Below are 57,119 nucleotides of genomic sequence, written 5' to 3'. Positions count from 1 at the left end.
GCCAGCGTCGGCAACATCGGCGTGGGGTTCGACCTGCTTGGTCATTCCATCGACGGCCCCCGCGATGTCGCCACCGTGCGCCGCATCGACGCGCCGGAGGTGCGCATCGCGGCGATCCGCGGCGAGGTCGAGGGCGTGGCCGGCATTCCGCTGGAGGCGGCGCGCAATACCGCCGGCCAGGCGCTGATGGCGCTGCGCGCGGCGCTGGACCTGCCGTTCGGGCTGGAACTGGAGCTGGACAAGGGCATTCCGCTCGGTTCGGGCCTCGGCGGTTCTGCGGCCTCGTGCGTGGCCGCGCTGGTGGCGGCCAATGCGCTGCTGGACACGCCGCTGTCGCGCGAGGCGCTGTACGCCTTCGCGCTGGACGGCGAGGCGGTCGCCAGCGGCAGCCGCCACGGCGACAACGTCGCGCCGATGCTGCTCGGCGGCGTGGTGCTGGCCACGGCATCGCGCATGGTCGCGCTGGAGGCGCCGGACTGGCTGCACGCGGTGGTGGTGCACCCGGACCAGATGCTGGAGACGCGGCGCGCGCGCGCGGTGCTGGCCGAGCCGTACCCGCTGTCGCAGGTGGTCGCGCACAGCGCCTGCCTGGCGCTGTTCCTCACCGGACTGCAACGCGGCGATGCGGCGCTGATCGGTGAGGGACTGAAGGACCTGTTGGTGGAGCCGCGCCGCGCGCCGCTGATCCCGGGATTTGCGCAAGTGAAGCGGGCCGCAATGGACCATGGCGCACTCGGCGCGAGCATTTCCGGCGCGGGGCCCAGTGTCTTTGCCTGGTTCGCGTCGAAGGCGGCGGCCGAGGCTGCGGCGGTGTCGATGCGCACCGCGTTTGCCGAAGCCGGGTTTGGCTCGCGTGCGTACGTGTCGCCGGTGCGCGGCCCTCGCGCGGAGGTGCTGGCATGAGCGCTGCACCCGGGACCGCCGCTGTCCCCTTGTTTGTCAGCACGCGCGGCAATACGCCCGCGGTGACCATAGACACCGCGCTGGTCGCGGGCCTGGCGCCGGATGGCGGCCTGTATGTGCCCGCACAGTTGCCGCAGCGGCAGTGGGACATTGATGCACTCGCCACGGCCTCGCTGGCGGAGGTCGGCGCGCAGGTGCTGACCCCGTTCTTCGCCGGTTCGCGCCTGCAGGACGCGCTGGGTGCGATCTGCGCCCATGCCTACCAGCCGCCCGCGCCGCTGCGTCCGCTGCGTGACGAGGGTGACCATCTGCTGGAGCTGTTCCACGGCCCCACGGCCGCGTTCAAGGATTTCGCCGCGCGCTTCCTGGCCGAGGCCTTGTCGCGGCTGCGCGCGCCCGGTGCGCCGCCAACCACCATTGTGGTGGCGACCTCCGGCGATACCGGCGCCGCCGTGGCCTCGGCCTTCCACCGCCGCCCGGGGTTTTCGGTCGCCATCCTGTATCCCGACGGCCGGGTGTCGCCGCGGCAGGCGCACGGGCTGGAATGCTGGGGCGACAACGTGCAGGCGTTTCGCGTGGCCGGCACGTTCGACGACTGCCAGCGGCTGGCCAAGCAGGCGTTGGCCGACGACGCCTTCCGCCGCGAGGTGCCGCTGGGCTCGGCCAACAGCATCAGCCTGGGGCGGCTGCTGCCGCAGGTGGCGTACTACGCGCAGGCGGCCTGCCGCTTCGCTTCGACGCACGGCCAGCCACTGAACTTCATCATCCCCACCGGCAACCTCGGCAACGCCGCCGCCGCGCACGTGGCCCGACTGATGGGCCTGCCGGTGGGCGCGATCCACCTGGCGACCAATGCCAATGACGTGCTCGCACGTTACTTCCACGGCGAGGCCTATGCGCCGCAGCCTACCCGCGCCACGCTGGCCAACGCGATGGACGTGGGCGCGCCCAGCAATTTCGAGCGCCTGCATCACTGGCACCCCGACGACGCGGACCTGCGCGCACGCTTCGCCGCAACGTCGGTGGATGACGCCACCATCCGCGAGGTGATCCGCCACGCGCCGGAGCGCCACGGCGTGGTGCCCTGCCCGCACACCGCCACCGGCCTGCACGTGCTGGAGCGGTTGCGTGCTGCCGGCGACACCCGGCCATGGGCGGTGGTGGCCACCGCACACCCGGCCAAGTTCGAAGGCATCGTCGAGCCGCTGGTCGGGCATGCGGTCGAGTTGCCGCCCGCGCTGGCCGAATCCCTGGCACACCCTGCGTCGGCGCTCGAACTTGCGGTGGATTACAACGCACTGCAATCGGCACTGCGCGCGATGCACTGAGGCATCAGTTGCCGCAGAAACGGTTCTGCGGCGCAGTTCCGGGGCAACATCGCGCTTGCGAAAACCGCTTGGCTATCGACATTGGTCGAAAAAGTCCGCAGTTTCCACGGTAACTGTTGACACCCCGGCCGAGCGCGTGGTTTTCTCGGCTCCATGACGCAGCGCAACAACCACCCGCAGACCCTCTCGATCGCGCCGACCGGCGCGACGGTCGCGGATGGACTGGCGCTGACGGCCCTCGTACTCGTACTTATTACCCTTATTACCGTCCTAAAAGGCGCGGGGTTCGGGCACGTGTAGGCAACTAGCCAACAAACAGCCCAGGAAGCAGAACCTGAACCCCGCGCCCCAAAAAGGCGCGGGGTTTTTCGTTTCTGCGGCCTGGAATCTTCCCAGCAAGGAAATCCAGTTCGTGAGAAGCAACGCCATCAAAGCCGGCCCCGCCCACGCCCCCGCACGTGCCATGCTGCGCGCCACCGGGCTGGATGACGCCGCCATCGCCAAGCCGCTGGTCGCGGTGGTCAGCACGTGGACCGATGTCTCGCCGTGCAACATCACCCTGCGCGACCTGGCCCGCGACGTGCGCGCGGGCATCCAGGCCGAAGGCGGCACCGCGGTGGAGTTCAACACCATCGCCGTCACCGACGGCATCGCGATGGGCAGCGAAGGCATGCGCAACTCGCTGGCCTCGCGCGAGGTGATCGCCGATTCCATCGAGATCGCGGTCAACGGCCACTGCCTGGACGCGATGGTGCTGCTGGTCGGTTGCGACAAGACCATCCCCGCCGCGGCGATGGCGGCGGCGCGGCTGGATATCCCGACCGTGGTGCTCTACGGCGGCACGATCATGCCGGGCCAGTGCCACGCGAAAGACGGCAGCACGCAGAACCTGACCGTGCAGAACGTGTTCGAAGCGGTGGGCGCGCACGCCGCGGGCCGCATCGACGATGCCGGCCTGCGCGAGGTCGAGACGCACGCCTGTCCCGGTGCCGGTGCGTGCGGTGGCCAGTACACCGCCAACACCATGGCGATGGTGCTGACCTTCCTGGGCCTGTCGCCGCTGCAGGCCAACGACATCCCGGCGGTGCACGCCGACAAGCCCGATGCCGCGCGCCGCTGCGGCGAACTGGTGATGCAGCGCCTGCGCGATGGCGCCGCCAGCCCGCGCCAGCTGATCACCCCCGCGTCGTTGCGCAATGCCGCGCGCGCCGTGTCGGCCACCGCCGGCTCCACCAACTGCGCGATGCACCTGCTGGCCATCGCCCACGAGGCCGGCGTCGAGTTTGGGCTGGAGGAATTCCAGTCCGCATCGGCCACGCCGGTCATCGCCGACCTCAAGCCCGGCGGCCGCTATACCGCGGCGGAGATGTTCACCTTCGGCGGCAACGCGCTGGTCGCGCATGAACTGCGTGCGGCCGGCATGATCGAAGACGTGCCCACCGTCACCGGGCGCTCGTTCTTCGCCGAGCTGGATGCGTTGCCCGCGGCCGGCGAACAGGATGCCGTGCATCCGGTCGCGCAGCCGCTCAAGCCGACCGGTGGCTTCGCCATCCTCTACGGCGACCTCGCGCCGGAAGGCTGCATCGTCAAGCTCGCCGGCCACGGCCGTTCGCACTTCGAAGGCCCGGCGCGCGTGTTCGATTCCGAGGATGCGTGCTTCGCCGCCGTGCAGGCGCGCGAGATCCGCGCCGGCGACGTGATCGTGATCCGTTTCGAAGGCCCGGCCGGCGGCCCCGGCATGCGCGAGATGCTGGCGGTCACCGCGGCGCTGGTCGGCCAGGGCCTGGGCGACGACGTCGCGTTGATCACCGACGGGCGTTTCAGCGGCGCCACCTACGGCTTCATGGTCGGCCATGTCGCGCCGGAAGCGGCGCACGGCGGGCCGATCGCCCGCCTGCGCGAGGGCGATGTGGTGCGCATCGACGTGGCCACGCGCCGCATCGACGTCGCCGCCGACCTTGCCGCGCGCGAACCCAAGCGCATCAGCCCGCGCGTCACTACCGGCGCGTTGGCCAAGTATGCGCGCCTGGTCAGCTCGGCTTCGCAGGGCGCGGTCACCGCACCGGGTCCGCTGCAGGACCGCGGCATCGCCGCGACGCTGGTCGAGGCACCCCCTGCCCAAGCCGCCGCAACACCCGTTTCCGCCTGATCCACCCCTCCAACACCCACTGACCTCCCTTCCCACCAGGACACCCCGATGACCACTTCCTCCTCCCGCCCGCGCATCGCCATCGTCGGCTACGGCAGCCAGGGCCGCGCGCATGCGCTCAACCTGCGCGACTCCGGCTTCGACGTGACCATCGGCCTGCGCCCCGGCGGGCCGACCGAGATCAAGGCCAAGGCCGATGGCTTCACCGTGAAGACGCCGGCCGAAGCCGTTGCCGGCGCCGAGCTGGTCGCGGTGCTGACCCCGGACATGGTGCAGGCGCAGCTGTACACCGACGTGATCGAGCCGAACATCGCGCAGGGCGCGTGCCTGCTGTTCGCGCACGGCTTCAACGTGCACTACGGCCAGATCACCCCGCGCGCCGACCTCGACGTGGTGCTGGTCGCGCCCAAGGGCCCGGGCGCGCTGGTGCGCCGCGAGTACGAGATCGGCCGCGGCGTGCCGTCGGTGTATGCGGTGTACCAGGACAAGAGCGGCAAGGCCGAGCAGTTCGCGCTGACCTACTGCGGCGGCATTGGCGGTGCGCGCCAGAACGCGATCAAGACCACCTTCAAGGAAGAGACCGAGACCGACCTGTTCGGCGAGCAGGCCGTGCTGTGCGGCGGCGCGACCAAGCTGGTGCAGGCCGGCTGGGAGACGCTGGTCGAAGCCGGCTACCAGCCCGAGGTCGCGTACTACGAGTGCCTGCACGAGCTGAAGCTGATCGTCGACCTGTTCTACGAAGGCGGCATCACCCGCATGCACGAGTTCATCAGCGAGACCGCGCAGTACGGCGCGCTGACCCGCGGCCCGTACATCGTCGACGAGCACACCAAGGCGCAGATGAAGAAGGTGCTGACCGAGATCCAGGACGGCACGTTCGCGCGCCAGTGGATCGCCGAGTACAAGGCCGGCAACGCCAATTACAAGGCGATGAAGCAGGCCGATCTAGACCATCCGATCGAAGCCACCGGCAAGAAGCTGCGCGCGGCGATGGCGTGGCTGTCGACCGCCCCGCAGCCGGCCACGCAGCCGGCCTCCGCCACCGCGGCCAACACCGCCGCCAAGACCGAGCAGGCCGCTGCATGAACGGGTCGCAGTGGCTGGTGCGTGCACTGGCCGCGGAAGGCGTGGACACACTGTTCGGATATCCGGGCGGTGCGATCATGCCCTTCTACGACGCGCTGTACGGCTCCGGCCTGAAGCACGTCCTGGTGCGCCACGAGCAGGGCGCCGCCTTCGCCGCCAACGGCTACGCCCGCGCCAGCGGACGGGTCGGGGTGTGCGTGGCGACGTCCGGCCCGGGCGCCACCAACCTGATCACCGGCATCGCCGACGCGATGCTGGACTCGGTGCCGATGGTGGTGATCACCGGCCAGGTGCCGACCACGCTGATGGGCACCGACGCGTTCCAGGAAGTGGACGTGTTCGGCATGACCCTGCCGGTGGTCAAGCACAGCTTCCTGCCGCGCAGCGTCGAGGAACTGCCGGAGATGGTCCGCGAGGCGTTCCGCCTGGCGCGCTCCGGTCGTCCGGGGCCGGTGCTGATCGACCTGCCGAAGAACGTGCAGATCGCCGACGCCGAGCATCTGGCCGCACACGTGCCGGCGCCGGTGGACCCGGTGCCGCACGCGGACAACGCCACCCTGGTCGCCGCGCTGGAGCTGCTGTCGAAAGCACGCAAGCCGGTGATCTACGGCGGTGGCGGCATCGCCCTGGGTGATGCAGTCGCCGAGTTCCGCACCTTCGTCGAGGCGACGCAGGCGCCGACCGTGCTGACCCTGCGCGGTATCGGTGCGCTGCCGGCCGGCCACGCGCTGAACCTGGGCATGCTGGGCATGCACGGCACGCGCGAGGCGAACCTGGCGGTGCAGGAAGCCGACCTGCTGGTGGTGGTCGGCGCGCGCTTCGACGACCGCGCCACCGGCAAGCTGAGCGAATTCGCGCCCAACGCGAGGGTCATCCACCTGGATGTCGATGCGGCGGAGATCGGCAAGCTGCGCCATGCGCATGTCGGCGTGCGCGGCGACCTGCGTACCAGCCTCAACCAGTTGGCCACCGCGATGCCGGAGTGCTCGGCGTGGCGCGCACAGTGCCTGGAGCGCAAGCGCCAGTACGCCGTGCGTTACGACGCGCCGGGCGACGATGTGTATGCGCCCGCACTGCTGAAGCGGTTGTCCGAGCTGGCGCCTTCGGCGGTGGTGGCCTGCGACGTCGGCCAGCACCAGATGTGGGTGGCGCAGCACTGGCGCTTCAACGACCCGCGCAAGCACCTGACCAGCGGCGCGCTGGGCGCGATGGGCTTCGGCCTTCCTGCGGCCTTTGGCGCGCAGATGGCCAGCCGCGACGCGCAGGTGGTGTGCGTGAGCGGCGACGGCTCGTTCCTGATGAACGTGCAGGAGCTGGCCACACTGGGTCGCTACCAGCTGCCGGTGAAGATCGTGCTGCTCGACAACCAGCGCCTGGGCATGGTGCGCCAGTGGCAGGAGATCTTCTTCGAGGAGCGCTATTCGGAAACCGACCTGTCGGACAACCCCGACTTCGTCGCGCTGGCCGAGGCCTTCGGCATCAAGAGCTTCCACCTGGACCAGGCGTGCGACGTGGAGTCCGCGCTGCGCCAGCTGCTGGCCACGCCCGGCCCGGCCCTGCTGCACGTGGCGATCGATGCCGCCGCCAACGTGTGGCCGCTGGTCCCGCCCAACCGCAACAACGCCCAGATGATGCTCGACCCCCGTCCCCAAGCCCCCGAGGTCCGCCATGCAACGCTACCAACTTGACCTGACCCTGCGTCGCGCCGAAGGCGCACTGACCCGCGTGCTGGGCACCGCCGAGCGCCGCGGCTTCCGCCCCGTGAGTGTCGACGGCGAGACCCAGTCCGATGGCGACCGTTGGCACCTGCGTCTGGCGGTGGAAGGCGACCGCTCCGCCGATTCGCTGCAGTCACAGCTGGAAAAGCTGTACGACTGCCTGGCCGTCGAGGTTTCGCCATGTCGCTGAACGAAGCCCCCGCGGCCACCGCACCGGAAGCAGTGTCCACCGACACCGCGTCGCGCGCATTGCAGGTGTGGCTGGACGGCGCCTTCGTCGACGCCGACTCGCCGCAGTCGCCGGTGACCACCCACGCCATGCACTATGGCAGCTCGGTGTTCGAAGGCATCCGCAGCTACGCGTTGGCCGATGGCGGCGCCGCGGTGTTCCGCCTGCCCGAACACCTGGAGCGCATGCGCAAAGGCGCCGAGCTGCTGGGCATCCGTTTCGATCCCGCGCAGGCCACCGAGGCCACGCTGGCGACGCTGCGCCGCAACGGCCACCGCGACGCCTACATCCGCCCGCTGGCGTGGTGCGGCACGGGCTCCATCGGCCTGGACGTGGGCCCGCAGTCGCAGCACCTGATGGTCGCCGCCTTCCCCACGCTGCTGCACATCGGCGGCGAAGGCGCGCGGCTGGCGGTGTCGAGCTGGAAGCGCAACCCGGCCACGTCGCTGCCGCCGCTGAAGCTGGGCGGCGCCTACATCAACTCGATCCTGGCCAAGCACGAGGCCAAGCGCCGCGGCTTCGACGAAGCGCTGTTCACCGACACCGAGGGCTACGTGGTCGAGTGCACCGGCGCCAACGTGTTCATGGTGCACGATGGCCGGATCACCGCCGTCGAGCACCGCGACGCACTGCCCGGCGTCACCCGCGACACCCTGGTCACGCTGACCGGCGCCGAGTTACGCGCGGTGAAGTTGGAAGAACTGAAGCAGGCCGACGAGGTGTTCATCGTCGGCACAGCGGCCGAAGTGGCGCGCATTGCCGCGATCGAGGAGCGCCGCTTCGACGCCACGCGCGTGGGCAACGAAGTGTCCGCCGCCTACCAGCGCGTGGTCCATGGTGAGGATGCCACCTACGCGGGATGGCTGACCCATGTCTGACGGCACGGCCACACCGGGCGACGTACGCGTCACCGCCTCCGATGTGCTGGCGGCGCAGGCCCGGCTGCGCCCGCACCTGGCCGCCACACCGCTGCATTTCGCCGAACGCTTCGGCTGCTGGCTGAAGCTGGAGAACCTGCAGCGCACCGGCTCGTACAAGGTGCGCGGCGCGATGAACGCGCTGCTGGCCGCACGCGAACGCGGCGATGCGCGGCCGATCATCGCCGCGTCCGCCGGCAACCATGCGCAAGGGCTGGCCTGGGCCGGCTACCGCCTGCGTCATCCTGTGATCGCGGTGATGCCGCGGACCGCGCCGCAGACCAAGATCGCCGGCGTGGCCCACTGGGGCGCGACGGTGCGCCTGCACGGCGACAACTACGACGAGGCCAAGGCGTTTGCCCACGAGCTGGCGCTGCAGAACGATTACCGGCTGCTGTCCGCGTTCGACGATCCTGACGTGATCGCCGGCCAGGGCACCGTGGGCCTGGAGATGGCGGCATTGGCACCGGACACCGTGCTGGTGCCGATCGGCGGCGGCGGCCTGGCGTCCGGTGTCGCGCTGGCGCTGAAATCACAGGGCGTGCGCATCGTCGGCGCGCAGGTGGAAGGCGTCGACTCCATGGCCCGCGCGCTGCGCGGCGACCACGAGGTGCGCGAGTCCGCGGCGACGCTGGCCGACGGCGTCAAGGTCAAGGAGCCGGGCCAGTTGACCCAGCGCGTGCTGCGCGACCTGCTGGACGACGTCGTGATCGTGCGCGAGGCCGAACTGCGCGAGACGCTGGTGCGGTTGGCGCTGGAAGAGCACGTCATCGCCGAGGGCGCCGGTGCGCTGGCGCTGGCCGCCGGCCGCCGCGTGGCAAGCAAGCGCAAGTGTGCCGTGGTCTCGGGCGGCAACATCGACGCCGCCGTGTTGGCGCAGTTGCTGTCGGACGTGCGCCCGCGCGCGCCACGCAAGCCCCGCCAGCGCGTGCGCAGCGCCGATGTCATGGAGCCGGCCATCGTGGCACTGGAAGCGCGCCGCCCCATGCCCCAGCCGGGCACCGTGACGACTCCCGTCGATACCCCTTCCCCGTCCATCCCCGCAGCAGCCGTTCGCACGTCCCCGTCTGCAGTCTCCTTCCACTCCATCCGCACCACTGCCTGAGGTCTCCGCCATGCGCTTGCTCCGACTCCGTCCGCTGCTGCTGTCCGTTTCCCACGACCGCCAATCCCCGCCGCCCGGACACCCCGTATGCACGCCGACGACCGCGTAACCATCTTCGACACCAGCCTGCGCGACGGCGAGCAGTCTCCCGGCTGCAGCATGAGCGCGCCGCAGAAGCTGCGCTTCGCCCGCGCGCTGGACGAACTGGGCGTGGACGTGATCGAAGCCGGCTTCCCGGCCAGCTCCAGCGCCGACCTGGAGGGCGTTCAGGCCATCGCCCGCGAAGTGCGCAATGCCTCCATCGCCACCCTGGCACGCTGCCACGACGGCGACATCGACGCCTGCGCCCGTGCGTTGGAACATGCGCACAAGCCGCGCATCCACGTGTTCATCTCCACCAGCCCGCTGCACCGCGAACACAAGCTGGGCCTGAGCCGCGATCAGGTGCTGGAACGCGCGGTCATGGGCGTGGAACGCGCCCGTCGCTACGTCGACGACGTGGAGTTCTCCGCCGAGGATGCGCTGCGCACCGAGCACGATTTCCTGGTCGAGATCAGCAGCGCCGCGATCGCTGCCGGTGCGCGCACCATCAACATCCCCGACACCGTCGGCTACACCACGCCAGCGGAGATCCGCGCCCTTTTCGAGCACCTGCGCGTCAACGTGCGCGATGCCGATCGCGCGGTGTTCAGCGCGCACTGCCACAACGACCTGGGGCTGGCGGTGGCCAACAGCCTGGCCGCCATCGAAGGCGGCGCGCGGCAGGTGGAGTGCACCATCAACGGCATCGGCGAGCGCGCCGGCAACTGCGCGATGGAGGAACTGGTCATGGCGCTGAACGTGCGCCGCGGCTTCTACGGCGCACACACCGGCATCGACACCCGCCGCCTGGTGCCGACCTCGCGCCTGCTGTCGCACATCACCGGCATGGCGGTACAGCGCAACAAGGCCATCGTCGGCCAGAACGCCTTCGCCCACGAATCGGGCATCCACCAGCACGGCATGCTCAAGCACCGTGGCACCTACGAGATCATGCACCCGGAAGATGTCGGCTGGTCACAGTCGCAGATGGTGATGGGGCGGCACAGCGGTCGCGCCGCGCTGAAGGACCGCCTGCAGTCACTGGGCTTCGAGCTGGATGAGGTGCGGTTGAACGCGGTGTTCGGCGCGTTCAAGGCGCTGGCCGAAAAGAAGCGTGAGGTGTTCGACGCCGACCTGGAAGCCCTGGCGCTGGGCAGCGACGGCACGCCCGCGCGCGGTTATCGCCTGGCGCGTCTGCATGTAAGCACCGGCGCGGCCGGTGACAGCCTGCCGACGGCCAGCGTGCAGGTGATCGATCCCGAGGGCCAGACGATGAGCGAAGCGGCGGTGGGCGATGGTCCGGTGCACGCGCTGTTCGCCGCGCTGTCCCGCGCCACGGGCGTGCAGCTGCAGGTGGACCATTACCAGGTCTCCAGCGTCACCACCGGGGACGATGCACAGGGCCAGGCACGGGTGACCGCGCACCACGCTGGCACCGAGTACACCGGTTCGGGCACCAGCACCGACATCGTCGAGGCCAGCGCGCTGGCCTGGCTGGACATCGCCAACCGCGTGTACCGCGGCCAGCGCAACGCCACGTCCTCCGGCCAGCCGATGCGTGAGGTGGCCAACGCATGACTGCGCCTTGCAACACCTCACCTCGCCCATGTGAAACCCGCGACGGTCCGTTGCGCTGCGTGCCAGGACCCCATCCCGATCCGCACAACCACGGATTCGCCGTCCTGTACTGCGCCCTCCCCTCCAGCGACGCCCACTCATGATGACCGACGCCACCCCCAAGACCCTGTTCGAAAAGCTATGGGACGCCCACCTGGTCGAGCCCGAAAGCGACGCCGCGCCCGCGGTGCTGTACATCGACCTGCACCTGATCCACGAGGTCACCTCGCCGCAGGCGTTCACCGAGCTCGAGGCGCGCGGTCTGCCCGTGCGTCGTCCCGACCGCACCAAGGCGACGATGGACCACTCCACCCCGACCCTGCCGCGCCGCGCCGACGGCACGCTGCCGTACTACAGCACGCAGGCCGAGGCGCAGGTCGATACGCTGGCGCGCAACTGTGCGCGCCACGGCATCGAACTGTTCGACCTGGACAGCGAACACCGCGGCATCGTCCACGTCATCGGCCCCGAACTGGGCCTGACCCAGCCGGGCATGACCATCGTCTGCGGCGACAGCCACACCGCCACGCACGGCGCGTTCGGCGCACTGGCGTTCGGCATCGGCACCAGCGAGGTGGGCCACGTGCTGGCCACGCAATGCCTGCTGCAGCGCAAGCCGAAGACCCTGTCGATCACCGTCGAAGGCGAACTGGCACCGGGCGTCACCGCCAAGGACCTGATCCTGCACGTGATCGGCGTGATCGGGGTCAACGGCGGCACCGGCTGCGTGATCGAGTACCGCGGCGCGGCCATCCGCGCGCTGTCGATGGATGAACGCATGACCGTATGCAACATGTCGATCGAAGCGGGCGCTCGTGCCGGCCTGATCGCCCCCGACGAAGTCACCTTCGACTACCTGCGCCGAACCCCACGCGCACCGCAGGGCGAAGCCTTCGACGCCGCCGTCGCCCGCTGGCAGACCCTGCACAGCGATGCCGGCGCGCGCTTCGACCGCGAGGTGTTCATCCACGCCCGCGACATCGCACCCACAGTCACGTGGGGCACGCACCCCGGCCAGGTCACCGCCATCGAGGCGTCGCTGCCGGCCGCCAACACCAGCGACGATGCCAAGGCGCTGGCTTACATGGGCTTCGACGGTGGTGCCCCTGTCGCCGGCCAACCGGTGGACGTGGTGTTCATCGGAAGCTGCACCAACTCGCGGCTGAGCGACCTGCGCATGGCCGCATCGGTGCTGCGCGGGCACAAGGTGCACCCGCGCGTGCGCATGCTGGTCGTGCCCGGCTCGGAGCAGGTGAAGCGCCAGGCCGAAGCCGAAGGCATCGACGCCATCGTCCGCGCCGCCGGCGCCGAATGGCGCGAACCGGGCTGCTCGATGTGCATCGCCATGAACGGCGACCTGGTGGGCGCGGGCCAGTTGGCCGTATCCACCAGCAACCGCAACTTCGAAGGGCGCCAGGGCAAGGGCGCGCGCACCGTGCTCGCCTCGCCGTTGACTGCGGCGGTCTGCGCCGTGACCGGCGAGATCACCGACCCGCGCACCTTCGCCCGCCACGAGGCCGAACGCCATGTCGCATGACACACCCATGACCGTTTTCACCCACCTGCACTCGCGCACCGTGGTGCTGCGCGAACGCAACATCGACACCGACCAGATCATCCCCGCGCGCTTCCTCACCACCACCGAGCGCAAAGGCCTGGGCCAGCACGCCTTCAGCGACTGGCGCACGCAGGCCGATGGCACGCCCAATCCGCAGTTCCCGTTCAACGATCCGGCCAACGCCGATGCACAGATCCTGGTCGCCGGCCGCAACTTCGGCTGCGGCTCTTCGCGCGAACACGCGCCATGGGCGCTGACCGACCTGGGCCTGCGTGCGGTGATCAGCGCCGAGATCGCTGACATCTTCCGCAGCAACGCACTCAAGAACGGCCTGCTGCCGGTGGTGCTGGAGGAGTCGGTGGTCGACGAACTGCTGGCCAACCCCGGCATTGAACTGCACATCGATGTCGCCCGCCGCGAAGTCGTGCTGCCGGACTTCCGCACGTTCCGCTTCCCGCTGGACGCGTTCGCCCAGACCTGCCTGATCGAAGGCGTGGACCAGTTGGGCTACCTGCTCAAGCAGGCACCTGCGATCGCGCGATTTGAAGCCGCGCGCGATGAGATTGCGCCGCCGCATATCCAGAACCCCACTGCCATCCCGGAGGTCCACCATGCAAGCTGAAATCGTCGTCCTGCCCGGTGATGGCATCGGCCCCGAAGTCACCCGCGCCGCGCTGCGCGTGCTGCGCGCCGTCGGCGAACGCTACGGACACCGCTTCACCACCCACGAGCACCTGATCGGTGGCGCCGCCATCGACGCCACCGGCGAGCCGCTGCCCGCCGCCACGCTGGACGCCTGCCGCAAGGCCGATGCCGTGTTGCTGGGCGCGGTCGGCGGCCCGCAGTGGTCCGACCCGCAGGCCAAGGTGCGTCCCGAACAGGGCCTGCTCGCCATCCGCAAGGCGCTCGGCCTGTACGCCAACCTGCGTCCGGTGAAGCCGCACCCGGCTGCGCTGGGTGCCTCGCCGATCAAGCCGCACCTGCTCAACGGCGTCGACCTGCTGGTGGTGCGCGAGCTGACCGGCGGCATCTATTTCGGCGACAAGACCCGCGGCGATGGCATCGCCAGTGACCTGTGCACCTACACCGTCGCCGAGATCGAACGCGTGGTGCGCCGTGCCTGCCAGCTCGCGCGGCAACGGCGTGGCCACGTCACCTCGGTGGACAAGGCCAACGTGCTGGAAACCTCGCGCTTGTGGCGCGAGACCGCCACCCGCATCGCCCGCGACGAGTTCCCCGACGTCACTCTGGAACACCAGCTGGTCGACTCGATGGCCATGCACCTGCTGGCCAAGCCCCGCGAGTACGACGTGATCGTCACCGAGAACATGTTCGGCGACATCCTCACCGATGAGGCCTCGATGCTGGCCGGCTCGCTGGGCCTGCTGCCGTCGGCCTCGCTGGGCGAGGGCCAGATCGGCATCTACGAGCCGATCCACGGTTCCGCGCCGGACATCGCCGGGCGTGGCATCGCCAACCCGTACGCGACCATCCTCAGCGTGGCGATGCTGCTGCGCCATTCGCTTGGCCTGGAGGACGAGGCCAAGTGCGTGGAACTGGCGGTGTCGCGCGCGCTGGACGACGGTCAGTTCACCGGCGACCTGGCGGCTGGACGACCGGCGATCGGCACCGATGCGGCGGCGACCGCGGTCATCCGCCAGCTGCAGGTTGAATGCCATGCGGTGGAGATGCGCGACTGAACGCCCACGCAGGCAATGGCGCGCGATCGAACGTGGTCGCGCGCCAACCCCGCTGTGCGAACCCGCGGCGGCTACGCCATCGATTTGCACCGTGCCGGCGTCAGCGGCTACCGTCGCGCAATGACTACCCGCTCGCACCACCTCATCCTGTCACTGGCGTTGACCACGCTCGTCGGCTGCGCATCGACGGCAGCTGGCGACGCTTCAAGCGCATCAGGCCTCGCCGGACCCGCCGCATCTGTCGGGGTCTCGGCCCCGACCTCCACCACGATGCCGGCAATCGCGGCCGATGCTTTCCTTGCCCACCTGCAGCCACTCTGCGGCCAGGCCTTCGCCGGCCGCATCGTCGCCGACACCCCGGCGGCCACCGGCAACGACCCCTTCGTCGGCAAGCCGCTGGTGATGCACGTGCGCGAGTGCGGCAACAACGAGATCCGCATTCCATTCCATGTCGGCGACGACCGCTCGCGCACCTGGGTGTTGACCCGCACCGCCGGCGGACTGCGCCTGAAGCACGACCACCGCCATGCCGATGGCACGCCCGACGCCACCACGATGTACGGCGGCGACACCGCCACCGCCGGCACCGCCGAACGCCAGGAATTCCCGGTCGACGCCGACTCGCAGGCGTTGTTCACCCGCGAAGGCCGCACCGTCTCTAACACCAACACCTGGGCGATGGAGCTGCACCCCGGCCGCAGCTTCGTCTACGAACTGGCGCGTCCCGGGCGCCTGTTCCGCGTGGAATTCGACCTGGCGCATCCGGTGGCGCCACCGCCCGCCCCCTGGGGTAGCAAAAACTGAAATGACCGAAGGCGCCCACGCGGGTGCCTTCAGATCAAGGGCTCGGCAGGTCGCCAATCCAAACAAGACCTGGCCAACAGTGCGATCGGACGTGACGCTGCTCCGGCGTTGCGCAATGCCAGAGCAGCGTCGGGCTACACCTGCGCCGGCACCTTCACCCGGAACCACGCCGCATACAACGCCGGCAGGCACAACAGGGTCAATGCGGTCGCCACCAGCAACCCACCCATGATCGCCACCGCCATCGGCCCGAAGAACGCGCTGCGCGACAGCGGGATCATCGCCAGGATCGCCGCCAGCGCCGTCAGAACGATCGGGCGGAAGCGGCGCACCGTCGCTTCGACAATCGCCTGCCACGGTTCCGCTCCATCGGCGCGGTCGTGCTCGATCTGGTCCACCAGGATCACCGAATTGCGCATGATCATGCCCGCCAGCGCGATCGTGCCCAGCAACGCCACGAACCCAAACGGCACGCTGAACACCAGCAGGAACAGGGTCACGCCAATCAACCCCAGTGGCGCGGTGAGCAGCACCATCACGCTGCGCGAGAAACTACGCAGCTGCAGCATCAGCAGGGTGAACACCGCGAACAGGAACAGCGGCATGCCGACCCTGATCGAGTTCTGCCCGCGCGCCGAATCCTCCACCGTGCCGCCGACCTTGATCGAATAGCCGTACGGCAGCGTGGCGCGGATCGGGTCCAGCGTCGGCGAGATCTGCGCCGCCACGGTCGCCGGCTGCGTGCCGTCGTAGATGTCGGCGCGCACCGTCATGGTCGGCTCGCGATCGCGGTGCCAGATGATGCCTTCCTCGAAGCCATATTCCAGCGTCGCGACCTGGCTCAGCGGCACGCTGCGGCCATTGGCGGTGGGTACCGCCAGGCTGCCCAGCATCGACAGGCTCAACCGCTCCTCCTCCGGGCCGCGCAGCAGTATTTCCACCAGCTCGTCCGCCTCGCGGTAGGTGCTCACGTGCGTGCCCGACAGCGAACTCGACAGGAACTGGGACAGCGCCGCCGAGCTGATGCCCATTGCCCGGGCACGCTCCTGGTCCACCTGCAGGCGCACCACCTTGCTCGGTTCGTCCCAGTCCAGGTTGACGTTGGCCACGTGCGGGTTCTCGCGCAGCTTCTCGCGCACCTGGTAGGCGATCGCGCGCACACGCTCGATGTGCTCACCGGACACGCGGAACTGCACCGGGTAGCCCACCGGCGGGCCGTTCTCCAGCCGGGTCACGCGCAGCTGCAACTCGGGGAACTGCGGCACCACCTCGTCCAGCATCCACGTGCGCACCGCCTCGCGCGCTTCCACGCTCTCGGGCATCAGTACGAACTGGGCGAAGTTGGCGGCCGGCAGCTGCTGGTCCAGCGGCAAATAGAAGCGCGGCGAACCGGTACCGACATAGGCCACGTAATTGGTCAGGTCCTTGCGCGTCTTCAGGATCGCCTCCAGCCGCTGCGCCTGCGCGGTGGTGGCCTTCAGCGAGCTGCCTTCGGCCAGCTCCATGTCCACCATCAGCTCCGGCCGCACCGAATCCGGGAAGAACTGCTGCGGCACGAAGCGGAACAAAAACACCGATGCCACGAACGCGCCCGCGGTCACTGCCAGCACGGTCTTGCGATGGCGCACACACCACAGCACCCAGCCACGGAAGCGCTGGTAGAAGCGGCTGGCGTACGGATCATGCGCATGCCCGTCGTGCGCCGGCTTGGGCGCGATCAGGTCATGCAGCGCCGGATGGCGGTCCGCCCATGCCAGCCGCTTGCGGTGCCACCAGCCCGCCAGCGAACCCGGTGCCGGCGGCTGCGCCGCTTTCTGGAAATCCGGCAATAGCTTGTCGCCCAGGTACGGGATGAACATCACCGCCGCCACCCACGACACCAGCAACGCGATGGTCACCACCTCGAACAGCGAGCGCGTGTACTCGCCCACGCTCGACCGGGCCGTGGCAATCGGCAGGAAGCCCGCCGCGGTGATCAGCGTGCCGGTCAGCATCGGGAACGCCGTGCTCTCCCACGCGAACGCCGCCGCCTTCAACCGGCTGAAGCCCTGCTCCATCTTGATCGCCATCATCTCCACGGCAATGATCGCGTCGTCCACCAGCAGGCCCAGCGCCAGCACCAGCGCGCCCAGCGAGATCTTGTGCAGGCCCACGCCGAAGAAATCCATGACGGCGAAGGTCATCGCCAGCACCAGCGGAATCGACAACGCCACCACCAGGCCGGTGCGCAGGCCCAGCGAGAAGAAGCTGACCAGCAGCACGATGGCCACCGCCTCGGTCAGCACCTTCACGAACTCGCCCACCGATTCCTTCACCGCCGCCGGCTGGTCGGCCACCTTGCGCAGCTCCATGCCCGCCGGCAGCGTCTTCTGCAGCGCCGCGAACTCGGTCTCCAGGGTCTTGCCCAGCTTGAGGATGTCGCCGCCTTCCTTCATCGACACGCCAATGCCGAGGGCGTCCTCGCCCATGAAGCGCATGCGCGGCGCAGGCGGGTCGGAGAAGCCACGGCGCACCTCGGCCACGTCGCCCAGGCGGAAGGTACGGTCACCCACCCGCACCGGGAACGCGCGGATCTCGTCCACCGACTGGAACTTGCCGCCCACGCGCAACGCCACGCGCGTGCTGCCGGTTTCGAAGAACCCGGCCGGCACCATCGCGTTCTGCTGGTCCAGCGCATCCTTCACCGCATGCACCGGCACGCCCAGCGTCGCCAGCTTGGTGTTGGACAGCTCGATCCACACCTTCTCGTCCTGCGCGCCGAACAGCTCGATCTTGCCCACGTCCGGCACGCGCTGCAGCGCCAGTTGCACGCGGTCGGCGTAGTCCTTCATCACCGCGTAGTCGAAGCCCTTGCCGGTGAGTGCGTAGATGTTGCCGAAGGTGTCGCCGAACTCGTCGTTGAAGAACGGCCCCACCGCATCGGCGGGCAGCAGCGACCGGATGTCGCCGATCTTCTTGCGCACCTGGTACCACAGCGGTCCGATGTCCTTGTTGCGCAAAGAATCGCGCGCCATGAAGATCACCTGCGACTCGCCCGGCCGCGAGTACGAACGGATGAACTCGTACTGGCCGGTCTCCATGAGCTTCTTCTCGATGCGCTCGGTGACCTGCTGCGCCACCTCGTCGGCGGTCGCGCCCGGCCACAGCGTGCGCACCACCATCACCTTGAAGGTGAAGGTCGGGTCCTCGCTGCGGCCCAGCTTGAGGTACGACATCGTGCCGGCGATGGCCATCACCAGCATCAGGTACACGACCAGGCTGCGATGGCGCAGCGCCCACTCGGACAGGTTGAAGCGCATGGTCGCGGCCTCAGCGCTTCACGGCGGTGGCGGTTGCAGCATCCGCGGCAGGCGCACCATCCGCCGCAACTGGCGTCAGCACCGGACGGTTGTCGCGGTCCACCGGCACCACCTTCTGCCCGGCACGCAGCAGGTGGCCACCAGCGGTGACCACCCAGTCGCCGGCCGACAGTCCGGCGCGCACGGGCACGCGCTCGTCGCCGTACGGGCCCACCTGCACGGGCTGCAGCTTCAGCGTCGAGGTCTTCGGATCGACCACGAACACCGCCGCGGCGTCACCCGTGCGCTGCAGCGCCGACAGCGGCACGCTCAACGCGCCGTTGCCATGCTTGGGCAGATACACGCGTGCGCTCTGGCCCAGCTCCAGCGCGCCTTCGGGCGCATCCACCGTCACCCGCGCGGCATAGGTGCGCGACGCTGGATCGGCGGCCGGCGCGATTTCGCGCACCTTGCCCGGCCAACGCTCGCCCGGCTTGGACCACACCTCCACCAGCACCGGCAGGCCGGGCTTGAACTCCGCCACCACGCCTTCAGGCACGGCAAACGCCACTTCGCGCACGCCATCGGCGGCCAGCGAGAACACCGCCTGCCCCGCGCCCACCACCTGCCCGGCCTCGGCGTTGCGCATCGCAATGAATCCATCGCGCGGCGCACGCAGTTGGGTGTAGGCGGCCTGGTTACGCGCCACGTCCAGGTTCGCGCGCGCGGCATTCACCTGGCCCTGCGCCGCGGTCGCGGCGGCATTGGCCGCATCCAGCGCGGAACGGCTGACCAGTTGCTGCCCGGCCAGTTGCGAAAGGCGCGCCCGGTCGGCACGCGCGCGTCCCAGCTCGGCCTGCGCGGCCACCAGTTGCGCCTGCGCCGCGCGCGCCTGCGCCTGCAGGTCGCCGGCATCCAGCACCGCCAACAGTTCACCGCGACGCACGTGCGCGCCCACATCCACGTGGCGCTCGATCAGGTTGCCGCCCACGCGGAACGAGAGCGGGCTCTCCTCGCGTGCGCGCACGTCGCCGGCAAACGCCGACACGGCATGCGTGCTTTCGGACGGATGGGCCACCAGCACGGGGCGCGGTGCCTCTCCGGAAGAGGGCCCCTTGCCACACGCCGCCAACGCCAGGGCAGCGAGTACCGCCGGTGCCGCGGCACGAAGGAAGGCGCCGTTGGGAGTGCGGCTGCGCATGGGGGCCTCAGGCGTAATTAATGAACTTGGCGGTACTGTAAAAATATCGAACTCAATAGTCTAGTATTCCCGCATGTCCGTAGAACGCACCCCCGCCATCCCCGCCAAGTCGTCGGGTCCGGGCCGGCCCAAGGACCTGGGCAAGCGCGCCGCCATCCTCGGTGCCGCCACCCGCCTGTTCATCGAACTGGGTTTCGACGGCGTGAGCATGGACCAGATCGCGACCGCCGCCGGCGTGTCCAAGCTGACCGTCTACAGCCACTTCGGTGACAAGGAGACACTGTTCGTGGCCGCCGCCCGCAGCTACTGCGAGCAGCAGGTGCCGTCGTCGCTGTTCACCGCCGAGCCCGGCATGCCGGTGCGCGAACGCCTGTTGGCCATTGCCCGCGCGTTCTACGCCATGATCAGCAGCCCGGAAGCCATCGCCGGCCACCGCTTCCTGTGCAGCCCGCAGATGATCGCCACCCCTTTGCCGCAGGTGTTCTGGGAGGGCGGTCCGATGCGCATGCAAAGCGAGTTCGCCGCCCTTCTGGACCGCCGGATGGCCGCGGGCGAGCTCGATATCCCCGATACCCGCGTCGCCGCCGCCCAGTTCTTCAGCCTGGTCAAGGGCGAACCCTACAACCAGCTGGTGTTCGGCTGCTGCACCGCCACGCCGGACGTGGAGGCGCACCTGCGGGCCTCGATCGACCTGTTCCTGCGGGCCTACGCGCACCGGCCGCACGCCATCCCTGGATGACGCGAGGCACGTCGGCCGCGTCCCGACGGTGGCGGTCGCGCCTCGGTGCGACCGCGCGCCCGCACGGGTCCGACCTCGTGGTGCCGACAGTCCCGGTGACTTCCGGCACTCAGTGCGCCCCCGCCCGCCCGGCGATCCTGTACTCCCCGGCCCGCCGTGCCGACACTCCGCCCCCCGCCCGGTACAATTCGCGGTTCCACCCCCGCGAGACAGCACCATGACGATCGATTACGCCCACGCCCGTGAAATGATGGTCGAACAGCAGGTTCGACCGTGGGAGGTGCTCGATGCACGGGTGCTGGACGTACTCGGAACGTTGCCGCGCGAGGACTTCCTGCCGGCTGAGCAGCGTGCGCTGGCCTACGCCGACGTGCCGCTGCCGCTGGGTGGAGGCGCATTCTCGCTGAAGCCGGTGGTCGTCGGACGCGCGTTGCAGGCGCTGGCGCTGGATGGCAGCGAGGACGTGCTCGAGATCGGCACGGGCAACGGCTATCTCACCGCCTGCCTCGGCCAGCTGGCCCGCGACGTGGTCAGTATCGAACGTGACGGCGAACGCGCCGCCGCGGCGGATGCCGCGATCAAGGCGCATGGCCTCAACAACGTGCAGGTGGTCAACGCCGACGCGATGGCGTGGGACACCCCGCGCCGGTTCAAGGTGATCTGCGTCACCGGCGCGGTTGAAGCCATCCCGCAGAAGTTCATCCGCTGGCTGGAGCCGGGCGGTCGCATGTTCATCGTGCGCGGCCGTTCTCCCGCCATGGAAGCCGTGCTGCTCCATAACGACGTCAACGGTCCGCGCATCCAGTCGTTGTTCGAGACGGACCTCCCCTATCTTGCCGGCGCCGCGCCGGCACCGACCTTCGAGTTCTAAAAGGACCCCCGCATGATCCGTCGCCCGCTCGTACTTGCCCAGGCCGCCGCCGTCGGCACCGCCACCCTGCTCCCGGCCACCGCCTGCGCGGAAGACCTGATGCAGACCTACGAGCTGGCACGGGCGGGCGACCCGGTGTTCGCCGCCGCCGAATCCAACCGCCTGGCCACGCGCGAAGGCGCGGTGCAGGCGCGGGCGGCGATGCTGCCGCAGGTCAACGGCAGCGCCACGCTGCAGCGGTCGGAAAGCAAGGGACCTGCCACCCAGACCCAGTTCGACCCGAACACCGGCGGTCAGATCCGCTTCAGCGGCGACAGCGACACCGAAACCACGTCGCGGCGCTTCGGGGTCGACCTGAACCAGATGGTCTACGACCATTCGCGCTTCACCACGCTCAAGGGGCAGAAGGCGCTCAGCCGCGCCGGCGACTTCACCCTGGCGGCCGAGGGCCACTCGCTGATCACCCGCACCTCGGCGGCGTACTTCAACGTGCTGGTGCAGATGGAAACGCTGGCGGCCGCCGAAGCCGCGGAAACCGCGCTGAAGAAGCAGTTCGACTACGCCTCCAAGCGCCTGGAAGTGGGCCTGGCCCCGATCACCGACGTGCACGAGGCGCGCGCGCAGTTCGACAGCGCCCGCGCCAACACCATCCTCGCGCGCAACGCGGTCGAGGACGCGTACCAGGCGTTGTCGGAAATCACCGGTCAGCCGATCCGCACGTTGAAGGCGCTGCCCAGCGACTTCCAGCCCAGCGTGCCGGAAGGCCGCGACATCGAGGGCTGGGTGCAGGCCGCACGGGAGAACAACCCGGCGCTGGCATCCACCCAGGCCCGCGTGGATGCGGCCAACGCCAACGTCGAGAGCGCGCGCGCCGGCCACCTGCCCACGCTCTACGCAGGGGCCGGGTATAGCGACAGCAAGAGCTGGGGCGACCGGACGTTCAGCGGCAGCTTTGGCGGCAACCAGTTCTCCTCCACCAACCCCACCGACAGCGAAAGCCGCGGCCCCTCCGTCGGCCTGACCCTGTCGGTGCCGATCTTCTCCGGCGGCGCCACCCAGTCGCGCGTGCGCCAGGCGCTTGCCCAGCGTGACGCCGCGCAGGACGGCCTGGAGCAGCAGAAGCGCGCGCTTGAGCGCAACACCCGCAACGCCTACCAGACGGTCATCGCCGGCATCAGCGAGGTCGAAGCGCGCCGCCTGGCGCTGGTTTCGGCGCAGAGCGCGTACGACGCCTCGCAGGTGGGCCTGGAAGTGGGCACCCGCACCGTGCTGGACGTGCTCAACAACCAGCGCAACCTGTTCAACGCACAGCTCGCCTATGCGCAGGCCAAGTACAACTTCCTGCAGCGCCGGCTGACGCTGGAGCAGGCTGCCGGCACGTTGGACGCCGAGAACCTGCAGGACGTCAACCGCCTGCTGACGGTGGACGTGCAGGCGCCCGTGGCACCCTGATCCGCGCAACCCGGCCGGCAGCACCCTGCTCCCGACAGACGGCCCGCCCTGTGCGGGCCGTTTGTCTTTCAGGAATCCGCACAACGAGTGCCGCCTCCCGACGGTCAGGGCATCGGCACCGACATCGCGGGCGCCCCGCGCGGGTCCGGCACTGGCGGCAGCACCGGCTGCAACAGGATGAGCGTCTGCGCCAGCGCGCCGCGCCCGCGCTCCACCAGGTCGCGCCCGGCATCGACCATCTGCTCGCGCGCCCGTGGATCGGCCAGCAGCGCTTCCAGCGCGGCACGCACCGCTTCGGCATCCTCGCCCACGCGCAGCGCACCGGCCTCGGCCAGCCGGCGCGAGATCTCCTCGAAGTTGTGCAAATGCGGCCCGGTGACGATGGCGACGCCTGCCGCCGCCGGTTCCAGCAGGTTGTGTCCGCCGATGGCCTGCAGGCTGCCGCCCACGAACGCGACGTCGGCCCCGGCATAGAAACGCAGCAGTTCGCCGAGCGTGTCGACGACGAAGACGTCATCGTCGACCGACGGCCATCGCGAACGCGAGCGCGTGGCGACCCGCCAACCCAGCGCGCGCGCGCTCTCCACCGCCACGCGGAAGCGCTCCGGATGCCGCGGCGCCCACAGCAGCAGCAGGTCGGGGAAGCGACCGCGCAGCTGGCGATGGATCGCCAGCACACTGGCTTCCTCGTCGGGATGCGTGCTGGCCGCGATCCACGCCGGCCGGCGCCCGGCATGCGCACGACATTCGCGCGCGAACGCCTCCAGCGTGTCGGGCACGGCCACGTCGAACTTGAGGTTGCCCACCTCGCTCACCTGCGCGGTGCGCGCGCCCAGCCGCACGAACCGGATCGCATCCGCCGCCGACTGCGCGGCCACCCGCGACACCGTACGCAGCGCGCGGCCCACCAGCGGGGCCAGCACGCGGTAGCCCTTGAGCGAACGCTCCGACAGGCGCGCGTTGAGGATGAAACTGGGCACGCCATGGTCGCGGCACCCGAACAGCAGGTTGGGCCACAACTCGGTTTCCATGATCAGCGCCGCGCAGGGACGGTAGTGGCGCAGGAAACGCCCCACCGCGCCAGGCAGGTCATAGGGCAGGTACACGTGCTCCACGTCGTCGCCCCACAGCGCCTGTACCCGCTCCGAACCGGTCGGCGTGATGGTGGTGACCAGCAGGCGCAGGTCCGGACGGCCGCGGCGCAGCGCGTTGACCAGCGGCACGGCGGCATTGACCTCGCCCACCGAGACGGCGTGCACCCACAGCGTCTGCGTGAACGGCACCACGCCGCGGTAGAACGCATAGCGCTCCGGCCAGCGATGGAAATACGCGGGCTGGCGGAAGCCGCGCCACACCAGGTGGTACAGGGTGATCGGCACCAATACGTACAGCGCCGCCGAATACAGGCCGCGCAGCAAACGTTCGATGGGATCTTTCCGCATCGCGAAAGGATAGCGAAGCCCGCCACGCCATGGGGCAACGCCGGCAGCACGACGATACAATCGCCGCATGTCCGCACCGCCCGCGATGCCCCCGCCGCCCCTTGCGCCCCGCCATTGGCCGACCTGGCTTGGCATCGGCGTGCTGGCCCTGCTCGCGCGCCTGCCCTGGCCCCTGCAGCGGGCCTGCGGCACGGCGATGGGGCAGGTGCTGCGCGTGGCCGTTGGCTCACGGCGCCGCATTGCGGAGCGCAACATCGCCCTGTGCTTTCCCGAACTCGACGACGCTGCGCGCGCGGCACTGCTGCGCCGGCATTTCGCCGCCCTGGGCATCGGCGTGTTCGAGTTCACCCGGGCGTGGTGGGGCTCGATCGAGCCGCTGCGTCGCGGATTGCGGGTGGAAGGACTCGAGCACCTGCAGCAGGCGCGTGCCGCCGGGCGTGGGGTAATCGTGGTGTCGGGCCACTTCACCACGCTGGAAGTGTGCGGCCGGCTGATGTGCGACCACCTGCCACTGGCCGGCATGTACCGGCCACACGCCGAGCCGGCGATGGAGTGGGCGGTCAAGCGCGGCCGCCTGCGCTATGCCGCGGCGATGTTCACCAAGTCCGAACTGCGCCCGGTGGTCAAGCACCTCAAGCAGGGTGGCCTGCTGTGGTACGCCCCCGACCAGGACCCCAGCCGCGGCGACGCCGTGTACGTGCCGTTCTTCGGCCGTTCCGCGCACAGCCTCACCTCGACCCACCAGTTGGCACGACTGTCCGGTGCGGCGGTGGTCGCCTTTGGCCACGAACGCCGCACCGACGGTGGTTACACCCTGCGCCTGTCGCCGGTGTTCGACGGCTTTCCCTCCGACGACGCCACCGCCGACACCGCGCGGATCATGGCGGCGATCGAAGCCATGGCCCGGCGCGCGCCGGAGCAGTACCTGTGGATCCATCGCCGTTTCAAGCGGCAACCCGACGGCCTGTCCCCTTACGCGTGACCGTGCCGGCCGACACGGTGGTGGCGACCGCCTTGCGTCAGCTAGCTCCGCTGACCGTCGCGTCGCCGTCGCGGGACAACAGGCTGCCGGCATACAGCGCCGCCAGCAGCAGTGTGAAACCACCCCAGAAGGTGGAATAGAACGCCAGGTGGGTGTTGAACGGGAACACCGTTACCCCCAGGGCCAACATGGCCGGGCGGGCCCGCTCCCGCGCCGCCGGCGACGAGAAGCGCCACGCCCGCCACGCCATCGCCGCGCCGGCCAGCCACATCAGCAGCCCGAAAACGCCCGTCTCGCTGAGGATCTCGAGCACGATCTGGTGCGCATGGAAGGCCGGGCCTTCGCCCCACGCCGCCTGCTTGCCGGGTTCGGGGTCGCACGCCGGGAAGGCGTCGCGGAAGCCACGCGCGCCCACGCCGTTGACCGGATGTTCGCGCGCCATGCAGGTGGCGGCCGACCAGATCCGTGCCCGGCCCGACAAGGCCTGGTCCACGCCCTCGCCGTTGGCGCTCAGCGCATGCGACGTGCGCGCCAGCCGCTCGCGCACCTGCGGCGAACCGATGCCCAACGCGGCCAGTGCAATTGCACCCAGCGCCAGGGTCAGGGCCATCTTCTTCCAGCCCAGCAACCGCCAGCCCGAGCAGACCACCACCAACGCGTAGGTCAGCCATGCCGCGCGTGCACCGGCCAGCAACACCACCAGTCCAACCAGCGCCGATGCCAGCAGCCAGCCCATGGCGCCAAACCGCGCGGCCACCGCGTACAGCAGGAACGGCGACAGGCTGGCCACCACCACGCCCAGCTTGAGGTTGCACGGCCCGAGCACGCCGCTGAGCCGGTCGAGCGCCGCCACGTCCTGGGCGCTGCACATGCCATGGCCACTGACGGCCTGTTTGATCGCATCGATGCCGAAGAACAGCGGACTGGTGCCGACCAGCGCCTGCAGCAGCGCGTCCAGCACCCATACCGCCAGGATCAGCGCCAGACCGCCAAAGGTCACCCGTCGCCCGCGCTCGTCGGCCACCGCCGAGGCCGCCAGCCACAGGAAGGGCAGGTAGCGCAGGTCCTCGGCGGTCTGGGCGAAGGCGTGTGCGCGGTCCACCGCATCAAAGGCCGATACCAGTTCCGGCAGCCAGTAGGCGAAGAACATCACGCTCGTCAGCGCCCATGCCTGGTGGCTCAACAGCTGCTCGCCGCCGCGGAAGCGCGACAGCAACAGCTTGGCCAGCGCGGCCAGCGCGCCCAGCGCCAGCACCGCCTCGGCATAGCCCGGTGCCGGCCACAGCGCCACGTGCGCGAGGATCCAGGCCGGCGCCCAGCGCCAGCCGTGCACCGGCCGTGGGCGCGCGCCTGGCGGCAGGGGACGGCCCGTATCAGTCGACAAGTTCGGCGTAGACGGCAAGCGTGGCCTCCTGCATCGCAAGCAAGGTGTGCGGCATCGTAACGGGTAGCGTCGGCGGCTGGGTGAGCAGGCACCGCGCTCTGGTCAACAGTTCGGCCTGGTCAAACGGTGCTACCGCGCCTTCCGGCTGCAGCGTGGACAGGAGTTCGCCCACGCCACCATGGGCCCAGCCCAGCACCGGCCGCCCCACCGCCAGCGCTTCGATGACCGTACGGCCGAAGGCCTCGGGCTTGCGCGAAAGTTGCAGCACCAGCGTGCTGGCCGCGTAGGCCCGGGCGATGGCGTCGGTGGGTGGCGTGAAGGCGACCCGGTCGGCAACGCCCAGGCGGGCGGCCTCTGCTTCCAGTTCGGCGATGTAGGCCTCGCGGCCGGGCTCACGCGCACCGGGCAGCCACAGGCGTGTGTCGTGGCCGGCGGCCACCAGGCCCGCAATCAGGGCCAGGGCATCGCCATGGCCTTTCAGGCGCGTGCCGCGCCCCGGCAGCAGCAGCAGCGGCGCATCGCCGGCCAGCGCGGGATGCTGCGTGGCGGCCCAGGCGCGGGCGGGCGCATCGACCGACGGCGCACGCGGGAACGCGGCCGGGTCGATGCCGCGCGGGATCACCCGCAGGCGCTCGCGTGGCGTGCCGGGATAGTGCCGCAGCACATGGTCGCGCACGCTGTCTGACACGCAGACCACCCGCTCGCCGCTGGCCATCACCGCGCTGTAGCGCGAAGGTGAATTGAGCCCGTGCACGGTCGTGACCCAGTGCGGGCGCGACGCCGCGGGCAGCCCGCGCAATGCCAGTCGCCCGATCCACGCCGGCAGGCGCGAGCGCGCATGCACGATGTCCACGCCCTCACGCTGCAGCAGGGCGCGCAAGGTGCGCACGTGGCGCAGGGTCAGCAGGGATTTGTGCCCGATGTCCAACGCCACGTGCTCGGCGCCGCTGGCGAGCAGCCGTGGCACCAGGCGCCCCCCGGCCGAGACCACGATGGCGCGGTGGCCGGCGGCGGCCAGCGCCTGCGCGATCTCAAGGGTGGAACGTTCGACCCCGCCCGATTCCAGCGCGGGCAGCAACTGCACGACGGTCAGGCGCGTAGGCACGCGTAGGCGCGGCGTGCGGGCCGGGGATCAGTCTTCCAGCACGTAGTGCGCGCCGCAGTACGGGCACTGGCACTCGCGTTCAGCCTCGATCGGCAGGTACACGCGCGGGTGGGAATTCCACAGCGCCATCGACGGCATCGGGCAGCTCAGCGGCAGGTCGCTGCGGTGCACGATGTAGCGCTGCTCGGCGTTGGCCTGGGTGGGATGGGCGTTGGCTGCGGTCATGATGGTGGCGGAACACGATGCGACTTGGACCTGCAGTTTACCAGCGGCCGCCCCGGGAGGGCTGTATCGTCCCCGACGCACATCGCGCCGGTGGGCCTACGGCACCATGCCTTCGCCATCGCAAAGGTGCGTCCGTGTCCACCGCCCACGCTCACGCGGCAGGATCGGTGGCGCGGGAACTCAGCGTGTCAGGTCAAACAGCAGCACGTCGGCACGGCCCGTGCCGCGCCCCGTCAATGCCAGTGTTCCGCTTTCGTCGGCGAAACCCAGCGCATCGCCGGCGGCAAGCACGCGGCCGTTGGCCTCGATCTCGCCCGTGACGACATGCAGCCAGTACCGGCGGCCGCCGTCGAGCGGGTATTCGACCGCCTCACCCGCGGCCAGCAGCGTGCCCAGCAGGCGCGCATCCTGGCGGATCGGCAGGCCGCCGTCGCGGCCCTCGGGCGAGGCCAGCGTGGCCCAGGCGCCGTGACGCTCGACCGGTTCGAACGCCTGCTGTGCGTACGCAGGCGCCGCGTTCACGCGGTCGGGTTGGAGCCAGATCTGCAGGAAATGCACGGGCGCGTCCTGCGACGCGTTGAACTCGCTGTGTTCCACGCCGTGGCCGGCGCTCATCCACTGCACCTCGCCCGGGCGGATCACGCCACCGCCGCCGGTGCTGTCCTGGTGCGACAACGCGCCCTCGAGCACGTAGCTGAGGATTTCCATGTTGGCGTGGCGGTGCGGGGGGAAGCCCGCGCCGGGTTCGACGCGGTCCTCGTTGATCACCCGCAGCGGGCCGAAGCCCATCCACGCCTTGTCGTAGTAATGGCCGAACGAGAACGTGTGGTGGCTGTCGAGCCAGCCCGCGCGCACGTGGCCGCGGTCCGCGGAGGGGCGTTCGATGATCATCCGCGCAGTCTAGAGGATCGGCGCGCGGCGGATAACCGCCACGCGCCGATCACGGGCAGGCGACTGCCTGCGGACGATTACTTGCGCTTGCCCTTGCCCTTGGCCGGCGCGGCAGCGGCTTCGACCTTCGGGCCCAGCGCTTCGGTGGTGATGCGGATGGTCACCTCGTCGCTGACGTTGGGGGCGTACAGGCCCACGCCGAAATCGGTGCGCTTGATGGTGGTGCTGGCATCGAAACCGGCCGCCAGCTTCTTCGCCATCGGCTGCTCGCCGATCTTGTTGATGTTCACGTCCAGCACCACCGGCTTGGTGGTTTCCTTGATGGTCAGGTCACCGAACACGCGCAGCTTGCCTTCGCCGGCGGCCTCGACCTTGCTGCTCTTGAAGGTGATGGCCGGGTACTTGGCGGCATCGAAGAAGTCGGCGCTGCGCAGGTGCTCGTCGAACGCGCCCACGTGCGAGTTCAGGCCGGCCAGCGGGATGGTCACGTTGACCGACGACTGGCCGATGTTGTCGGCGTCGTACACGATGGTGCCGTCGGCCTGGCCGAAGTGCGCGATCGGGTTGGAGAAACCGAAGTGGTTCCAGCTGGCGACCACGTCGGTGTGGGCGGGGTCCATCTTGTAGCTGACCGGCGCGGCGAAGGCGGCGGCGCTGGCGGTGATCAGGGCGGTGGCGAGGGCAAGACGCTTGAACATGGTGTGGCTCCGGGTGTTGGGCAGGCGGGGACTACGGGGTGGGTGGAACGCCGCCGGGCTGGGGGGATGGCCCGGCGGTGGGCAGGTGGCGATGCGCGACTGGCGCACCAACGGCAAGGGTTCAGAGGATCTGCGCGGCCTCGTCGAACGGCAGGCGCGGCGAGCGCGGGAACAGCTTGTCCGGATCGCCGTGGCCGAGATTGAGCAGGAAGTTGGACTTGATCCGGGTGCCGGCGAAGAACGCGGCATCGACCTTGGCGTTGTCGAAACCGGACATCGGGCCGGTATCCAGGCCCAGCGCGCGCGCGGCCATGATCAGGTAGGCGCCCTGCAGGCTGCCGTTGCGCAGGCCGATGGTCTCCAGCACCTCGTCGGGCTTGGTGTCGAACCAGGCCTTGGCGTCGGTGTGCGGGAACAGGTACGGCATCTTCTCGAAGAAGGCCATGTCGTAGCCGACGATCACGGTGACCGGCGCGGCCATGGTCTTGGCATGGTTGCCTTCATCCAGGGCCGGGCCGAGCTTGGCCTTGGCCTCGGCGGACTTCACGAACACGAAGCGCGCCGGCGAGGAGTTGGCGCTGGTCGGACCCCACTTGGCCAGTTCGTACAGCTGGCGCAGGGTGTCGTCGCTCACTTCGCCGCCCAGTACATTGTGGGTGCGCGCGGTGGTGAACAGTTGCTCGAGCGACGCAGTGGGCAGGGTCCGGGACATCATCATCTCCATGGGTGCCGCGACGGGTGTCGCGAACGATGAAGCAGAGTGTAGAGTCTCGCAGGCCGTGGCACAGTGACCTCCACCGGAACGGATTGATGACAAACGTGCAACGAACAGGCCGTCAGGAGCGTCCGGACAACGGCCTTCCACGGGCCTGGACGGTCACTGATGGTGCCGCCGGCAACGTGCGGCAGGCCCAGGCCCTCGCCGCCGCGATGGCGGTCGAAGTCACCGACTGGGCGCTGCAGGCGCGGGCCCCATGGCGCTGGGTGGCGCCGCGTCGCCTGCCGGGGGCCGAACGTGCCTTCGGGCCGCCGTTCGCCGCCGCGCTGGCACAGGTGCCACCGCTGGTGATCGGCTGCGGCCGGCAGGCGGCCCTGGCGACCCGGCTGGCGCGCGCCCGCGGTGCCCGCGCGGTGCAGATCCTCGATCCACGCCTGGATCCGGCGCTGTGGGACCTGCTGGTCGTGCCCCGGCACGACGGCCTGTGCGGCGACAACGTGATCCAGGTCACCGGCAGCCTGCACCCGGTGGATGACCTGTGGCTGGCCGCCGCGCGCCGCGAGTTCGCCCCCTTGGGCAGGCTGCCCGGCCCCAGGACCACCTTGCTGGTGGGCGGCCGAACCCACGCCGGCGATTTCGACATCGTCGCCTTCGACCGGTGGTTGGAGACGCTGGTGGCGCACGTGCGAGCCGAAGGCGGGAGCGTGCTGGCCACGACCTCGCGGCGCACGCCGCCGGCGGCCATCGAGCGACTGCGTACTCGGCTTGAAGATGTCCCCGGGGTGCTGTGGGTGGATGCGGCCGGCGGGACCGCGCCCAACCCCTACCCCGGGCTGCTCGGCTGGGCCGACCGGATCGTGTGCACGGCCGATTCGGTGAACATGCTCTCGGAGGCGGCGGCCACCCATGTACCGGTGCATGTCGCGGGGGAGGCGCAGGGACGCCCGGGGCGGTTCGTGACGCAGCTGCTGGCCATGGGCCGGGTGCGTCCCCTGGACGGGCCGCCGGCACCATTCGCCGTCACCGCCCTGCGCGAGACCGCGCGGGTCGCCGACGAGGTGCGGCAGCGCCTGGCCCGGTTGCCCGCCGCTTGAGCCACCACGCTCCGGGTGTCAGTCGGCGTCGAACGCGAGGCCGTGGGTGCGGGCCACGTCGCGCACCGCGGCACGGGCAGCGTCCAGCGCATCGGTGAACGGGACGCGGCGCGGTCGACGGTCCAGCGTGCACTCCAGACCCAGACCCAGCAGCGCAGTGTGCGCCGCCTGCAGGCGGCAGGCCTCGTCGGCCTCCAGCCGGCCGCAGGCCTGTGCGGCCATGATCAACCCGGGGGTATCGCGCGGAGTCCGTAGCGGCTTGCACGCATGGGCATGGGCCAGCACCAGCGCCTGCAACAGGAACTCCAGGTCGACCAACCCGCCCTCGCCCTGCTTGAGGTCGAACTGGGCCGCATCGCTGCGGTCCAGTTCGGCGCGCATCCGGCGGCGCATCGCCACCACTTCTTCCGCCACCTTCGCCACGTCCCGTGGCCGGGCCAGCGTTTCCATGCGCACCGCCTCGAACCGCGCCAGCAGGCCGGCGTCCCCGGCCACGCCGCGGGCGCGCACCAGGGCCTGATGTTCCCAGGTCCACGCGCGCGCGCGCTGGTAATCGGTGTAACTGGCCAGGCTGGACACCAGCAGGCCCTTGGCACCGTCCGGGCGCAGCCGCACGTCCACGTCGAACAGGCGGCCGGCGGCGGTGACCGCGCCCAGCAACGCCACCACCTTCTGCGCCAACCGCGCGAACCAGCGGACCGCGTCCAGCGGCCGTGGCCCGTCGGACTGCGCCTCGGGGGCCGCGTCGTAGAGGAACACCAGGTCCAGGTCGGAACCAAAGCCCAGTTCCTCGCCGCCAAGGCTCCCGTAGCCCACCACCGCAAATTGCGCGGCGGGCACGTCGCCATGGGCGGCGCGCACTTCCTGGCGCGCCAGCTGCAATACCCGCGCAACCACGCCATCGGCCAGCCAGGCCAGCTGCCGCGCGCTGTCCACCGCGCCCTGGCGGCCGTCGCGTTGCGCCAGTGCGATGCGGAAGCTGAGCGCCTGGCGCACCTCGTTGAGGGCCTGCAGCGTGGCCTCGGTGTCGTCACCGCCATCGATCGCGCTGCAGGCTTCCATCAGTGCCTCGCGGCCCGGCAGCGGCCCGGTCACCCGTGCATCCAGCAGTTCGTCCAGCAGCAACGGGTGGGTGGCCAACCGCTCCGCCAGCAAGGCGCTGCGACCCACCACTTCGACCAGTCGCGCCAGCGCGGCCGGCTGCTCGTCCAGCAGCGCCAGGTAGGCACTGCGCCGCAATACGTTGTGCAGCAGGTCCAGCAGGCGGCGCAGCGCCAGCATCGGCTGGGTGGCGGTGACGGCGCCCTGCAACAACGCCGGCAGCACCCGGTCCAGGCGCTGCCGCGCGCCCGTGGCCAGGGCTCGCACCCCCGGGCTGCGGGCGAAATCGCGCAGCATCGCATCGGCATTGCCCGCCTCGACGAAGCCGGCGGCGGCCAGCGTCCCGGCATCGCCGGCGTCGGGCAACAACTGCCAGTATGTCGCCAGCGCATCGGGAGCCGTGCGGCGTCCGCGCGTTGACAGCAGCGCGGCGAACTCCCCGGACACGCGCTGGCGATGCCCATCCAGCTCGGCGCGCAGGGCGTCCCAGTCGGCGTAACCCAGCCCGGCGGCGATCCGCGCGCGGTCGTCGCCATCGGTGGGCAGCGCGTGGGTCTGGGCATCGCGCAGCATCTGCAGCCGGTTTTCCAGCCTTCGCAGGAATCGGTGCGCACGTGCCAGCGCCTGCCCCGCCTGCGGCGTGACCTGGTGCGCCGCGACCAGCGCCTCCAACGCGGGGTGCAGCTGCCGACCACGCAGTTCCGGCTCGCGGCCACCGCGGATCAGCTGCAACGCCTGCACCAGGAATTCGATCTCGCGGATGCCGCCGGGCCCACGCTTGATGTCGTCGGCCAATTCCTTGCGCGCCACTTCCGCGGCGATCGCCGCCTTCATCGCGCGCAGGCCATCAAGTGCGCCGTAGTCGAGGTAGCGGCGATAGACAAACGGGCGCAGCGTTTCCAGGAAACGCTCGCCCGCGGCCAGGTCCCCGGCCACCGGCCGCGCTTTCTGCCAGGCGTAGCGTTCCCAGTCACGGCCTTCGCGCTGGAAGTACTGCTCCATCGCGGCGAATGACCAGGCGACGCGGCCCGCATTGCCATACGGCCGCAGGCGCAGGTCCACCCGGTGGCAGAAGCCATCGGCGGTCACCTCGTCCAGCAGCTTGGCCAACTGCTGGCCTAGGCGGGCGAAATACTGTTCGGCGGGAAGTGGGCGTGGGCCGTCGGATTCACCGTCGTGCTCGTACGCATAGACCAGATCGACGTCCGAACTGAAATTCAGCTCGCCGCCGCCCAGCTTGCCCAGGCCGAACACCACCAGCCGCTGCATGCACCCGTCCGCGTCACGGACCACGCCGTGGCGACTGGCGAAATCAGCCTCAAGCGCACCGAGCGCGGCCTGCAGGCAATCGTCCGCCAACTGAGTGGTCCCCTGCAGGGTGGCCGCCACGTCGTCGAGGCCCAGCACGTCGCGCCACACCAGGCGGGTGGACACGGCGGCACGGTGGCGACGCAGGATGGCGGCCCATTCGGTCCGCTGCTCGATCGACAGCGAGGGCACCGGCCACGTCGCGAACCGGCCACCGTCCTCGCCGAGCAACCGCGCCAGCAGCGGTGGCTGGCGCAGCAGCGTCTCGATCGCGAACTCGCTGGCCAGCGCGACCTGCGCCACCCGCTCGCGCACGCCGGGCGTCGCTAGCAGGCGGGCGTTGTCGGGGTTGCTGTCGCCCAGCCGGGCCAGTGCCCGCTCCACCAGGGGTGTCGACGCGGGATATGGGGAAAGGAGGGCCATGCACGGATTCTGGCATGGGCCCAACGCATGCGGCCGCCCGAAGGCGGCCGCATGGATGCCACACAGAGTGGTCAGTGGGCCACGGCGCGCGCCGCGTTGACCCGGCCGCCGCCATACGCCGGGTCGTTGCCCGGCTTGCCCAGGTCATCCGCCGTCGCGCGCAGGATGCGCTCCACGTCCGTCGGCGCCATCTCGCCACCGTGCTTGCCGATGATCAGCGCCGCCACGCCCGAGACATGCGGTGCGGCCATGCTGGTGCCCGACACGAAGTAGTACGACGACGTCAGCGCCGTCGGCGTGCCACCATAGCCGCCGGGGGCCAGCACATTGTCGAACGTGGCGCACGACGCCGCGATCCCCGCCACCACGCACAGTTGGCTGCCCACGGGGGTTCCGGCCAGCGGTGCGTCGCCACCCGGCGCGGCAAACGCGATCAGCGAAGCGCCATGGTTGGAATAGCTGGCCAGGTAATCCTTGTCCGCGTTCTGGTTGACGCCCCAGCCCACCGGCGTGGTTGCCGACACCGCCAGCGTACCCGGCACGCCGGCCGGGAATGCCTTCAGGTTGGGCACGAAGCAGGTGCCGTCGGTATCACAGACCCTGGTGCCGCTGGCATGGTCGAAATCGATGCCGTCGTTGCCGGCCGCCACCACCACCAGCGCATTGCGCGAACGGGCGTACTTCACCGCGCGCTTGGTCGCGTTGACCAGCTCCGCCACCTGGTTGGCGCCCTGCCCGTTGACCGGCAGGCCACCGCGGGTCCCGAGGCTCATGTTGATCACGTCCGCCCCCTGGTTGGCGGCGTACACGATGCCGTTGATGATCGCGGAGAAGCTGCCGGAGCCCGTCACCCCGGACAACACCTTCACCGCCAGCAGCTTCGCCGAAGGCGCCACGCCGATCGAACCGACCCCATTGTCGGCCGCAGCGATGATGCCGGCCACGTGGGTGCCGTGGTTGAAGTTGCCGATGCGGTTATGGCACACGCTTTCGCCGGGCACGAACGACGCCGAGGCCGGCAGCAGGTTGGAGGCGATGTCGGCGTGCTGGCAGGCAACGCCGGAATCCAGCACGGCGACCACCGCGCCCGCGCCACGGTAACCCCGGTTCCACGCGCCCGCCACGTCGATGGCCGCCGCACCCCACTGCAGGTTGAAGAAACGATCGTTGTCGGCAGAGCCCGGTGGGTTGGCATAGGCCGGATCAAGCTCGGACACCTCCACCGGGGTTTCGAACTGCACGCTCAGGTCCGACACCACCGATCGAATTCCCGCCACCTTGCCTGCCCGCGCGGCAAACGCACTGTCGTCGGATTCGACGATGGCGACGCCGATTTCCGGCAAGCGCGAGGCGATCCTGCCGCCGGCCGCTTCCACCTTGCGCGCCAACGCGCTGTCAAAGGCCTGGCCATTGGCGGTGACCACGTAGGTCGCGGCCTGCGCGGTGGCGGCCATCCCAAGGGTTCCGATGGCCAGCGTGATGGCCCGGGCAAGTCGATTCATTCAGGTATCCCCTATCGCGTGAAGTGGCGGGCACGTCCGCGCCCGTTGGCCGTGAACGACACGTTGGCCAAGCCATCTCAAACGCGCCAAGCGGCCTGTCCCCCCATCCCGTTTCGTCCGGGACACATCCTCGGGCGGAGGCCGGGCAACAAAAAAGCCCGCCCCGGTCTGAACCGGTTGCGGGCCTGCTCCCTCCCCCACGTCGGGATGCAGGTCGATCGTGAAGGATTTGTTAGCGAGAATGCACGCTGCAGTGCAAAACAGTACCAATGGGTACAGAAAGTCGATTTCAAGCCCTACGTTGGATGTAGTACAGCCCCGGAGCAGCGGAGGGATAATTGCCATTCCCCCCGCAAGAAGTGCTCCATGTCCGACGAACGCATCCGCGACCCACGCCTTCTGGACCGCGTCATGTCCGCCGACGCGGCGGCTGGATTCATCCAACCCGGCACCACGGTGGCCATGAGCGGCTTTACCGGCTCAGGCTATCCCAAAGCCGTGCCGCAGGCCCTGGCGCATCGCATCGAGCAGGCGCAGGCGCAGGGCGACCGGTTCCAGATCAGCCTGCTGACCGGCGCCTCCACCGCGCCAGAACTGGACGGCGCGCTGGCCAAGGTCGATGGCCTGGCACTGCGCCTGCCGTTCCAGTCCGACCCGGACGCGCGCAAGCGGATCAACGACGGCACGCTGGAGTACATCGACGTGCACCTGAGCCACGTCGCGCAACATGCGTGGTTCGGCTTCTATGGCGAAATCGACACCGCCGTGATCGAAGTGTCGGCCATCCGCGAGGACGGCTCGCTGGTGCCCTCCACCTCGGTCGGCAACAACAAGACCTGGCTGGACCTGGCGAAGAAGGTGATCATCGAGGTCAACGACTGGCAGCCCGCCGGCGTCGACGGCATGCACGACATCTACTACGGCACGGCGCTGCCGCCGCACCGCCGACCCGTCCCGCTGGTCAAGCCCGACGACCGCATCGGCGAGACCGCGCTGCGCTGCGACCCGGCCAAGATCGTGGCGGTGGTGCGCACCCACGGCCCGGATCGCAACAGTCCGTTCAACCCCGCCGACGAGACCAGCCAGCGCATCGCCATGCACCTGGTCGAGTTCCTGAAGCATGAGGTCAAGGCCGGCCGCCTGCCGCCCAACCTGTTGCCGCTGCAGTCGGGCGTGGGCAACATCCCCAACGCGGTACTGGCGGGATTGGCCGCCAGCGGCTTCCGCAACCTGACCGCATTCACCGAGGTGATCCAGGACGGCATGCTCGACCTGCTGCGCGAAGGCATCATCAGCAGCGCCTCGTGCACCGGCTTCGCACTCAGCCCGGAGGCCAACGAGCGGTTCAAGCGCGACATCGACTTCTACCGCCAGCGCATCATCATGCGCACGCAGGAGATCTCCAACCACCCGGAACTGATCCGGCGGCTCGGCTGCATCGGCATGAACGGCATGGTCGAGGCCGACCTGTACGGCAACGTCAACTCCACCCACATCATGGGCACGCGCATCCAGAACGGCATCGGCGGTTCGGGCGACTTCGCGCGCAACGGCTACCTGTCCACCTTCCTCAGCCCGAGCACGGCCAAGGGCGGCAGCATCTCCTCGATCGTGCCGATGGTCAGCCACGTGGACCACACCGAGCACGATGTGTCGATCATCGTCACCGAACAGGGCGTGGCCGACCTGCGCGGGCTGTCGCCCAAGCAGCGCGCGCGCCAGGTGATCGACCACTGCGCGCACCCGGATTTCCGCGATGCGCTGGAGGATTACTTCCAGCGCGCCAGCCGCGACAGCTACGGCAAGCACACGCCGCACCTGCTGCCGGAGGCGTTGTCGTGGCACCAGCGCTGGCTGGATACGGGCAGCATGCTGAAGTGAACACGGCCTGATGGCCTGACCACCGCTGACTCGCGACCGGATCCGCAGGGATCCAATGCGCACCCCGCCAGGGTGCGTTTGGGCTCAGGCGTTGGCCGCTAGCGGCAAAATCAGCCGTTGCTTGGAACATCGGACCTGATCGCTCGACGACCAGGCCCAATCCTTGTGCGTATCGATGGAGGAGGCGGATGGACGTTCTCGAGCGCCAACGGTTGCAGCGTGAGCGTCAGTTCCACAACACAAGATTCTCGACCGAGACCAAGCGCGCGCAGAGCAAGTACTATTGGGCACTTTCGACAGCGCAGAGGAACTGGGAGCAGCGAATCATCGCCGCTGCCACCGGCGGGCGCGTGCTGGAATACGGATGTGCCCAGGGACTATGGTCCATGAGGATCGCGAGGCATGCCGATCGCGTCGATGCGATCGACATCTCGGATGTGGCCATCATGCACGCCAGGAGCATTGCGAGCGCTGAAGGGCTTTCGAACGTGTATTTCGAAACGATGGATGCCCACGCCACGACGTTCCCGGACCAGACATTCGACCTGGTGTTTGGTAGCGGCATCATCCACCACCTGGACACCGAGCGATCGCTGCGGGAGATCCATCGCATTCTCAAGAAGGGCGGCGTGGCTGTTTTCATTGAACCCTTGGGCTGCAATCCGCTCATCAATGCATATCGTTACCTGACGCCGTCGGCGCGCACGCCAGACGAGCACCCCCTTGTCCCTGCGGACAAACGCCTTGCCGATTCCATTTTTTCGTCGAGCCAGTGGGACTTCCACGGATTGGCCACGCTTGGAACCGTGCCCTTCCGGAACACGTCGACGGGGATCGCGCTGCATCGCGGGGCGGACGGTATCGACCGGATGATCGCCAGGATCCCGGGTGCCCGTTGGCAACTCTGGTTTGCCGTGGTCTCGCTGGAACGATGACGTGTGCCCGGCGTTTCCGTACAGAGCGCGGAGCGCACCCTGAGGCAGTAAGGCAGTGAGGCAGTGAGGCTCTCCGCCATGTGGATGAACCAAACAAAAACCCCGCCAACGGGCGGGGTCTTTGTTTGGTTTGTCGCAGCGGAAAGCGGGACTTAGAAGTCCATGCCACCCATGCCGCCCATGCCACCGGCGCCCGGCATCGCCGGCTCGTCCTTCTTCGGCAGCTCGGCGACCATCGCTTCGGTCGTGATCATCAGACCGGCGATCGACGCGGCGTTCTGCAGCGCTGTGCGGGTGACCTTGGTCGGGTCCAGGATGCCGGCTTCCAGCATGTCGACGTACTCGCCGTTGGCGGCGTTGTAGCCGAACGCACCGGTGCCTTCGATCACGCGGTTCAGCACCACCGACGGCTCTTCACCGGCGTTGGTCACGATCTCGCGCAGCGGGGCTTCCATCGCGCGCAGGGCGATGGCGATGCCGTGGTTCTGGTCTTCGTTGGCACCCTTCAGGCCAACGATCGCCGCCTTGGCGCGCAGCAGCGCGACGCCGCCGCCCGGGACGATGCCTTCTTCCACGGCAGCGCGGGTGGCGTGCAGCGCGTCTTCAACGCGTGCCTTCTTTTCCTTCATCTCGATCTCGGTCGAAGCGCCGACCTTGATCACCGCCACGCCGCCGGCCAGCTTGGCCACGCGCTCCTGCAGCTTCTCGCGGTCGTAGTCCGAGGAGGTCTCCTCGATCTGCGCCTTGATCTGCTTGATGCGCGACTCGATGCCGGCGGTGTCGCCCGCGCCGTCGATGATGGTGGTGTTCTCCTTCGAGACCTGCACCTTCTTCGCGCGGCCCAGGTCCTTGATCGTGGCCTTGTCCAGCGACAGGCCCACTTCCTCGGAGATCACGGTGCCGCCGGTCAGGATGGCCATGTCTTCCAGCATCGCCTTGCGACGGTCGCCGAAGCCCGGAGCCTTGACGGCGCAGACCTTGACGATGCCGCGGATGGTGTTGACCACCAGGGTCGCCAGCGCTTCGCCCTCGACTTCCTCGGCGATGATCAGCAGCGGCTTGCCGGCCTTGGCCACGCCTTCCAGCACCGGCAGCAGGTCACGCACGTTGGAGATCTTCTTGTCGTGCAGCAGGATGAACGGATCATCCAGTTCGGCCTGCATCGACTGCTGGTTGTTGATGAAGTACGGCGACAGGTAGCCGCGGTCGAACTGCATGCCCTCGACCACGTCCAGCTCGTTCTCCAGGCCCGAACCGTCTTCCACCGTGATCACGCCTTCCTTGCCGACCTTGTCCATCGCCTGGGCGATCAGGTCGCCGATGTTGGCGTCGGAGTTGGCCGAAATGGTGCCGACCTGGGCGATTTCCTTCGAGGTCGACGACGGCTTGCTGATCTTCTTCAGCTCGCCGACGGCGGCGACGACGGCCTGGTCGATGCCGCGCTTGAGGTCCATCGGGTTCATGCCGGCGGCGACCGCCTTCATGCCCTCGCGGATGAACGCCTGCGCCAGCACGGTGGCGGTGGTGGTGCCGTCACCGGCGTTGTCGGAGGTCTTGGAAGCGACTTCCTTGACCATCTGCGCGCCCATGTTCTCGAACTTGTCGGCCAGCTCGATTTCCTTGGCGACGCTCACGCCGTCCTTGGTGATGGTCGGCGCGCCGAAGCTCTTCTCGAGCACGACGTTGCGGCCCTTCGGGCCCAGGGTGGCCTTGACGGCATTGGCGAGCACGTTGACGCCGCGCACCATCTTGGCGCGAGCGTCCTCACCGAAACGAATTTCCTTGGCAGCCATTGCGGATTACCTCAGTAAAAAATGTATTAGAAGAAGGTGAATGCGACGGCGCGGCGCGGGGTCCGCCCAAGCGGTGGCCGGTCGAGGACGCGAGGTCGCACCCGGCACGGCCCACGCCGCGGGCGATCAGCCGAGGATCGCGAGAATGTCGTCTTCCGAGACGATCAGATAATCCTGACCCTCGTGCTTAACCTCTGTGCCGCCGTATTTCTTGAAATAGACCTTGTCGCCGACCTTGACCTTCGGCGCGCGCACGCTGCCGCTATCCAGCACCTTGCCCTCGCCGACGGCGACGACTTCCGCCTTGCTCGGCTTCTCGGTGGCGGAGTCCGGGATCACGATGCCGCCGGCGGACAGCTTTTCTTCTTCCATGCGCTTGAGGACCACGCGGTCATAGAGCGGCTTGATATTCGACATGACAACCTCGTAAGTGGTTGAAAGGGTGGGGAAAGATTGTGAATGTTAGCAGTCGGCCAGCACGAGTGCCAAAACGCTGGACGGCAGCGCCCGGTCAAACCGGGACCGCGCTGTAATGGGGCGTTGACGGACGCCTTTCAAGGGCGCCCGGCCATCCCTGAAAAAGAAAGGGCGTGACCCCGAAGGTCCACGCCCTTTCCGGTACGGGGATGGCCATCCTCTGCTTGGCGCCGTCCTGCGCCGCCTCCCCAGACCAGACACCCCTTGTCGAACCGGCCTCCTGCCGGCATGCGTCAGTATTGATCAAATTTTGTCAGGCAAACAGTCCATGACGGGGAGCTGGACGCCAATTCAAGTGTCCATACTGCGACAGATGTCATGGCAAAACGTGAATATTCGGCACCTTTATGCATCTATGGCTACCGAAAGCACACACGTTGCGTGCCTATTGATCACCTGGTTACTATTGGTATCGGAACGCATCCACTCCGAACCAGGGACCCACCATGACCTCGCAGGAGCGCATCCGCCTCGCCCGCCGCCACGCCGGGCTGTCCCAGGCTGCCCTCGGCGCCGTGGTGGGCGTCCAGCGCAGCGCCGTCAGCCACTGGGAGGCCACCGACGGCAAGCACCCCAGCGTGAACCACCTGCGGGCCATCGCGCTGGCCACGGGCGTGCAGTTCGAATGGCTGGCCACCGGCCGCGGCCTGATGCGCCCGTCGGCCGAAGCGGCACTGGACGCAATCGCCGCCGTGGACGCGCTGCTGGTCGACGACCCGATCGAAGTACGGCTGATCCGCGCGTTCCGCGACACCCCGATGCGGGCCCGCCCGCCCCTGGTGGAACTGGCCGAACAACTGGCCGGCATGCGCACTGGCCGCTACCGGCGCGAGCGCCGCGACGAGGAGCGCGCGCCGGGACACTTGGCCGGGACACCTGAATGAGCCGGAGGCAGTGCATGCCGGGGGCCGGTAGAATTGGCTGATGCCCACGCTGCTCGTGTTCTGCACCTGCCCCGATGCCGCCACCGCCGACCGGCTGGCGCATGCCGTGGTCGAGGCGCGCCTGGCCGCCTGCGTCAACGCGCTGCCCGGCGTGCGCTCCACCTACCGCTGGCAAGGGCAGGTCGAGCAGGCTGACGAAGTGCTGCTGCTGGTCAAGACCACCGGCGACCGGGTGGAGGCATTGACCCGGCGGCTGCGCGAACTGCACCCGTATGAACTCCCTGAAGTGCTGGCGGTCGAAGCCAGCGCCGGCCTGCCCGAGTACGTCGCCTGGGTGGCCCAACAGACCCGAGACCATGACTGACCACCGGCCCAGCGCCCGCCCCTTCCGCCGCCTCCGCCCCGTACTTGCCCTGTTCGCGGCCCTGCTGGGCCACTCCGCCGCCGCGGCGACGCCTGACCAGTTGCCGCCGGTGGACGAGGTCTTCGTCCTGAGCGCACAGGCCGCGGACGCGGGCCGGATCAGCGTGCAGTGGAAGATCGCCGATGGGTACTACCTGTACCGGCATCGCACCGCCGTGCAGGCCGACGCGGGCTTCAGCGCCGGCGCGTTGCAGCTGCCCAAGGGCAAGGCGTACCGCGATGAGTTCTTCGGCGACGTGGAAACCTACCGCGGCTCCCTGCTGGCGACGCTGCCCGGCACCGCCAATGCCGACCGCACCACGCTCACCATCAAGTACCAGGGCTGTGCCGACGTCGGCATCTGCTACCCGCCGCAGACCCGCCGCATCACCGTGGCCCTGCCCGCCGCGCAGAAGGCTCCGGTCGTGGCCTTCGGCAACGTGGGCACCGGAAGTGCCCCGGTGGGTCTCGGGGTACTGGGCAATACCGGCGCCGTGGACGCGCTGCCGCTGCCGCCGGAGCAGGCCTATGGCTTCGAGGCGATTGCCGGCGACGGCAACACGCTGCTGCTGCGTTTCACACCCGCGCGCGGCTATTACCTGTACCGCGACAACACCCGCCTCACCCTGGACGCCGGGGCCACGCAGGCCGGCCTGCGCCTGGGCACGCCGCGCTGGCCACAGGGCACCCCACACGAGGACGGGTACTTCGGACGCACGACCGTGTACTTCAACCAGATCGACGTCCCGGTGCCGGTGGTCCGCACCCGCGCCGACGCGGTGGACCTGCGCCTGACCGCCACGTTCCAGGGTTGCCAGAACGACGGCATCTGCTACCCGCCGATGACGCGGACCGTGGCCGTGTCATTGCCGCGCGGCACCGTGACGCCGCCATCGGCGACCGTCGCCGTGCAGCCCACCCCCGGCGACAGCGGCCAACCGCCGGTCGCCGACGCCACCGATGCCGTGGCCTCAGCGACCGGGGAGAGGGATTCCCTGTCGGCTGGGACTGACGCAGCACTGCCGGCGACGGCACCCCCGCAGACCGCTTCGGCTCCCGCGGCCGGCACCCCCGATGCCGCGCTCCCGGGCGCGGAGCGCTCCCTGTGGACGGTACTGGTGTTCGCGCTGCTGGGCGGCCTGATCCTCAACCTGATGCCGTGCGTGCTGCCGGTGCTGTCGCTGAAGGCACTCTCGCTGGCCGGCAACGGCCAGGACCCGGTGCGCGCGCGCCGGCATGCCCTCTGGTACACCGCCGGGGTGATGCTCAGCTTCGCCGCGCTGGGCGTGGTCGCGCTGGCCCTGCGCCAGGCCGGCCTGGCGCTGGGCTGGGGCTTCCAGCTGCAGCAGCCGCTGGTGATCGCGGTGCTGGCGCTGGTGATGTTCGGCCTTGGGTTGAGCATGTCCGGGGTCTGGCACGTGGGCGGCCGCTGGACGGGTGCCGGCCATGCGCTGACCACCCGCAGCGGGCCGATGGGCGACTTCTTCACCGGCGTGCTGGCCGTGGTGGTCGCAACCCCGTGCACGGCTCCGTTCATGGGCGTGGCGCTGGCCTGGGCCTTTGCCGCGCCGTCGGGAGCGGCCCTAGCGGTGTTCCTCGCGCTGGGGCTCGGCCTGGCCCTGCCGTTCCTGCTGATCGGCTTCATTCCCGCGCTGGCAAAACGCCTGCCTCGCCCCGGCGAATGGATGGAGACGTTCAAGCAGGCGCTGGCCTTTCCGATGTACCTCACCGCCGCCTGGCTGGCGTGGGTGCTGGCACGCCAGCGCGGTGCCGACGCGGTGGGCTGGTGGCTGCTGGCGGCCGTGCTGCTGGCCTTCGCCGCATGGGCCTGGACGCGGTCCCGCCGCACCGGCCACCGCTGGGCGACCGCCGCGGCGCTGCTCGGCATGTTGGCCCTGGCGTGGCCGCTGCACACCATCCACGGCCTGCCCAGGCCCGCGGCACAGGTCGCGCCCGCCGGTCCGATCGACGGCATCAGCGCGGTCCCTTACGGCGAACAGCGCCTGGCCGACCTGCGCGCCGCCGACCGGGTGGTCTTCGTCAACGTCACCGCCGACTGGTGCGTGACCTGCAAGGCCAACGAGAAGACCGTATTCAAGGGCGAAGGCTTCCGCAGCGCGATGGAGGCCGCCAACGCGGTGTACATGGTCGGTGACTGGACCGACGTCGACCCGACCCTGACCACCTTCCTGCAGCAATACAAGGCGGTGGGCGTGCCGTTGTACGTGGTCTTCCCGCGCGGCGGCGGCGAAGGCCGCGTATTGCCGACCGTGCTGACCGAGGCGATCGTCGACCGGGCCTTGCGCGAGGCCGCGGGCGGCCATTCGTGAAATCGGCGACGAAGATCGTGCTGGTGGCGGTGGCTGCCGGCGTTGCAGGCGTCGTCGCCGGGCTGTGGACCAATGGCCCGGGGCCGCTGCTGCGCTCGGAAGTGGGCCAGCGCGCATTGCAGGCGGTGGCAAGCGCCAACGCCCCCGCCACACCCGAAGGCCTGGCCGTGGCCCGCCGCGGTGACATCATCCCGACCCTCTCGCTGCCGTCCTTGTCGGGCAGCATGGTCGAGCTGCCCGCCACCTATGCGGGGCGTCCGCTGCTGGTCAACTTCTGGGCCAGCTGGTGCGGCCCCTGTATCGAGGAAATGCCCGAGCTCGACCGCTTTGCCAAGGTCCAGGGGGCCAACGGCACGCAAGTGGTCGGCATCGCGCTGGACGACACGGAGGCGGTGCGGGCGTTCCTGCAGCGCACCCCGGTCGCTTATCCGATCCTGGTCGACATCGCAGGCCCCCGCGACAGCGGCGTGCAACTGGGCAATCCCCAAGGCGTGCTGCCCTACTCCGTGCTGCTTTCGGCCGACGGACGACTGCTCAAGCAACGCATCGGGCCGTTCCAGCACGGCGAAATCGATGGCTGGTCACAGCGTTAGAGTCAAAACTCAAACAACTGATTAAATCGCGACATCTTCTGCGAAATAGCGGCGAACTTCTGGACAGCTGACCCGCCTTCACGCACACTGCGCCCTTCCCGATGCCCGTATGGACGGCCATGGCGAAGCTGCTGGTACTCAACGGCCCCAACCTCAACCTGCTCGGCGACCGCGAACCGGGCATCTACGGCCGCACCACGCTGGCCCAGATCGACGGTGCGCTGCGCGCCGGCACCGAGCGTGCCGGGCACCAGTACGACAGCCTGCAGTCCAATGCCGAGCACGTGCTGGTCGACCGGGTACAGACCGCGCGCCACGACGGCACCGCGCTGATACTGATCAACCCGGCCGCCTTCACTCACACCAGCGTCGCCCTGCGCGACGCGCTGGCCGCGGTGGACATTCCCTTCATCGAGGTCCACCTGTCCAACCCGCACGCCCGCGAGCCGTTCCGCCGCCACAGCTACTTCAGCGACCTGGCGCTGGGCGTGATCGCCGGCTTCGGCGAGAACAGCTACCGCTTCGCGCTCGATGCGGCGCTGGCCTGGCTGGACAGCCATTCGGTCTCCAAGACCAAGCCTTCCTGAGCCGGTCGCGGACGCCCCCACGGCGCCGCGCCGGGATTTCCCTTTCGCATCCACGCCCCGGCCATCGGGGCCAGACCATAGAGACCAAGAGGCCCGCCATGGACCTGCGCAAAATCAAGAAGCTGATCGACCTGCTGGAAGAGTCCAACCTCGCCGAAATCGAGATCAAGGAAGGCGAGGAGTCCGTGCGCCTGGCCCGCACGCCCAAGGGCAGCGCGGCGGTGGCCGCGCCGATGATCCAGCATGCCCCGGTCGCGGCGGCACCGGCCATGCCGATGCATTCGCCGGTGGAGGCCGCCACCGGTGGCCACCCCAAGCCCGGCAGCGACCTGCCCGACGGCCACGTGATGCGCGCCCCCATGGTCGGCACCTTCTACGCCAGTCCGTCGCCGGACAAGCCGCCGTTCGTCACCGTCGGCCAGACGGTCAAGGCCGGTGACACCCTGGCGATCATCGAAGCGATGAAGATGTTCAACCCGATCGAGGCCGACGTGTCGGGCACCGTGCTGAAGGTGATGGCCGAGAACGGCCAGCCGATCGAGTTCGACCAGCCGCTGTTCGTGATCGGGTGATCCATGCTGGATAAAGTCGTCATCGCCAACCGCGGCGAGATCGCGCTGCGCATCCTGCGCGCGTGCCACGCCCTGGGCATCCGCACCGTCGCGGTGCATTCCACCGTGGACCGCAACCTCAAGCACGTCGCCATGGCCGACGAGTCGGTGTGCATCGGTCCGGCCGCATCGTCCGAGAGCTACCTCAACATGGCCTCGCTGATCGCCGCGGCGGAAGTCACCGACGCGCAGGCCATCCACCCCGGCTACGGCTTTCTTTCCGAGAACGCCGACTTCGCCGAGCGCGTGGAGGAATCGGGTTTCATCTTCATCGGGCCCAAGGCCGACACCATCCGCCTGATGGGCGACAAGGTCGAGGCGATCAAGGCCATGAAGGCCGCCGGCGTGCCGTGCGTGCCGGGCAGCGGCGGCCCGCTGGGCGATGACGCGGCGACCAACATCGCGATCGCGCGCGATATTGGCTACCCGGTGATCGTCAAGGCCGCCGGCGGCGGTGGCGGCCGCGGCATGCGCGTGGTGCACACCGAGGCCCACCTGAGCAATGCCATCGCCACCACCAAGTCGGAAGCCAAGGCCGCGTTCGGCAACGACATGGTGTACATGGAGAAGTTCCTGGAGAACCCGCGCCACGTGGAGATCCAGGTGCTGGCCGACGGCCAGGGCAACGCCATCCACCTGGGCGAACGCGACTGCTCGATGCAGCGTCGCCACCAGAAGGTGGTGGAGGAAGCACCCGCGCCGGGCATCACCCCGGAACTGCGCGCGGAGATCGGCAAGGTGTGCGTGGAGGCCTGCATCCGCATCGGCTACCGCGGCGCCGGCACGTTCGAGTTCCTGTTCGAGGACGGCCGCTTCTACTTCATCGAGATGAACACCCGCATCCAGGTCGAGCATCCGGTCACCGAGCTGGTCACCGGCATCGACCTGGTGCGCGAGCAGCTCAACATCGCCGCGGGGCACACGCTGTCGTTGAAGCAGGAAGACATCGTGCTCGAAGGCCATGCCATCGAGTGCCGCATCAATGCCGAGGACCCGGACACGTTCATGCCGTGCCCCGGCCTGATCCAGCACTTCCACGCGCCGGGCGGTCCGGGCGTGCGCGTGGACAGCCATATCTACGAAGGCTACCGCGTGCCGCCCAACTACGACTCGATGATCGGCAAGCTGATCGTGCACGGCCCCGACCGCGAGACCGCGATCGCGCGCATGCGCGTGGCGCTGAGCGAGATGGTGGTGGACGGCATCAAGACCAACATCCCGCTGCAGCAGCGCATCCTGGCCGACGTCGGCTTCCAGCAGGGTGGGCAGAACATCCACTATCTGGAGAAGCGGCTGAAGGAGCAGAAGGAGAAGACGATCTCGATCGTCTGACCGATACCCGGCCGAGCAATACGCCGACGCCCGCGATCCACCTCGCGGGCGTCGGCGTTTCCGGGACCCCGCGGCGCGTCCACGGCGCACGGCGCTGGCCTGCACGATCTTCGGATTCCGTTTTTCCGGCAGAGCCGAGCCGGCCCCCTTGGCCGACCCCGTCCAACCGAGCACCGAGGCCCCGCATGCGCCGTTCGATACCCTTCAAGCCCGCCCTGCTGGCGACCACATGCCTGCTGGCCCTGCCGGCCGCCAGCCAGACGGGGAAAGGACCCAGGCCCCAGGTCTGGATGGACGTCGCGACCCACAGCATGGCGGGCATGCCCGAGATGGACGGACTGGCCGGCGCGGCCATGGGCATGCTGGGTGGCCAGGGCATGGGCAACCACTACGGTGCCGCGCGGCACGGCGCGATGCCCGGTCGCCATGTCGACATCAGCCTGTGGAATGGCGCCGCACCGGGCAAGGAAGCAGAACAGCGGATCCCGGCCGGACTGCGCCTCGGGGAACGGCTACCGCTGCTGCCGCCCAAGGCGACGCCGCCGAGCGCCTCCACCCAACCGGAGGGCAAACCCCAGGACCACCAGCAACGCATCCTGGTGTACTGGGGATGTGGTGCCGAGGTGCGCGCGGGACAGCCACGGGTGATCACCATCAGCAGCAAGAACGGCCAGGTCCAGGTCAGCGGCTCGCTGCAAGGCCGCTACGCGCCCGACCGCAGCCCGGATATCGGCCCGACCTATGCGTTGTGGCCCAATGATCGCGACCACCGGTCGATTCCACAGGGGGCATCGCTGGTGGGCCAGCACCAGATCGTCGGCCCGCAGGTGCCCGAATCATTGCGCTTCGACCTGCAGCAGGCGCAGGACTTCATGCCGGCCATCGCGTTGAGCAGCACCGGCTCCTTCGCGGCCGGCTTCAACCTGGGCTGGCAGCCGGTGGCCCGCGCGCGCGGCTACTTCCTGCATGCGATGGGCACAAGGGCGACGCGATGGTGCTGTGGAGCAGCGCCGAGACCGCCGACGCCGGCATGGGCATGTTCGACTACCTGCCCGAGGCGACCGTGGACAAATGGATCCGCGAGAAGGTGCTGCTGGCTACCGACCGCACGTCGTGCGCGCTGCCCAAGGGCATATTCGGTGAAGGCCGCGATGCCGGTGCCATGCTGCGGATGATCGCCTACGGCCCGGAAACCACGCTGGCGTACCCGCCGCGGCCGGCCGGCAAGACGCCGTGGACGCCGGAATGGAGCGTGCGCGCGCGCACCAAGTCCACTGCGTACGCACCTTTGGGCATGGACATCGCCACCAACGACGAGCGCGAGCGGACCGAGCAGCCACAAGACAAGAAGAAGCAGATGAAACGCCTGCTGCGCGGCCTCATCGGCGGAGGCTGAGACAGGCACGCCGCGTGGCGCATGCCGGGATGGCCGGCGCGGCCGGTAGAATGCCGCATCCCTCCCGGTCCGCGCCCATGCCCTTCCTCGAGCTCTCCCTGCCCTGTACCGAAACCCAGCAGCCGCGCTACGAGCGCGCGCTGGAGGACGTGGGCGCGCTGGCGGTCACCCTGGCCGACGCGCACGCGGATGCGCCGGACGAGCAGGCCATCTTCGAGCCCGGCGTGGGCGAGCAGCCGCTGTGGAACGAACTGGTGCTGACCGCACTGTTCGAGGGCGGCACGTCGGAGACGTTGTTGTTGTACGCGCTGTCGGCCGCCGACGAAGGCCTGGACTGGTCGCGCGCCCGCTTCCGCGAAGTCGAGGACCAGGACTGGGAACGCGCATGGATGGACCAGTACGAGCCACTGCGCTTTGGCGAGCGCACCTGGATCGTGCCTTGGGATGCCGACCTGCCTGCCGATGCGCAGGCGCAGCTGGATGCCGCCACCGGCGATGCGGTCCCCGCGCCCGCCATCGTCCGCCTGGACCCGGGACTGGCGTTCGGCTCGGGCACGCACCCGACCACCGCGCTGTGCCTGCAGTGGCTGGACGGATTGGCCAACGATGGCGCACTGCGCGATGCGCGCGTACTCGACTTCGGCTGCGGCAGCGGCATCCTCGCGCTGGCCGCGCTGAAGCTGGGTGCCGCACGGGCGGTGGGCGTGGACAACGACCCGCAGGCTTTGACCGCCACGCACGACAATGCCGAACGCAATGGCGTCGCCGCGCGCATGGCCGTGTACCTGCCGCAGGACGAACCGCCGGCCACCTATCCGGTGGTGGTGGCCAACATCCTGGCGGTCGCGCTCATCGCGCTGGTCGATACGCTGGCCGCGCGCGTCGCGCCCGGCGGCCGAATCGCGCTGTCGGGCATCCTCGCCGGGCAGGAGGACGAGGTGATCGCCGCCTATGCGCCGCACTTCAATGCGTTGCAGGTCGAGCGACTGGAGGACTGGATCCGCATCAGCGGCACGCGTCGCACCACGGACAGCGCCTGATTCTGCGACGGGTTACCGGTTTCGGGCGGGTCCGGGTCGAGGTGACTCCCGGCCACCACCATGCGTTGCGTAAACTCGGGCCATGTTCCTCCGCTGTCCCCACTGCGGTTTCCTCGTCGCCCTCGTCACCGCGCGTGAGGGGAGGGACGGACAATGTCCGCAGTGTCAGGGTGCGCTGCGTGGAGCGGCGCCACCGGCCGACGCGCCTCCCGCAGTGGCGGAACTGGGCCGAGCAGCCGAACCGGACAGCGCCGGCATCGCGTCGGCAAGCCACGACGGTGAGATGGGCGACGGTGCCCGAGCCGATCCGGCACCGGACCACGCCGAACATGCGGCTGCCCTGGAGGCCCCCACGGCCACGAGCGCTCCCGCGGCGGCCGGTGGCCGCGCCAGGTCGCATCCTCCGCGGCTGGTGACTGCTCCCCGGTTCGCCCGGCAAACGTTGTCCATGGTGGACAGCGGCCCGCGCTGGCCGGGCATGGCGATCATCGCGCTGCTGCTGGCCACACTGGTGTTGCAGACCTTGCTGGCCCAGCGTGACGAACTCGCCGCACAACCGCGCTGGCGCCCCACCCTGGAGCGCGTCTGTGGTGTGCTCGGCTGCTCACTGCCGGCGTGGCGCGACCCGGCCGCCTTCACCATGGTCACCCGCAGCGTTCGTCCCAGCCCGGCCCGCCCGGGCGTGCTGGAGATCACCGCCACGTTCCGTAACGATGCACCCCGCGACCAGGCCTGGCCGGTGCTGCTGTTGAGCCTGTCGGACATCCACGGGCAGATCGTGGGCGCCCGCGCCTTCCGGCCCGATGAATACCGCGACCAGCACACGACCGGCGACACACTGGCGCCGGGACAGACCGCCACCGTGCTGCTCGACGTGGTGGAGCCGGCTCCGGACACCGTCGCCTTCAGCTTCGATTTCCGCTGACGGTCGCATGTCGCGGCGATGCCTGCGACGTGGCCGCGCTAGAATCCGCCTTCCCGTTCCTTCCGCGAAAGCCGGCACGGCGGGACGAGACTGTTGCACAGGGGATCCGCTTGAACGCTGCCGCCGATCGCTCCGACGCCCGCATGGGCTCGCGCGTGCCACTGCGCGACCATGTCGCCACGTCCATCCGCCGTTACCTCGGTGACCTGGACGGCTGCGAGGACAGCGCCGATCTGTACAACATCGCGCTGCGCGAGCTGGAGATCCCGCTCTTCATCGAAGTGCTGCGCCATTGCGAGGGCAACCAGAGCCGCGCCGCGACCCTGCTGGGCATCCACCGCGCCACGCTGCGCAAGAAGTTGCGGGATTACGGCTTGGCGTGATGCCCTGCCAGCGCGGCCGAGCCTGGCAACAGGCTGCCTCGAACATGCAGGCCGGGAGCCTGCCGAGCCTGTCCGTATAATGGCGGGCTCCCCACGCCACTCACGCTCGCCATGACCACCGACCGTCTGCCCGTTCGCCGGGCGCTGCTGTCCGTTTCCGACAAGACCGGCCTGATCGACCTTGCCAAGGCGCTGTCCGCGCGCGGCGTCGAACTGCTCTCCACCGGCGGCACCGCCAAGGCGATCCGCGACGCAGGCCTGCCGGTCAAGGACGTCAGCGATGTCACCGGTTTCCCGGAAATGATGGACGGCCGGGTCAAGACCCTGCACCCGATCGTGCACGGCGGCCTGCTCGGCCGCGCCGGCATCGATGATGCGGTGATGGCGCAGCACGGCATCGAGAAGATCGACCTGCTGGTGCTCAACCTGTATCCGTTCGCGCAGGTGTCGGCGAACCCGGACAGCAGCTTCGACGACATCATCGAGAACATCGACATCGGCGGCCCGGCGATGCTGCGCTCGGCGGCGAAGAACTTCGCGCGCGTGGCGGTGGCCACTGATCCGGCGCAGTACGCCGGCATCGTGGATGAGCTTGCCGTCAATGACGGTACTTTGTCGGCCAAGACGCGCTTCGCGCTGTCGGTGGCCGCGTTCAACAACGTCGCGTTCTACGACGCGTGCATCAGCAACTACCTGTCCTCGCTCGACGCCGACGGCAAGCAGCAGCTGTTCCCGGCGCAGAACAACAGCAATTTCGTCAAGGTCATGGACCTGCGCTACGGCGAGAACCCGCACCAGCAGGGCGCGTTCTACCGCGACCTGTGGCCGGTGCCGGGCACGCTGGCGACCTTCACCCAGCTGCAGGGCAAGGAGCTGAGCTACAACAACCTCGCCGATGCCGATGCGGCGTGGGAATGCGTGCGTCAGTTCGACCAGCCGGCGTGCGTGATCGTCAAGCATGCCAACCCGTGCGGCGTGGCCGAAGGCGCCAGCTGCGCGGACACCTACGAAGCCGCGTACGCCACCGACCCGACCAGCGCGTTCGGCGGCATCATCGCCTTCAACCGCACGCTGGACGCGGCCACGGCCAAGACCATCCTCGACCGCCAGTTCGTCGAGGTGCTGATCGCCCCGGACTACGAGCAGGGTGCGCTGGACTACTGCACCAAGAAGGCCAACGTGCGCGTGCTGCGCATTCCGCACGGCGACGGTCGGAACAACATGGACGTCAAGCGCGTCGGCTCGGGCCTGCTGATGCAGACCGCCGACATCCGCGAAGTGACGCGCGACGAGCTGAAGGTGGTGACCAAGGTGGCGCCGACCGAGGAGCAGCTGGGCGACCTGCTGTTCGCCTGGCGCGTGGCCAAGTTCGTCAAGTCCAACGCGATTGTGTATGCGAAGAACAAGCAGACCGTCGGCGTGGGCGCGGGCCAGATGAGCCGCGTGTACTCGGCGCGTATCGCCGGCATCAAGGCCACCGACGCGGGGCTGGTGGTGCCGGGTTCGGTGATGGCAAGCGATGCGTTCTTCCCGTTCCGCGATGGCATCGATGCGGCGGCGGAAGCGGGCATCAAGGCCGTGATCCAACCGGGCGGTTCGATGCGCGACGCCGAGGTGATCGCGGCGGCGGATGAGCATGGCATCGCGATGGTGTTCACCGGGGTGCGGCACTTCCGTCACTGATTTTTTGCGGCAATGGCTCCGGATGGGGTCGGTGGACTGAGGGGGTGTTGCTACTCCCCTCCGTCCGCGCTTCCTGCGCGGAGTCGGGGCCGCGGACCATCCATGGTCCGCTCTCCGCAACACCCCCTCAGTCCACCGCCCTCCGGCCAGTCATTGCGGCGGGCTTGGCAAGCAAAAGGCGCGTGCTTGGCACGCGCCTTTTGCTTTTCTCCACCCCGGCACATTGGGTCAGGAGGCTGGCGATAGGGGTTTTGCGGAAAAGCCGGCCATGGATGGCCGGCGGCGCGACTCGCGGCAGGATGCCGCGACAGAGCGCTGTAGCAACACCCCTATCGCCAGCCTCCGTGCGACCAACGCCCCCCACCACCCGCTCACGTAGAATCAGCACCCTGCGCCCTCTTCCGAGACCCACATGAAACTGCTCGTCATCGGCTCCGGCGGCCGCGAACATGCCCTGGCGTGGAAGCTGGCCCAGTCCCCGCGCGTCACCGAAGTGCTGGTCGCACCCGGCAACGCCGGCACCGCGCGCGAGCCCAAGTGCCGCAACGTGGACGTCGGCGCCACCGACATCGACGGCCTGCTGGCGCTGGTCGCACGCGAAGGCGTGACGGTCACCGTGGTCGGCCCCGAGGGTCCGTTGGTGGCGGGCGTGGTCGACCGCTTCCGCGCCGCTGGCCACCGCATCTTCGGACCCAGCGCAGCTGCCGCGCAGCTGGAAGGCAGCAAGGCGTTCGCCAAGGACTTCCTAGCCCGCCACGGTATTCCCACCGCGCACTACGCGGTGCACACGCACGTGGACGAAGCGCTGGAGTACGTGCGCGAGAAGGGCGCGCCCATCGTGATCAAGGCCGACGGCCTGGCCGCCGGCAAGGGCGTGATCGTGGCGATGACGCTGGAGGAGGCCGAGGCCGCCATCACCGACATGCTGGCTGACTACGCGTTTGGCGCGGCCGGCGCGCGCGTGGTGATCGAGGAGTTCCTCGACGGCGAGGAGGCCAGTTTCATCTCCATGGTGGACGGCACCACCGCGCTGCCGATGGCCACCAGCCAGGACCACAAGCGCGTGGGCGACGGCGACACCGGCCCCAACACCGGTGGCATGGGTGCGTACTCGCCGGCGCCGGTGGTGACGCCGGAGGTGCACGAACGCGTGATGCGCGAGGTGGTCAACCCCACCGTGCAAGGCATGATCAAGGACGGCGTGCCGTTCACCGGTTTCCTCTACGCCGGCCTGATGATCGACAAGACCGGCGCGCCCAAGGTGATCGAGTTCAACGTGCGCTTCGGTGACCCGGAGACCCAGCCGGTGATGATGCGCCTGCAATCCGACCTGCTTGACCTGGTCGAAACGGCCATCGATGGCCACCTGGATGGGGTGCAGGCACAGTGGGACCCGCGCCCCGCACTGGGCGTGGTGATGGCGGCCGAGCACTACCCCGGCACGCCGCGCCTGGGCGACACCATCAGCACCTGGGACGTGCCGGAGGTGGAGGACACCAAGGTGTTCCACGCCGGTACCAGGCTGGAAGGCGAGGACGTGGTCACCGCAGGCGGCCGCGTGCTGTGCGTGGTCGGCCTGGGCGACACCGTGGCCGCGGCGCAGCACAAAGCGTACGAAACGGTGTCGGGCATTTCCTGGCACGGCGAGTTCCACCGCCACGACATCGGTTGGCGGGCGATCGCGCGCGAACAGCAGGGCTGACACCGGATTGAATCAGGCAACCGGCGACAACGGGCCCAGGCTCGGTGCGCCCTGGCAGATCCCTCAGTGGGCATCCGCCGTAGGCATGGCCGACACGTCCATCCAGAACGCCTCCCAGACGTGGCCGTCGGGATCGGCGAGGTTGCGGTTGTACATGAAGCCCAGATCCTGCTTGGGATTGATGTCCGCAGTGCCGCCATGGGCGGACGCCGCCTTGTTCATCGCATCGACCGCGTCCCGGCTGTCCAGCGAAATCGCGAGCAGCACCTCGCTGGAGGTCTTCGGTGGAATCGGCCGGCTGGTGAACGTGCGCCACTTGTCATGCGTGAGCAGCATGACGCTGATCGCCTCACTCCAGACCATGCAGGCGGCGGTCTCGTCGGTGAACTGCGGATTGTTGGTGAAGCCCAACGCTTCATAGAACGCCATCGACGCGGCAAGGTCGGTGACGGGGAGGTTGACGAAGATCATGCGGGTCATGGCGGACTCCTGTTCGCGGGGGATGCCGGTTCGGCAAGCGTCCGGCGCACCGCTCGCCAGGGCCATGCCGCCGGACGCAGCCATGTACCTGTTCCCCGACAGGTAGCGTACGCCCCCCCTTGGCGCAACGCAGCAATCCAACGGCGCGCTGGCCCCGGACCACGTTCCAGAGGGACAATGCATTCAACGTCCAGCGGAGCACCAACATGTCGACCGTAGCTGCCGAATCGCCCACCACCGCTCCACATCGCGACGAAAGCGCCGCCAAGCAGCTGTTCTTCGGCAACATCCTGGACGAACAATTGTTCCCGTACCCGCAGATCCGCGCGCGCGATCGCGAGATGCTCGGCGCGATGACCGATGCGATCGACCAGTTCCTCGACGACAAGGCCGGCGACCTCAAGCGGTACGACCGCGATGCGGAGCAGCCCGCCGAGTTCATCCAGGCTTTGCGCGACATTGGCCTGTTCGGGCTGATCATTCCCGAGGAGCACGGTGGGCTCGAGCTGTCCAACGGCGCCTACGCGCGCGTGCTCGCGCAGACCAGCAGCCACGACAGTTCGGTGTCGCTGACCATCGGCGCGCACAGTTCCATCGGCATGAAGGGCCTGCTGCTGTTCGGTACCGACGAGCAGAAGCAGCGCTACCTGCCGCGCCTGGCCAGCGGCGGACTGATCGCCGCGTTCTGCCTGACCGAATCGGGCGCCGGCTCCGATGCCGCCTCGATCCGCACCAAGGCCACGCGCAACGACGACGGCAGCTGGACGCTGAGCGGCGAGAAGATCTGGATCACCAACGGCGGTATTGCCGGCTTCTACACCGTGTTCGCGCGCACCGACACGCCCGAAGGCAAGATGACGGCGTTCCTGGTCGAGGCCGGCTGGCCGGGCGTCAGCCACGGCCCGCACGAGGACAAGATGGGCATCCGCGCGTCCAGCACCACCACCGTCGCCTTCGCTGATGTGCGGGTGCCGGCGGAGAACGTGCTCGGCCCGGTCGGCAAGGGCTTCAAGGTGGCGATGAGCATCCTCAACAGCGGCCGCACCGGCCTGGGCGGCGGCGCGGTGGGCGGCATGCGCACGCTGCTGCGGCTGGCCACCGCGCAGGCCAAGGACCGCCAGCAGTTCGGCAAGCCCATCGCCGAGTTCGGGCTGGTGCGCGAGAAGCTGGCGCGCATGGCGGTGGACTGCTTCGCCGCGGAAAGCACGGTGTGGATGGTCGCGCACCTGATCGACAGCGGCTGCACCGATTACTCGGTGGAGGCGGCGATCAGCAAGGTGTTCGCCAGCGAGGCGGTGCAGCGCGCGTCATACGAAGCGCTGCAGATCGCCGCCGGCAACGGCTTCATGCGCGAGTTCCCGTACGAGCAGATCACCCGCGACACCCGCATCCTGTCCATCTTCGAAGGCACCAACGAGATCCTGCGCCTGTACATCGCGCTGTCCGGACTCAAGGGCGTGGGCGCGGGGCTGGGCGAACTGAAGGCCGCGGTGGGCGACATCTTCAACGACCCGATCAAGGGCTTCGGCGTGCTGGGCGACTACACCGCGCGGCGCATGCGCGAAGCCACCGGCGTGGGCACCGACCGCATCGTGCATCCGCTGGCCGAACCGCTGCGCAAGCTGGCTCCGGTGTACGAGAAGTACACGGTGGAACTGTCGAAGGCGTCCGACCAGTTGCTGCGCAAGCACGGCAAGGCCATCGCCGACCAGCAGCATGCGCAGAAGCGCATCGGCGACATCACCATCGACCTGTTCGTGGGCCTGTGCGTGCTGTCGCGTGCGGACAGCCTGCTCAAGCAGGAGCACCCGGCCGCCGCGCAGGCGTTGGACATCGCCCGTGTGTTCACCCGGGAGGCCCGGCGTCGCATGGCACGCAACCTGCGCGGCCTGGAACGCAACGAGGACGAGCAGATCGAAGGCCTGGCGGCGGACGTGCTGGCGCGCGGCGGCTATGCGTGGGACGTGATCTGAGGGCGGCGGCCGGGATGCTCAGGGCAGCAGCTCGATGCCGAACGGCCGCACCGCCAGCGCGAACAGGCCAAAGCAGACCACCGTGATCACCACGCTGGCCGCC

The 57,119-nt window shown here is 69.2% G+C and carries 50 protein-coding genes (2 of these 50 cut by a window edge); 35 read left to right on the top strand and 15 right to left on the bottom strand.

The window, feature by feature from the left end; all coding sequences use genetic code 11:
* The 13 genes from IP93_RS09690 to IP93_RS09630 all read left to right on the top strand — a co-directional run.
* A protein-coding gene (locus tag IP93_RS09690) for a homoserine kinase (RefSeq protein ID WP_144815035.1) crosses the window boundary here: on the top strand, positions 1-903 show its 3' portion. It extends 39 nt beyond the left edge of the window; the window shows 903 of its 942 coding nt (coding positions 40-942); its start codon lies beyond the left edge, outside the window; its stop codon occupies positions 901-903.
* Positions 900-2,231, top strand: coding sequence for a threonine synthase (thrC, locus tag IP93_RS09685; RefSeq protein ID WP_144815033.1), 1,332 nt, complete (start codon positions 900-902; stop codon positions 2,229-2,231). Before IP93_RS09690 ends, thrC begins: the two co-directional genes overlap by 4 nt.
* 412 nt (positions 2,232-2,643) lie before the next feature.
* Entirely contained in the window at positions 2,644-4,380 is a 1,737-nt protein-coding gene (ilvD, locus tag IP93_RS09680) for a dihydroxy-acid dehydratase (protein WP_144815031.1), read from the top strand.
* A 48-nt stretch (positions 4,381-4,428) separates the two neighbouring features.
* Positions 4,429-5,466: a ketol-acid reductoisomerase gene (gene ilvC / locus IP93_RS09675; protein ID WP_144815028.1), complete on the top strand. Its 1,038-nt coding sequence runs from the start codon at positions 4,429-4,431 to the stop codon at positions 5,464-5,466.
* Complete coding sequence (gene ilvG / locus IP93_RS09670) at positions 5,463-7,154, top strand: acetolactate synthase 2 catalytic subunit (protein WP_144815026.1); 1,692 nt, start codon at positions 5,463-5,465, stop codon at positions 7,152-7,154. The genes ilvC and ilvG overlap by 4 nt, the downstream gene beginning before the upstream one ends.
* Complete coding sequence (locus IP93_RS09665; protein ID WP_036136630.1) at positions 7,135-7,374, top strand: ACT domain-containing protein; 240 nt, start codon at positions 7,135-7,137, stop codon at positions 7,372-7,374. The genes ilvG and IP93_RS09665 overlap by 20 nt, the downstream gene beginning before the upstream one ends.
* Positions 7,365-8,291 carry an aminotransferase class IV gene (locus IP93_RS09660; RefSeq protein ID WP_144815023.1) on the top strand — a complete coding sequence of 309 codons (927 nt, stop codon included), beginning with the start codon at positions 7,365-7,367 and terminating at the stop codon, positions 8,289-8,291. The genes IP93_RS09665 and IP93_RS09660 overlap by 10 nt, the downstream gene beginning before the upstream one ends.
* On the top strand, positions 8,284-9,435 hold the full coding sequence (locus IP93_RS09655) for a threonine dehydratase (protein ID WP_144815020.1): 1,152 nt from the start codon (positions 8,284-8,286) through the stop codon (positions 9,433-9,435). The genes IP93_RS09660 and IP93_RS09655 overlap by 8 nt, the downstream gene beginning before the upstream one ends.
* A gap of 87 nt (positions 9,436-9,522) precedes the next feature.
* The gene (locus IP93_RS09650; protein WP_144815018.1) at positions 9,523-11,094 is read left to right on the top strand and encodes a 2-isopropylmalate synthase; all 1,572 of its coding nucleotides are present in this window, start codon (positions 9,523-9,525) and stop codon (positions 11,092-11,094) included.
* A gap of 142 nt (positions 11,095-11,236) precedes the next feature.
* On the top strand, positions 11,237-12,670 hold the full coding sequence (leuC, locus tag IP93_RS09645) for a 3-isopropylmalate dehydratase large subunit (protein WP_144815015.1): 1,434 nt from the start codon (positions 11,237-11,239) through the stop codon (positions 12,668-12,670).
* Positions 12,671-12,677: 7 nt separating this feature from the next.
* Entirely contained in the window at positions 12,678-13,313 is a 636-nt protein-coding gene (gene leuD, locus IP93_RS09640; protein WP_144815014.1) for a 3-isopropylmalate dehydratase small subunit, read from the top strand.
* A complete protein-coding gene (gene leuB / locus IP93_RS09635) occupies positions 13,303-14,391 on the top strand; it encodes a 3-isopropylmalate dehydrogenase (protein WP_144815011.1) in 1,089 nt (362 codons plus the stop codon). The genes leuD and leuB overlap by 11 nt, the downstream gene beginning before the upstream one ends.
* 270 nt (positions 14,392-14,661) lie before the next feature.
* On the top strand, positions 14,662-15,195 hold the full coding sequence (locus IP93_RS09630; RefSeq protein ID WP_242006830.1) for a hypothetical protein: 534 nt from the start codon (positions 14,662-14,664) through the stop codon (positions 15,193-15,195).
* Between the two features lie 134 nt (positions 15,196-15,329).
* Here the strand turns inward: IP93_RS09630 and IP93_RS09625 are convergent, their stop codons facing one another.
* Both IP93_RS09625 and IP93_RS09620 read right to left on the bottom strand, forming a co-directional pair.
* Positions 15,330-18,494 carry an efflux RND transporter permease subunit gene (locus IP93_RS09625; RefSeq protein ID WP_144815007.1) on the bottom strand — a complete coding sequence of 1,055 codons (3,165 nt, stop codon included), beginning with the start codon at positions 18,492-18,494 and terminating at the stop codon, positions 15,330-15,332.
* Positions 18,495-18,504: 10 nt separating this feature from the next.
* A complete protein-coding gene (locus tag IP93_RS09620) occupies positions 18,505-19,674 on the bottom strand; it encodes an efflux RND transporter periplasmic adaptor subunit (protein WP_144815004.1) in 1,170 nt (389 codons plus the stop codon).
* A gap of 73 nt (positions 19,675-19,747) precedes the next feature.
* Between IP93_RS09620 and IP93_RS09615 the strand changes: the two genes are divergently transcribed.
* The 3 genes from IP93_RS09615 (at position 19,748) to IP93_RS09605 (ending at position 22,736) form a co-directional block, all read left to right on the top strand.
* Positions 19,748-20,413, top strand: coding sequence for a TetR/AcrR family transcriptional regulator (locus IP93_RS09615; RefSeq protein ID WP_144815001.1), 666 nt, complete (start codon positions 19,748-19,750; stop codon positions 20,411-20,413).
* A gap of 217 nt (positions 20,414-20,630) precedes the next feature.
* Positions 20,631-21,284, top strand: a complete 654-nt coding sequence (locus tag IP93_RS09610) for a protein-L-isoaspartate O-methyltransferase family protein (protein ID WP_144814999.1) — start codon at positions 20,631-20,633, stop codon at positions 21,282-21,284.
* A gap of 12 nt (positions 21,285-21,296) precedes the next feature.
* Positions 21,297-22,736, top strand: a complete 1,440-nt coding sequence (locus IP93_RS09605; protein WP_144814996.1) for a TolC family outer membrane protein — start codon at positions 21,297-21,299, stop codon at positions 22,734-22,736.
* A 104-nt stretch (positions 22,737-22,840) separates the two neighbouring features.
* Here the strand turns inward: IP93_RS09605 and waaA are convergent, their stop codons facing one another.
* Complete coding sequence (gene waaA / locus IP93_RS09600; RefSeq protein ID WP_144814994.1) at positions 22,841-24,178, bottom strand: lipid IV(A) 3-deoxy-D-manno-octulosonic acid transferase; 1,338 nt, start codon at positions 24,176-24,178, stop codon at positions 22,841-22,843.
* A 67-nt stretch (positions 24,179-24,245) separates the two neighbouring features.
* Here waaA and lpxL point away from each other — a divergent pair, with 67 nt between their 5' ends.
* The gene (lpxL, locus tag IP93_RS09595) at positions 24,246-25,160 is read left to right on the top strand and encodes an LpxL/LpxP family Kdo(2)-lipid IV(A) lauroyl/palmitoleoyl acyltransferase (protein WP_144814992.1); all 915 of its coding nucleotides are present in this window, start codon (positions 24,246-24,248) and stop codon (positions 25,158-25,160) included.
* Positions 25,161-25,197: 37 nt separating this feature from the next.
* Here the strand turns inward: lpxL and IP93_RS09590 are convergent, their stop codons facing one another.
* The 6 genes from IP93_RS09590 to IP93_RS09565 form a co-directional block, all read right to left on the bottom strand.
* Positions 25,198-26,544, bottom strand: coding sequence for an O-antigen ligase family protein (locus tag IP93_RS09590; RefSeq protein ID WP_199747174.1), 1,347 nt, complete (start codon positions 26,542-26,544; stop codon positions 25,198-25,200).
* Positions 26,534-27,649, bottom strand: a complete 1,116-nt coding sequence (locus tag IP93_RS09585; protein WP_144814989.1) for a glycosyltransferase family 4 protein — start codon at positions 27,647-27,649, stop codon at positions 26,534-26,536. The genes IP93_RS09590 and IP93_RS09585 overlap by 11 nt, the downstream gene beginning before the upstream one ends.
* A gap of 27 nt (positions 27,650-27,676) precedes the next feature.
* On the bottom strand, positions 27,677-27,874 hold the full coding sequence (locus IP93_RS09580; RefSeq protein WP_144814986.1) for a zinc-finger domain-containing protein: 198 nt from the start codon (positions 27,872-27,874) through the stop codon (positions 27,677-27,679).
* Between the two features lie 180 nt (positions 27,875-28,054).
* Positions 28,055-28,765 carry a pirin family protein gene (locus tag IP93_RS09575; RefSeq protein ID WP_144814982.1) on the bottom strand — a complete coding sequence of 237 codons (711 nt, stop codon included), beginning with the start codon at positions 28,763-28,765 and terminating at the stop codon, positions 28,055-28,057.
* Positions 28,766-28,842: 77 nt separating this feature from the next.
* Positions 28,843-29,463: a YceI family protein gene (locus IP93_RS09570; RefSeq protein WP_144814979.1), complete on the bottom strand. Its 621-nt coding sequence runs from the start codon at positions 29,461-29,463 to the stop codon at positions 28,843-28,845.
* A 121-nt stretch (positions 29,464-29,584) separates the two neighbouring features.
* Positions 29,585-30,175: a malonic semialdehyde reductase gene (locus tag IP93_RS09565; protein WP_144814977.1), complete on the bottom strand. Its 591-nt coding sequence runs from the start codon at positions 30,173-30,175 to the stop codon at positions 29,585-29,587.
* Positions 30,176-30,273: 98 nt separating this feature from the next.
* Here IP93_RS09565 and IP93_RS09560 point away from each other — a divergent pair, with 98 nt between their 5' ends.
* Positions 30,274-31,275: a mitochondrial fission ELM1 family protein gene (locus IP93_RS09560; RefSeq protein ID WP_144814975.1), complete on the top strand. Its 1,002-nt coding sequence runs from the start codon at positions 30,274-30,276 to the stop codon at positions 31,273-31,275.
* A gap of 18 nt (positions 31,276-31,293) precedes the next feature.
* Here the strand turns inward: IP93_RS09560 and glnE are convergent, their stop codons facing one another.
* Positions 31,294-34,107, bottom strand: coding sequence for a bifunctional [glutamate--ammonia ligase]-adenylyl-L-tyrosine phosphorylase/[glutamate--ammonia-ligase] adenylyltransferase (glnE, locus tag IP93_RS09555; RefSeq protein ID WP_144814972.1), 2,814 nt, complete (start codon positions 34,105-34,107; stop codon positions 31,294-31,296).
* A 71-nt stretch (positions 34,108-34,178) separates the two neighbouring features.
* Complete coding sequence (locus IP93_RS09550) at positions 34,179-35,609, bottom strand: S8 family serine peptidase (protein WP_144814971.1); 1,431 nt, start codon at positions 35,607-35,609, stop codon at positions 34,179-34,181.
* A gap of 366 nt (positions 35,610-35,975) precedes the next feature.
* Here IP93_RS09550 and scpC point away from each other — a divergent pair, with 366 nt between their 5' ends.
* Both scpC and IP93_RS09540 read left to right on the top strand, forming a co-directional pair.
* Complete coding sequence (gene scpC, locus IP93_RS09545) at positions 35,976-37,490, top strand: succinyl-CoA:acetate CoA-transferase ScpC (protein ID WP_144814968.1); 1,515 nt, start codon at positions 35,976-35,978, stop codon at positions 37,488-37,490.
* A gap of 188 nt (positions 37,491-37,678) precedes the next feature.
* Positions 37,679-38,425, top strand: a complete 747-nt coding sequence (locus tag IP93_RS09540) for a class I SAM-dependent methyltransferase (protein WP_144814966.1) — start codon at positions 37,679-37,681, stop codon at positions 38,423-38,425.
* A gap of 152 nt (positions 38,426-38,577) precedes the next feature.
* On the opposite strand, the gene groL is transcribed toward IP93_RS09540, so the two are convergent.
* Positions 38,578-40,218 (bottom strand): chaperonin GroEL, encoded by a 1,641-nt coding sequence (groL, locus tag IP93_RS09535; RefSeq protein WP_144814963.1) that lies wholly within the window; start codon positions 40,216-40,218, stop codon positions 38,578-38,580.
* 126 nt (positions 40,219-40,344) lie between these two features.
* Complete coding sequence (gene groES, locus IP93_RS09530) at positions 40,345-40,635, bottom strand: co-chaperone GroES (protein ID WP_144814961.1); 291 nt, start codon at positions 40,633-40,635, stop codon at positions 40,345-40,347.
* 506 nt (positions 40,636-41,141) lie between these two features.
* On the opposite strand from groES, the gene IP93_RS09525 reads away from it, so the two are divergent.
* The 14 genes from IP93_RS09525 (at position 41,142) to purD (ending at position 54,563) form a co-directional block, all read left to right on the top strand.
* Positions 41,142-41,579 carry a helix-turn-helix transcriptional regulator gene (locus tag IP93_RS09525; protein ID WP_144814958.1) on the top strand — a complete coding sequence of 146 codons (438 nt, stop codon included), beginning with the start codon at positions 41,142-41,144 and terminating at the stop codon, positions 41,577-41,579.
* A gap of 40 nt (positions 41,580-41,619) precedes the next feature.
* Positions 41,620-41,943, top strand: coding sequence for a divalent-cation tolerance protein CutA (gene cutA, locus IP93_RS09520; protein ID WP_144814955.1), 324 nt, complete (start codon positions 41,620-41,622; stop codon positions 41,941-41,943).
* Positions 41,936-44,311 (top strand): protein-disulfide reductase DsbD domain-containing protein, encoded by a 2,376-nt coding sequence (locus tag IP93_RS09515; protein ID WP_144814950.1) that lies wholly within the window; start codon positions 41,936-41,938, stop codon positions 44,309-44,311. Before cutA ends, IP93_RS09515 begins: the two co-directional genes overlap by 8 nt.
* Complete coding sequence (locus IP93_RS09510) at positions 44,308-44,904, top strand: TlpA family protein disulfide reductase (protein WP_242006827.1); 597 nt, start codon at positions 44,308-44,310, stop codon at positions 44,902-44,904. The genes IP93_RS09515 and IP93_RS09510 overlap by 4 nt, the downstream gene beginning before the upstream one ends.
* Before the next feature lie 119 nt (positions 44,905-45,023).
* Positions 45,024-45,491, top strand: a complete 468-nt coding sequence (aroQ, locus tag IP93_RS09505; protein ID WP_144814947.1) for a type II 3-dehydroquinate dehydratase — start codon at positions 45,024-45,026, stop codon at positions 45,489-45,491.
* Positions 45,492-45,589: 98 nt separating this feature from the next.
* Positions 45,590-46,063 carry an acetyl-CoA carboxylase biotin carboxyl carrier protein gene (gene accB, locus IP93_RS09500; protein ID WP_144814945.1) on the top strand — a complete coding sequence of 158 codons (474 nt, stop codon included), beginning with the start codon at positions 45,590-45,592 and terminating at the stop codon, positions 46,061-46,063.
* Positions 46,064-46,066: 3 nt separating this feature from the next.
* Positions 46,067-47,434, top strand: a complete 1,368-nt coding sequence (gene accC / locus IP93_RS09495; RefSeq protein WP_144814942.1) for an acetyl-CoA carboxylase biotin carboxylase subunit — start codon at positions 46,067-46,069, stop codon at positions 47,432-47,434.
* A 185-nt stretch (positions 47,435-47,619) separates the two neighbouring features.
* Positions 47,620-48,609 (top strand): hypothetical protein, encoded by a 990-nt coding sequence (locus tag IP93_RS09490; protein WP_144814939.1) that lies wholly within the window; start codon positions 47,620-47,622, stop codon positions 48,607-48,609.
* Entirely contained in the window at positions 48,597-48,830 is a 234-nt protein-coding gene (locus IP93_RS15645; RefSeq protein ID WP_158636319.1) for a hypothetical protein, read from the top strand. Before IP93_RS09490 ends, IP93_RS15645 begins: the two co-directional genes overlap by 13 nt.
* A gap of 77 nt (positions 48,831-48,907) precedes the next feature.
* Positions 48,908-49,870 carry a 50S ribosomal protein L11 methyltransferase gene (gene prmA / locus IP93_RS09485; protein ID WP_144814936.1) on the top strand — a complete coding sequence of 321 codons (963 nt, stop codon included), beginning with the start codon at positions 48,908-48,910 and terminating at the stop codon, positions 49,868-49,870.
* Between the two features lie 412 nt (positions 49,871-50,282).
* Positions 50,283-50,795 (top strand): DUF3426 domain-containing protein, encoded by a 513-nt coding sequence (locus tag IP93_RS15640; protein ID WP_158636318.1) that lies wholly within the window; start codon positions 50,283-50,285, stop codon positions 50,793-50,795.
* 110 nt (positions 50,796-50,905) lie between these two features.
* Complete coding sequence (gene fis, locus IP93_RS09475) at positions 50,906-51,178, top strand: DNA-binding transcriptional regulator Fis (protein WP_199747172.1); 273 nt, start codon at positions 50,906-50,908, stop codon at positions 51,176-51,178.
* A gap of 111 nt (positions 51,179-51,289) precedes the next feature.
* Complete coding sequence (gene purH / locus IP93_RS09470; RefSeq protein WP_144814932.1) at positions 51,290-52,861, top strand: bifunctional phosphoribosylaminoimidazolecarboxamide formyltransferase/IMP cyclohydrolase; 1,572 nt, start codon at positions 51,290-51,292, stop codon at positions 52,859-52,861.
* 412 nt (positions 52,862-53,273) lie between these two features.
* Entirely contained in the window at positions 53,274-54,563 is a 1,290-nt protein-coding gene (gene purD / locus IP93_RS09465) for a phosphoribosylamine--glycine ligase (RefSeq protein WP_144814929.1), read from the top strand.
* Positions 54,564-54,626: 63 nt separating this feature from the next.
* Here the strand turns inward: purD and IP93_RS09460 are convergent, their stop codons facing one another.
* On the bottom strand, positions 54,627-55,043 hold the full coding sequence (locus IP93_RS09460; protein WP_144814926.1) for a VOC family protein: 417 nt from the start codon (positions 55,041-55,043) through the stop codon (positions 54,627-54,629).
* A 206-nt stretch (positions 55,044-55,249) separates the two neighbouring features.
* Here IP93_RS09460 and IP93_RS09455 point away from each other — a divergent pair, with 206 nt between their 5' ends.
* Positions 55,250-57,016, top strand: a complete 1,767-nt coding sequence (locus tag IP93_RS09455; RefSeq protein WP_144814924.1) for an acyl-CoA dehydrogenase family protein — start codon at positions 55,250-55,252, stop codon at positions 57,014-57,016.
* Positions 57,017-57,034: 18 nt separating this feature from the next.
* Here IP93_RS09455 and IP93_RS09450 read toward each other — a convergent pair whose 3' ends face one another.
* A protein-coding gene (locus IP93_RS09450) for a DUF3147 family protein (protein ID WP_144814922.1) crosses the window boundary here: on the bottom strand, positions 57,035-57,119 show its end. It continues 269 nt past the right edge of the window; the window shows 85 of its 354 coding nt (coding positions 270-354); its start codon lies beyond the right edge, outside the window; it ends in the stop codon at positions 57,035-57,037.

The organism is Aerolutibacter ruishenii (genome assembly GCF_007830115.1).
GTDB lineage: Bacteria > Pseudomonadota > Gammaproteobacteria > Xanthomonadales > Xanthomonadaceae > Aerolutibacter > Aerolutibacter ruishenii.
The sequence above is the reverse complement of the archived record's forward strand: the minus strand, read 5'-3'. Positions and strand labels throughout refer to the sequence as shown.

Excerpts from the sequence above, each read along its gene's own strand:
- IP93_RS09665 (WP_036136630.1), top strand. The coding sequence starts at position 7,135 with ATGCAACGCTACCAACTTGACCTGACCCTGCGTCGCGCCGAAGGCGCA.
- IP93_RS09610 (WP_144814999.1), top strand. The coding sequence starts at position 20,631 with ATGACGATCGATTACGCCCACGCCCGTGAAATGATGGTCGAACAGCAG.
- IP93_RS09570 (WP_144814979.1), bottom strand. The coding sequence starts at position 29,463 with ATGTTCAAGCGTCTTGCCCTCGCCACCGCCCTGATCACCGCCAGCGCC.
- IP93_RS09525 (WP_144814958.1), top strand. The coding sequence starts at position 41,142 with ATGACCTCGCAGGAGCGCATCCGCCTCGCCCGCCGCCACGCCGGGCTG.
- purH (WP_144814932.1), top strand. The coding sequence starts at position 51,290 with ATGACCACCGACCGTCTGCCCGTTCGCCGGGCGCTGCTGTCCGTTTCC.
- IP93_RS09660 (WP_144815023.1), top strand. The coding sequence starts at position 7,365 with ATGTCGCTGAACGAAGCCCCCGCGGCCACCGCACCGGAAGCAGTGTCC.
- IP93_RS09575 (WP_144814982.1), bottom strand. The coding sequence starts at position 28,765 with ATGATCATCGAACGCCCCTCCGCGGACCGCGGCCACGTGCGCGCGGGC.
- IP93_RS09490 (WP_144814939.1), top strand. The coding sequence starts at position 47,620 with ATGCGCCGTTCGATACCCTTCAAGCCCGCCCTGCTGGCGACCACATGC.
- accB (WP_144814945.1), top strand. The coding sequence starts at position 45,590 with ATGGACCTGCGCAAAATCAAGAAGCTGATCGACCTGCTGGAAGAGTCC.
- prmA (WP_144814936.1), top strand. The coding sequence starts at position 48,908 with ATGCCCTTCCTCGAGCTCTCCCTGCCCTGTACCGAAACCCAGCAGCCG.
- IP93_RS09515 (WP_144814950.1), top strand. The coding sequence starts at position 41,936 with ATGACTGACCACCGGCCCAGCGCCCGCCCCTTCCGCCGCCTCCGCCCC.
- leuB (WP_144815011.1), top strand. The coding sequence starts at position 13,303 with ATGCAAGCTGAAATCGTCGTCCTGCCCGGTGATGGCATCGGCCCCGAA.
- IP93_RS15645 (WP_158636319.1), top strand. The coding sequence starts at position 48,597 with ATGCTGCGGATGATCGCCTACGGCCCGGAAACCACGCTGGCGTACCCG.
- glnE (WP_144814972.1), bottom strand. The coding sequence starts at position 34,107 with ATGGCCCTCCTTTCCCCATATCCCGCGTCGACACCCCTGGTGGAGCGG.
- accC (WP_144814942.1), top strand. The coding sequence starts at position 46,067 with ATGCTGGATAAAGTCGTCATCGCCAACCGCGGCGAGATCGCGCTGCGC.
- ilvC (WP_144815028.1), top strand. The coding sequence starts at position 4,429 with ATGACCACTTCCTCCTCCCGCCCGCGCATCGCCATCGTCGGCTACGGC.
- IP93_RS09630 (WP_242006830.1), top strand. The coding sequence starts at position 14,662 with ATGCCGGCAATCGCGGCCGATGCTTTCCTTGCCCACCTGCAGCCACTC.
- IP93_RS09455 (WP_144814924.1), top strand. The coding sequence starts at position 55,250 with ATGTCGACCGTAGCTGCCGAATCGCCCACCACCGCTCCACATCGCGAC.
- leuD (WP_144815014.1), top strand. The coding sequence starts at position 12,678 with ATGACCGTTTTCACCCACCTGCACTCGCGCACCGTGGTGCTGCGCGAA.
- thrC (WP_144815033.1), top strand. The coding sequence starts at position 900 with ATGAGCGCTGCACCCGGGACCGCCGCTGTCCCCTTGTTTGTCAGCACG.
- leuC (WP_144815015.1), top strand. The coding sequence starts at position 11,237 with ATGACCGACGCCACCCCCAAGACCCTGTTCGAAAAGCTATGGGACGCC.
- cutA (WP_144814955.1), top strand. The coding sequence starts at position 41,620 with ATGCCCACGCTGCTCGTGTTCTGCACCTGCCCCGATGCCGCCACCGCC.
- IP93_RS09540 (WP_144814966.1), top strand. The coding sequence starts at position 37,679 with ATGGACGTTCTCGAGCGCCAACGGTTGCAGCGTGAGCGTCAGTTCCAC.
- waaA (WP_144814994.1), bottom strand. The coding sequence starts at position 24,178 with ATGCGGAAAGATCCCATCGAACGTTTGCTGCGCGGCCTGTATTCGGCG.
- IP93_RS09620 (WP_144815004.1), bottom strand. The coding sequence starts at position 19,674 with ATGCGCAGCCGCACTCCCAACGGCGCCTTCCTTCGTGCCGCGGCACCG.
- IP93_RS09650 (WP_144815018.1), top strand. The coding sequence starts at position 9,523 with ATGCACGCCGACGACCGCGTAACCATCTTCGACACCAGCCTGCGCGAC.
- lpxL (WP_144814992.1), top strand. The coding sequence starts at position 24,246 with ATGTCCGCACCGCCCGCGATGCCCCCGCCGCCCCTTGCGCCCCGCCAT.
- groL (WP_144814963.1), bottom strand. The coding sequence starts at position 40,218 with ATGGCTGCCAAGGAAATTCGTTTCGGTGAGGACGCTCGCGCCAAGATG.
- ilvG (WP_144815026.1), top strand. The coding sequence starts at position 5,463 with ATGAACGGGTCGCAGTGGCTGGTGCGTGCACTGGCCGCGGAAGGCGTG.
- IP93_RS09605 (WP_144814996.1), top strand. The coding sequence starts at position 21,297 with ATGATCCGTCGCCCGCTCGTACTTGCCCAGGCCGCCGCCGTCGGCACC.
- IP93_RS09655 (WP_144815020.1), top strand. The coding sequence starts at position 8,284 with ATGTCTGACGGCACGGCCACACCGGGCGACGTACGCGTCACCGCCTCC.
- IP93_RS09615 (WP_144815001.1), top strand. The coding sequence starts at position 19,748 with ATGTCCGTAGAACGCACCCCCGCCATCCCCGCCAAGTCGTCGGGTCCG.
- IP93_RS09460 (WP_144814926.1), bottom strand. The coding sequence starts at position 55,043 with ATGACCCGCATGATCTTCGTCAACCTCCCCGTCACCGACCTTGCCGCG.
- IP93_RS09580 (WP_144814986.1), bottom strand. The coding sequence starts at position 27,874 with ATGACCGCAGCCAACGCCCATCCCACCCAGGCCAACGCCGAGCAGCGC.
- aroQ (WP_144814947.1), top strand. The coding sequence starts at position 45,024 with ATGGCGAAGCTGCTGGTACTCAACGGCCCCAACCTCAACCTGCTCGGC.
- scpC (WP_144814968.1), top strand. The coding sequence starts at position 35,976 with ATGTCCGACGAACGCATCCGCGACCCACGCCTTCTGGACCGCGTCATG.
- IP93_RS09565 (WP_144814977.1), bottom strand. The coding sequence starts at position 30,175 with ATGTCCCGGACCCTGCCCACTGCGTCGCTCGAGCAACTGTTCACCACC.
- IP93_RS09550 (WP_144814971.1), bottom strand. The coding sequence starts at position 35,609 with ATGAATCGACTTGCCCGGGCCATCACGCTGGCCATCGGAACCCTTGGG.
- IP93_RS09560 (WP_144814975.1), top strand. The coding sequence starts at position 30,274 with ATGACAAACGTGCAACGAACAGGCCGTCAGGAGCGTCCGGACAACGGC.
- groES (WP_144814961.1), bottom strand. The coding sequence starts at position 40,635 with ATGTCGAATATCAAGCCGCTCTATGACCGCGTGGTCCTCAAGCGCATG.
- IP93_RS09625 (WP_144815007.1), bottom strand. The coding sequence starts at position 18,494 with ATGCGCTTCAACCTGTCCGAGTGGGCGCTGCGCCATCGCAGCCTGGTC.
- purD (WP_144814929.1), top strand. The coding sequence starts at position 53,274 with ATGAAACTGCTCGTCATCGGCTCCGGCGGCCGCGAACATGCCCTGGCG.